The 56044-nt window shown below is 71.6% G+C and carries 51 protein-coding genes (2 of these 51 running past the window's edge); 20 read left to right on the forward strand and 31 right to left on the reverse strand.

What is annotated here, in order from left to right; translation table 11 throughout:
• The 6 genes from DEJ25_RS01110 to DEJ25_RS01135 form a co-directional block, all read right to left on the reverse strand.
• Positions 1-2048: the 5' portion of a DNA-directed RNA polymerase subunit beta' gene (locus DEJ25_RS01110; RefSeq protein WP_110903686.1), read on the reverse strand. Its footprint begins 1834 nt before the window's first position; only the first 2048 of its 3882 coding nucleotides appear in the window; it begins with the start codon at positions 2046-2048; its stop codon lies beyond the left edge, outside the window.
• Between the two features lie 44 nt (positions 2049-2092).
• Positions 2093-5581 carry a DNA-directed RNA polymerase subunit beta gene (gene rpoB, locus DEJ25_RS01115; protein WP_110903685.1) on the reverse strand — a complete coding sequence of 1163 codons (3489 nt, stop codon included), beginning with the start codon at positions 5579-5581 and terminating at the stop codon, positions 2093-2095.
• Between the two features lie 360 nt (positions 5582-5941).
• Positions 5942-6598 (reverse strand): hypothetical protein, encoded by a 657-nt coding sequence (locus tag DEJ25_RS01120; RefSeq protein ID WP_146240594.1) that lies wholly within the window; start codon positions 6596-6598, stop codon positions 5942-5944.
• A 388-nt stretch (positions 6599-6986) separates the two neighbouring features.
• On the reverse strand, positions 6987-7661 hold the full coding sequence (locus DEJ25_RS01125) for a response regulator transcription factor (RefSeq protein WP_111043508.1): 675 nt from the start codon (positions 7659-7661) through the stop codon (positions 6987-6989).
• Positions 7658-8965 carry a sensor histidine kinase gene (locus DEJ25_RS01130; protein WP_181427315.1) on the reverse strand — a complete coding sequence of 436 codons (1308 nt, stop codon included), beginning with the start codon at positions 8963-8965 and terminating at the stop codon, positions 7658-7660. The genes DEJ25_RS01125 and DEJ25_RS01130 overlap by 4 nt, the downstream gene beginning before the upstream one ends.
• Entirely contained in the window at positions 8965-9471 is a 507-nt protein-coding gene (locus DEJ25_RS01135; RefSeq protein WP_111043510.1) for a hypothetical protein, read from the reverse strand. The genes DEJ25_RS01130 and DEJ25_RS01135 overlap by 1 nt, the downstream gene beginning before the upstream one ends.
• Before the next feature lie 130 nt (positions 9472-9601).
• Between DEJ25_RS01135 and DEJ25_RS01140 the strand changes: the two genes are divergently transcribed.
• The 6 genes from DEJ25_RS01140 (at position 9602) to DEJ25_RS01165 (ending at position 14710) form a co-directional block, all read left to right on the forward strand.
• Entirely contained in the window at positions 9602-10444 is an 843-nt protein-coding gene (locus tag DEJ25_RS01140; RefSeq protein WP_111043511.1) for a spermidine synthase, read from the forward strand.
• 108 nt (positions 10445-10552) lie between these two features.
• Positions 10553-11233 (forward strand): hypothetical protein, encoded by a 681-nt coding sequence (locus DEJ25_RS01145; protein WP_111043512.1) that lies wholly within the window; start codon positions 10553-10555, stop codon positions 11231-11233.
• Positions 11234-11342: 109 nt separating this feature from the next.
• Positions 11343-12155 (forward strand): hypothetical protein, encoded by an 813-nt coding sequence (locus DEJ25_RS01150; RefSeq protein ID WP_111043513.1) that lies wholly within the window; start codon positions 11343-11345, stop codon positions 12153-12155.
• A complete protein-coding gene (locus DEJ25_RS01155; protein ID WP_258366182.1) occupies positions 12152-12658 on the forward strand; it encodes a SprT-like domain-containing protein in 507 nt (168 codons plus the stop codon). The genes DEJ25_RS01150 and DEJ25_RS01155 overlap by 4 nt, the downstream gene beginning before the upstream one ends.
• A 9-nt stretch (positions 12659-12667) precedes the next feature.
• On the forward strand, positions 12668-13363 hold the full coding sequence (locus DEJ25_RS01160) for a CGNR zinc finger domain-containing protein (protein ID WP_111043514.1): 696 nt from the start codon (positions 12668-12670) through the stop codon (positions 13361-13363).
• A gap of 96 nt (positions 13364-13459) precedes the next feature.
• Complete coding sequence (locus tag DEJ25_RS01165) at positions 13460-14710, forward strand: Nramp family divalent metal transporter (protein ID WP_111043515.1); 1251 nt, start codon at positions 13460-13462, stop codon at positions 14708-14710.
• 57 nt (positions 14711-14767) lie between these two features.
• Here DEJ25_RS01165 and DEJ25_RS01170 read toward each other — a convergent pair whose 3' ends face one another.
• Both DEJ25_RS01170 and DEJ25_RS01175 read right to left on the reverse strand, forming a co-directional pair.
• The gene (locus DEJ25_RS01170; RefSeq protein WP_110903675.1) at positions 14768-15070 is read right to left on the reverse strand and encodes a DUF427 domain-containing protein; all 303 of its coding nucleotides are present in this window, start codon (positions 15068-15070) and stop codon (positions 14768-14770) included.
• A 51-nt stretch (positions 15071-15121) separates the two neighbouring features.
• Entirely contained in the window at positions 15122-15730 is a 609-nt protein-coding gene (locus DEJ25_RS01175) for a hypothetical protein (protein ID WP_111043516.1), read from the reverse strand.
• 158 nt (positions 15731-15888) lie between these two features.
• Between DEJ25_RS01175 and DEJ25_RS01180 the strand changes: the two genes are divergently transcribed.
• The 4 genes from DEJ25_RS01180 (at position 15889) to DEJ25_RS01195 (ending at position 18082) form a co-directional block, all read left to right on the forward strand.
• Positions 15889-16521, forward strand: coding sequence for a GNAT family N-acetyltransferase (locus DEJ25_RS01180; RefSeq protein WP_111043517.1), 633 nt, complete (start codon positions 15889-15891; stop codon positions 16519-16521).
• Positions 16522-16589: 68 nt separating this feature from the next.
• Entirely contained in the window at positions 16590-17063 is a 474-nt protein-coding gene (locus DEJ25_RS01185) for a hypothetical protein (RefSeq protein ID WP_111043518.1), read from the forward strand.
• 16 nt (positions 17064-17079) lie between these two features.
• The gene (locus tag DEJ25_RS01190) at positions 17080-17712 is read left to right on the forward strand and encodes a DUF1684 domain-containing protein (protein WP_111043519.1); all 633 of its coding nucleotides are present in this window, start codon (positions 17080-17082) and stop codon (positions 17710-17712) included.
• 10 nt (positions 17713-17722) lie between these two features.
• The gene (locus DEJ25_RS01195; protein ID WP_111043706.1) at positions 17723-18082 is read left to right on the forward strand and encodes a GntR family transcriptional regulator; all 360 of its coding nucleotides are present in this window, start codon (positions 17723-17725) and stop codon (positions 18080-18082) included.
• Between the two features lie 70 nt (positions 18083-18152).
• Here DEJ25_RS01195 and DEJ25_RS01200 read toward each other — a convergent pair whose 3' ends face one another.
• A complete protein-coding gene (locus tag DEJ25_RS01200) occupies positions 18153-19049 on the reverse strand; it encodes an endo alpha-1,4 polygalactosaminidase (protein WP_258366181.1) in 897 nt (298 codons plus the stop codon).
• Positions 19050-19458: 409 nt separating this feature from the next.
• Between DEJ25_RS01200 and DEJ25_RS01205 the strand changes: the two genes are divergently transcribed.
• Together DEJ25_RS01205 and DEJ25_RS01210 are read left to right on the forward strand one after the other, a co-directional pair.
• Positions 19459-21102, forward strand: coding sequence for a DEAD/DEAH box helicase (locus tag DEJ25_RS01205; protein WP_111043521.1), 1644 nt, complete (start codon positions 19459-19461; stop codon positions 21100-21102).
• 113 nt (positions 21103-21215) lie between these two features.
• Positions 21216-21416 (forward strand): CsbD family protein, encoded by a 201-nt coding sequence (locus tag DEJ25_RS01210; RefSeq protein ID WP_111043522.1) that lies wholly within the window; start codon positions 21216-21218, stop codon positions 21414-21416.
• A gap of 138 nt (positions 21417-21554) precedes the next feature.
• Here DEJ25_RS01210 and DEJ25_RS01215 read toward each other — a convergent pair whose 3' ends face one another.
• Both DEJ25_RS01215 and DEJ25_RS01220 read right to left on the reverse strand, forming a co-directional pair.
• Positions 21555-22109 carry an NUDIX hydrolase family protein gene (locus DEJ25_RS01215; RefSeq protein ID WP_110903668.1) on the reverse strand — a complete coding sequence of 185 codons (555 nt, stop codon included), beginning with the start codon at positions 22107-22109 and terminating at the stop codon, positions 21555-21557.
• A 154-nt stretch (positions 22110-22263) separates the two neighbouring features.
• Complete coding sequence (locus tag DEJ25_RS01220) at positions 22264-22944, reverse strand: PadR family transcriptional regulator (RefSeq protein ID WP_111043523.1); 681 nt, start codon at positions 22942-22944, stop codon at positions 22264-22266.
• A 141-nt stretch (positions 22945-23085) separates the two neighbouring features.
• Between DEJ25_RS01220 and DEJ25_RS01225 the strand changes: the two genes are divergently transcribed.
• Positions 23086-27834 (forward strand): ATP-dependent helicase, encoded by a 4749-nt coding sequence (locus DEJ25_RS01225; protein WP_111043707.1) that lies wholly within the window; start codon positions 23086-23088, stop codon positions 27832-27834.
• 8 nt (positions 27835-27842) lie between these two features.
• A complete protein-coding gene (locus DEJ25_RS01230) occupies positions 27843-28622 on the forward strand; it encodes an Fpg/Nei family DNA glycosylase (protein WP_110903666.1) in 780 nt (259 codons plus the stop codon).
• 49 nt (positions 28623-28671) lie between these two features.
• Here the strand turns inward: DEJ25_RS01230 and DEJ25_RS01235 are convergent, their stop codons facing one another.
• From DEJ25_RS01235 to DEJ25_RS01255, 5 genes are all read right to left on the reverse strand, one after another.
• Positions 28672-29190, reverse strand: a complete 519-nt coding sequence (locus tag DEJ25_RS01235) for a hypothetical protein (RefSeq protein WP_110903665.1) — start codon at positions 29188-29190, stop codon at positions 28672-28674.
• A 75-nt stretch (positions 29191-29265) separates the two neighbouring features.
• Positions 29266-31338 (reverse strand): glycosyl hydrolase, encoded by a 2073-nt coding sequence (locus DEJ25_RS01240; RefSeq protein WP_110903664.1) that lies wholly within the window; start codon positions 31336-31338, stop codon positions 29266-29268.
• Complete coding sequence (locus tag DEJ25_RS01245) at positions 31335-32075, reverse strand: HlyD family secretion protein (RefSeq protein WP_110903663.1); 741 nt, start codon at positions 32073-32075, stop codon at positions 31335-31337. Before DEJ25_RS01245 ends, DEJ25_RS01240 begins: the two co-directional genes overlap by 4 nt.
• Positions 32072-34072, reverse strand: a complete 2001-nt coding sequence (locus tag DEJ25_RS01250) for a cellulose synthase catalytic subunit (protein ID WP_258366180.1) — start codon at positions 34070-34072, stop codon at positions 32072-32074. Before DEJ25_RS01250 ends, DEJ25_RS01245 begins: the two co-directional genes overlap by 4 nt.
• Before the next feature lie 388 nt (positions 34073-34460).
• Entirely contained in the window at positions 34461-35381 is a 921-nt protein-coding gene (locus DEJ25_RS01255) for a LysR family transcriptional regulator ArgP (protein ID WP_220033146.1), read from the reverse strand.
• A 68-nt stretch (positions 35382-35449) separates the two neighbouring features.
• Here DEJ25_RS01255 and DEJ25_RS01260 point away from each other — a divergent pair, with 68 nt between their 5' ends.
• Entirely contained in the window at positions 35450-36238 is a 789-nt protein-coding gene (locus DEJ25_RS01260) for a LysE/ArgO family amino acid transporter (RefSeq protein WP_181421561.1), read from the forward strand.
• 206 nt (positions 36239-36444) lie between these two features.
• Here the strand turns inward: DEJ25_RS01260 and DEJ25_RS01265 are convergent, their stop codons facing one another.
• The 5 genes from DEJ25_RS01265 to DEJ25_RS01285 form a co-directional block, all read right to left on the reverse strand.
• A complete protein-coding gene (locus DEJ25_RS01265) occupies positions 36445-37917 on the reverse strand; it encodes an APC family permease (protein WP_110903662.1) in 1473 nt (490 codons plus the stop codon).
• Positions 37918-38024: 107 nt separating this feature from the next.
• Positions 38025-38912, reverse strand: a complete 888-nt coding sequence (locus DEJ25_RS01270; protein WP_110903661.1) for a hypothetical protein — start codon at positions 38910-38912, stop codon at positions 38025-38027.
• 18 nt (positions 38913-38930) lie between these two features.
• Positions 38931-39755, reverse strand: a complete 825-nt coding sequence (locus tag DEJ25_RS01275) for an alpha/beta fold hydrolase (RefSeq protein ID WP_110903660.1) — start codon at positions 39753-39755, stop codon at positions 38931-38933.
• A gap of 219 nt (positions 39756-39974) precedes the next feature.
• Complete coding sequence (locus tag DEJ25_RS01280; protein ID WP_110903659.1) at positions 39975-40487, reverse strand: methylated-DNA--[protein]-cysteine S-methyltransferase; 513 nt, start codon at positions 40485-40487, stop codon at positions 39975-39977.
• Positions 40484-42097 carry a DNA-3-methyladenine glycosylase 2 family protein gene (locus tag DEJ25_RS01285; RefSeq protein WP_110903658.1) on the reverse strand — a complete coding sequence of 538 codons (1614 nt, stop codon included), beginning with the start codon at positions 42095-42097 and terminating at the stop codon, positions 40484-40486. The genes DEJ25_RS01280 and DEJ25_RS01285 overlap by 4 nt, the downstream gene beginning before the upstream one ends.
• A 104-nt stretch (positions 42098-42201) precedes the next feature.
• On the opposite strand from DEJ25_RS01285, the gene DEJ25_RS01290 reads away from it, so the two are divergent.
• Positions 42202-42762, forward strand: coding sequence for a molybdenum cofactor biosysynthesis protein (locus DEJ25_RS01290; protein WP_110903657.1), 561 nt, complete (start codon positions 42202-42204; stop codon positions 42760-42762).
• Positions 42763-42845: 83 nt separating this feature from the next.
• Here the strand turns inward: DEJ25_RS01290 and DEJ25_RS01295 are convergent, their stop codons facing one another.
• From DEJ25_RS01295 to folE, 5 genes are all read right to left on the reverse strand, one after another.
• Complete coding sequence (locus tag DEJ25_RS01295; protein WP_111043524.1) at positions 42846-43394, reverse strand: type 1 glutamine amidotransferase domain-containing protein; 549 nt, start codon at positions 43392-43394, stop codon at positions 42846-42848.
• Between the two features lie 134 nt (positions 43395-43528).
• The gene (locus DEJ25_RS01300) at positions 43529-44185 is read right to left on the reverse strand and encodes an HAD-IA family hydrolase (protein ID WP_258366387.1); all 657 of its coding nucleotides are present in this window, start codon (positions 44183-44185) and stop codon (positions 43529-43531) included.
• A gap of 30 nt (positions 44186-44215) precedes the next feature.
• Positions 44216-44962 (reverse strand): pyrimidine reductase family protein, encoded by a 747-nt coding sequence (locus DEJ25_RS01305; RefSeq protein ID WP_111043525.1) that lies wholly within the window; start codon positions 44960-44962, stop codon positions 44216-44218.
• Positions 44959-45900, reverse strand: a complete 942-nt coding sequence (gene folP / locus DEJ25_RS01310; protein WP_111043526.1) for a dihydropteroate synthase — start codon at positions 45898-45900, stop codon at positions 44959-44961. The genes DEJ25_RS01305 and folP overlap by 4 nt, the downstream gene beginning before the upstream one ends.
• Positions 45900-46505, reverse strand: coding sequence for a GTP cyclohydrolase I (folE, locus tag DEJ25_RS01315; protein WP_220033153.1), 606 nt, complete (start codon positions 46503-46505; stop codon positions 45900-45902). The genes folP and folE overlap by 1 nt, the downstream gene beginning before the upstream one ends.
• A 154-nt stretch (positions 46506-46659) precedes the next feature.
• Here folE and DEJ25_RS01320 point away from each other — a divergent pair, with 154 nt between their 5' ends.
• Positions 46660-48129 (forward strand): NCS2 family permease, encoded by a 1470-nt coding sequence (locus DEJ25_RS01320; RefSeq protein ID WP_110903652.1) that lies wholly within the window; start codon positions 46660-46662, stop codon positions 48127-48129.
• Between the two features lie 103 nt (positions 48130-48232).
• On the opposite strand, the gene DEJ25_RS01325 is transcribed toward DEJ25_RS01320, so the two are convergent.
• On the reverse strand, positions 48233-48688 hold the full coding sequence (locus DEJ25_RS01325) for a hypothetical protein (protein ID WP_110903651.1): 456 nt from the start codon (positions 48686-48688) through the stop codon (positions 48233-48235).
• A 132-nt stretch (positions 48689-48820) separates the two neighbouring features.
• Between DEJ25_RS01325 and DEJ25_RS01330 the strand changes: the two genes are divergently transcribed.
• Together DEJ25_RS01330 and DEJ25_RS01335 are read left to right on the forward strand one after the other, a co-directional pair.
• A complete protein-coding gene (locus tag DEJ25_RS01330; protein ID WP_110903650.1) occupies positions 48821-49084 on the forward strand; it encodes a hypothetical protein in 264 nt (87 codons plus the stop codon).
• Between the two features lie 62 nt (positions 49085-49146).
• The gene (locus DEJ25_RS01335) at positions 49147-49668 is read left to right on the forward strand and encodes a DUF1697 domain-containing protein (protein ID WP_111043709.1); all 522 of its coding nucleotides are present in this window, start codon (positions 49147-49149) and stop codon (positions 49666-49668) included.
• 21 nt (positions 49669-49689) lie between these two features.
• On the opposite strand, the gene DEJ25_RS01340 is transcribed toward DEJ25_RS01335, so the two are convergent.
• The 3 genes from DEJ25_RS01340 to DEJ25_RS01350 form a co-directional block, all read right to left on the reverse strand.
• Entirely contained in the window at positions 49690-50457 is a 768-nt protein-coding gene (locus DEJ25_RS01340) for an SDR family NAD(P)-dependent oxidoreductase (protein ID WP_110903649.1), read from the reverse strand.
• A gap of 145 nt (positions 50458-50602) precedes the next feature.
• On the reverse strand, positions 50603-53110 hold the full coding sequence (locus DEJ25_RS01345; protein WP_110903648.1) for a glycoside hydrolase family 65 protein: 2508 nt from the start codon (positions 53108-53110) through the stop codon (positions 50603-50605).
• A complete protein-coding gene (locus tag DEJ25_RS01350) occupies positions 53107-53877 on the reverse strand; it encodes an HAD family phosphatase (RefSeq protein WP_111043528.1) in 771 nt (256 codons plus the stop codon). The genes DEJ25_RS01345 and DEJ25_RS01350 overlap by 4 nt, the downstream gene beginning before the upstream one ends.
• A 158-nt stretch (positions 53878-54035) precedes the next feature.
• Between DEJ25_RS01350 and DEJ25_RS01355 the strand changes: the two genes are divergently transcribed.
• Entirely contained in the window at positions 54036-55388 is a 1353-nt protein-coding gene (locus DEJ25_RS01355) for an APC family permease (RefSeq protein WP_110903646.1), read from the forward strand.
• Positions 55389-55516: 128 nt separating this feature from the next.
• Here the strand turns inward: DEJ25_RS01355 and DEJ25_RS01360 are convergent, their stop codons facing one another.
• On the reverse strand, positions 55517-56044 hold the 3' portion of the coding sequence (locus DEJ25_RS01360; RefSeq protein WP_110903645.1) for a PepSY domain-containing protein. Its footprint extends 105 nt past the window's final position; 528 of the gene's 633 nt are visible here — the last part of the coding sequence; the start codon falls outside the window, past its right edge; its stop codon occupies positions 55517-55519.

The following is a 56044-nucleotide window of genomic DNA, read 5'->3' on the forward strand; positions in this document are numbered from 1 at the left end:
TTGACGATCGCGGAGAGCGTGCCCTTGTCGGTGACCTTCTGGACGAACGGGTAGTCCGTCGGGAGGGTCTCGTTGAAGAGCGCACGGCCGAGGGTGGTCTCGAGGAGGATCGACTGACCGACCTCGTAGCCCTCGGGTGCTTCACCCTCGGCGAAGTGGACACCCGACATGCGGATCTTCACCATCGCGTTGAGGTGCAGCGTGTTCTGGTCCTTCGCCATGATCGCCTCGGCGACCGAGGAGAACGAACGGCCCTCACCCACGGCGCCCTCGCGGACGGTCGTGAGATGGTGCAGACCGATGATCATGTCCTGTGCGGGCAGGGTCACCGGACGGCCGTCGGACGGCTTGAGGATGTTGTTCGAGGCGAGCATCAGGATGCGGGCCTCGGCCTGGGCCTCGACCGACAGCGGCAGGTGCACGGCCATCTGGTCACCGTCGAAGTCGGCGTTGAACGCGGCACAGACCAGCGGGTGGAGCTGGATGGCCTTGCCCTCGACGAGCTGCGGCTCGAACGCCTGGATGCCGAGACGGTGCAGCGTGGGCGCACGGTTCAGCAGCACGGGGCGCTCGCGGATGATCTCCTCGAGCACGTCCCACACCTGGGCACGCGAACGCTCGACCATGCGCTTGGCCGACTTGATGTTCTGCGCGTGCGACAGGTCGATGAGGCGCTTGATGACGAACGGCTTGAACAGCTCGAGCGCCATCTGCTTGGGCAGACCGCACTGGTGGAGCTTGAGCTGCGGGCCGACGATGATGACCGAACGACCCGAGTAGTCGACGCGCTTGCCGAGCAGGTTCTGGCGGAAACGACCCTGCTTGCCCTTGAGCATGTCGCTCAGCGACTTGAGGGCGCGGTTGCCGGTACCCGTGACGGGGCGCCCACGACGACCGTTGTCGAACAGCGCGTCGACCGCTTCCTGCAGCATGCGCTTCTCGTTGTTCACGATGATCTCGGGAGCACCGAGGTCGAGCAGGCGGCGGAGACGGTTGTTGCGGTTGATCACACGACGGTAGAGGTCGTTGAGGTCCGACGTGGCGAAGCGGCCACCGTCGAGCTGCACCATCGGGCGCAGTTCCGGCGGGATGACCGGCACGACGTCGAGCACCATCGCTGCCGGCGAGTTGCCGGTGGCGAGGAAGGAGCTGACGACGCGCAGACGCTTGATCGCACGGATCTTCTTCTGGCCCTTGCCCTCGGCGATCTGCAGACGCAGCGCCTCGGCCTCGGCGGCCAGGTCGAAGGCCTCGAGCCGCAGCTTGATCGCCTCGGCGCCCATGTAGGCGTCGAAGTAGATCCCGAAGCGGTCCTGCAGCTCGTGGAAGACGGCGTCCTCGGGCTTGAGGTCGCCCACCTTGAGGTTGCGGAAGTCCTCCCACACACGCTCGAGACGGGTGATGTCCTCGTCGAAGGACTTGCGGACCTGGGACATCTCCTTCTCGGCGGTGTCCTTGGTCCGACGCTTCACGTCGGCCTTGGCGCCTTCTTCCTCGAGCGCTGCGAGGTCGTCCTCGAGCTTCTTGAGGCGGTCGGCGATGATCGAGTCGCGCTGGTTCTCGAGGTTCTTGATCTCGAGGCGCATCTCGTTCTCGAGGCCGGGCATGTCAGCGTGACGGCCCTCCTCGTCGATGCTGATGATCATGTACGCCGCGAAGTAGATGACCTTCTCGAGGTCCTTCGGGGCCATGTCCAGCAGGTAGCCCAAGCGCGACGGGACGCCCTTGAAGTACCAGATGTGCGTGACGGGTGCGGCGAGCTCGATGTGGCCCATGCGCTCACGACGGACCGAGGACTTGGTGACCTCGACGCCGCAGCGCTCGCAGACGATGCCCTTGAACCGGACTCGCTTGTACTTGCCGCAGGCGCACTCCCAGTCGCGGGACGGACCGAAGATCTGTTCACCGAACAGACCGTCCTTCTCGGGCTTCAGGGTGCGGTAGTTGATCGTCTCCGGCTTCTTGACCTCGCCGTACGACCACTGGCGGATGTCCTCGGCGGTAGCGAGGCCGATCCGAATGGCGTCAAAGGAAGTTGCTTCGAGCAATGTTCTTCTCTCTTGCTGGTTCGAAACGTGTTCAGCGGGCGGGATCAGATGTCGTCGACGGACGACGACTCGAACCGCGAGGAGATGTTGATGCCGAGCTCTTCAGCGGCACGGAAGACCTCGTCGTCCGTGTCGCGCAGGCTGACCGCCTGGCCGTCCGCCGAGAGGACCTCGACGTTCAGGCAGAGCGACTGCATCTCCTTCATGAGGACCTTGAACGACTCCGGGATGCCGGGCTCCTGGATGTTCTCGCCCTTGACGATCGCCTCGTAGACCTTCACGCGGCCGAGGATGTCGTCGGACTTGATCGTCAGGAGCTCCTGGAGGGCGTACGCGGCACCGTATGCCTCGAGCGCCCACACCTCCATCTCGCCGAAGCGCTGTCCACCGAACTGCGCCTTCCCACCCAGCGGCTGCTGCGTGATCATCGAGTACGGGCCGGTCGAACGGGCGTGGATCTTGTCGTCGACCAGGTGGTGCAGCTTCAGGATGTACATGTAGCCGACCGACACGGGCTCCGGGAACGGCTCGCCGGAGCGACCGTCGAAGAGCTGTGCCTTGCCCGAGGACCCGATCAGGCGCTCGCCGTCACGGTTCGGGAGCGTGGAGTCGAGGAGGCCCTCGATCTCGCGCTCGTACGCACCGTCGAACACCGGGGTGGCGACCTTCGTGCCGGGGGCTGCGCTGTGCGCGGCTTCCGGCAGGTTCTCGGCCCACTCCTGGATGCCCTCGACCTGCCAGCCCTGCTTGGCGAGCCACCCGAGGTGGATCTCCAGGACCTGGCCGAAGTTCATGCGACCGGGGACGCCGAGCGGGTTGAGGACGATGTCCACCGGGGTGCCGTCCGCGAGGAACGGCATGTCCTCCACGGGCAGGATCGTCGAGATGACGCCCTTGTTGCCGTGGCGGCCGGCGAGCTTGTCGCCCGCGGTGATCTTGCGCTTCTGGGCGATGTAGACGACCACGCGCTGGTTGACGCCCGAGCCGAGCTCGTCGTCGCCGTCCTGCGAGTCGAACACCTTGACGCCGATGATCGTGCCCTCTTCACCGTGGGGCACCTTGAGCGAGGTGTCGCGGACTTCGCGCGACTTCTCGTTGAAGATGGCACGGAGCAGGCGCTCTTCCGCGGACAGCTCGGTCTCGCCCTTCGGCGTGACCTTGCCGACCAGGATGTCGCCGGGGCGGACCTCGGCACCGATCCGGATGATGCCGCGCTCGTCGAGGTCGGCCAGGAGGTCCGGGCTGACGTTCGGCAGGTCGCGGGTGATCTCTTCCTTGCCGAGCTTGGTGTCGCGGGCGTCGACCTCGTACTCCTCGATGTGGATCGAGGAGAGCGTGTCGTCCTTCACGAGGTTCTGCGACAGGATCATCGCGTCCTCGTAGTTGTAGCCCTCCCACGGCATGAACGCGACGAGGAGGTTCTTGCCGAGCGCGAGCTCGCCGTTCTCCGTCGCGGGGCCGTCGGCGATGACCTCGCCCTGCTCCACACGCTCACCGGCGCTGACGATCACGCGGTGGTTGTAGCTGGTGCCCTGGTTCGAGCGGTCGAACTTGCGCAGGTAGAAGGTCTGCGTGCCACCCTCGTCGAGCTGCAGGGTCACGGCGTCGGCCGAGACCTCGGAGACGACACCGGCCTTGTCGGCGGTGACGACGTCACCGGCGTCGATGGCGGTGTAGCCCTCCATGCCGGTACCGACGAGCGGCGACTCGGAACGGAGGAGCGGCACGGCCTGGCGCTGCATGTTCGCACCCATGAGGGCGCGGTTCGCGTCGTCGTGCTCGAGGAACGGGATGAGCGAGGTCGCGACCGACACCATCTGGCGCGGCGAGACGTCCATGTAGTCGACCTCGTCGCGGGCGACGAGTTCGACCTCTCCGCCCTTCTTGCGGACGAGCACCTTGTCGTCGGCGAAGTGGAAGTCGTTCGTCAGCGGGGCGTTGGCCTGCGCGACGACGAACTCGTCCTCTTCGGAAGCGGTCAGGTAGTCGATGGTCTTCGTGACCTCGCCGTCGACGACGCGACGGTACGGGGTCTCGATGAAACCGAACGAGTTGATCCGACCGAACGACGCGAGCGAACCGATCAGGCCGATGTTCGGGCCTTCCGGGGTCTCGATCGGGCACATGCGGCCGTAGTGCGACGGGTGGACGTCACGGACCTCGACGCCGGCGCGCTCACGGGACAGACCACCCGGGCCGAGGGCCGACAGGCGACGCTTGTGCGTCAGACCCGCGAGCGGGTTGTTCTGGTCCATGAACTGCGACAGCTGGGACGTCCCGAAGAACTCCTTGATCGCGGCGACGACGGGACGCACGTTGATGAGCGTCTGCGGCGTGATGGCCTCGATGTCCTGCGTGGTCATGCGCTCGCGGACGACGCGCTCCATGCGGGACAGACCGGTGCGGACCTGGTTCTGGATCAGCTCGCCGACCGCGCGGATGCGACGGTTGCCGAAGTGGTCGATGTCGTCCACGTCGAGGCGGAGCTGGACCGGCTCACCGTCACGGACGCCGTCCATGTGGGTGCGCTCGGCGTGCAGGGACACCAGGTACTTGATCGTCGCGACGATGTCCTGCACGGTGAGCACCGAGTCGGACAGCGGGGCGTCGATGCCGAGCTTGCGGTCGAGCTTGTAGCGACCGACCTTGGCCAGGTCGTAGCGCTTCGAGTTGAAGTAGAAGTTGTCGAGGAGCGCACGCGCGGCCTCGGCAGCGACCTGCTCGCCCGGACGCAGCTTGCGGTAGATGTCCTTGAGCGCCTCTTCCTTCGTGAGGACGGCGTCCTTCTCGAGGGTCGACTCCATGGACGCGAAGCCCTGGAACTCCTCCATGATCTCTTCGCTCGTCAGGCCGAGGGCCTTGAGGAAGACGGTCACGGACTGCTTGCGCTTGCGGTCGATGCGCACGCCCACCTGGTCGCGCTTGTCGATCTCGAACTCGAGCCAGGCGCCACGGGACGGGATGATGCGAGCGGAGTAGATGTCCTTGTCGGACGTCTTCTCCTGCTGGCGCTCGAAGTACACGCCCGGCGAGCGGACGAGCTGCGAGACGACGACACGCTCGGTGCCGTTGATGATGAAGGTGCCGCGCTCGGTCATGAGCGGGAAGTCACCCATGAAGACCGTCTGCGTCTTGATCTCACCGGTCATGTGGTTCATGAACTCGGCGTTGACGTAGAGCGGGGCAGCGTAGGTCTTGCCACGCTCCTTGCAGTCGTCGATGGAGTACTTCGGGTCCTCGAGCTCCGGGGACGTGAACGAGAGCTGCATTGTCTCGCCGAGGTCCTCGATCGGGGAGATCTCCTCGAAGATCTCCTCGAGGCCGGAGTGCAGCGCGAGGTCGGTACGACCCTGCTCCTGCCCTTCGGCGAGGCGGGCCTTCCATGCGTCGTTGCCGACGAGCCAGTCGAAGCTCTCCGTCTGGAGGGCGAGCAGATCAGGAACCGTGAGGGTGTCCGTGATCTTGGCGAACGAGAGTCGCGAGTGGTTGCGACCGTTCTTGGGGTTGGTGGATGCGTTGGGCGCAGCAGCCAAGGGTGTGACCTCCGGTAGGCCCCGTCGGGCCGACACTGACGAAGCAGTGTGTAGGTGAGTGGATTGATCGCTCGGCGCAACCCGGTGATCAGGACACGAGTACGGTGTGCTCCGGGTCCGGAGCCGCGTGTGGGATGATCGGTGAGCGGGTCCCGCCGCCATATACGGGACCGGCATCACCAGGCGTGTTCAGCGAAGCACCTGCTGAGAGGCGTCTTCGTGGAACTCGGTCGACCGCAATATGACGACACGGATGCCAGGGAGCGCGAACTGTCATCATAGGTGGCTCGACAGTGCGCTGTCCAGTCCCTGGCTTGACCGAGATCGAGTCCGACGTGTATAAGCCCCGGGCGACCGGTCTCATTCCCCGGCGGAGGGCCCTGCAGGCCCGCCGGGACGGCCACCAGGACCCGTGGCAGCGCCGTCGACGGTGCTGTCGGCAGTGCTGTCGACAGTGGCGCCGACCAGCGCCCGCACCGCGTCCTGCGGCCGGTCGCTCCGCACGAACGTCGTCCGTCCCGACGCGTCGGTGATCTCCACACCGGGCCCCGGCGTGAGCACGAGGGCTCGGCGACGACGACCGATCCGCAACCCGAGGCCGCCGTAGGTGCGCGCGTCCGCCTCGGTCACCCGGACGGCCGTGATGCTGCGCCGGGCGATGCGCCGCCGCGGGAGCGGGCGGAAGTGCAGGACGACAGCGTCATCGGTGACGGTCAGGCCGGCCCGGGCGACCAGCGCCAGGACCCCGACTACGACCGCGACGAGGCCGGGGATCACGAGCGCCGACTCCGGCGCGTCCCCGGGCCAGCCGAGGACGGCTGCGGTGAGCGCCAGCCCGGCGGCCAGGACGACCCCGCCGACGACTCGCATCCAGGCCGGCGCACCCTGGTGGTCGTCGACGAGCGGACGGGAGGCACGGCTCGGCCCCGCCGTGCTCCGTACCCGGTCCGGAGCGGACGTCGGCGACCGGTCCGGTCGGCTCGGTCGGACGGGGACGGACATGGTGTCGGCGGTCATGGGGTGCTCCTTCGGGCGCGGGGCCCGGACGTCGTGCGGCGGTGCGTCTGCAGCGGTGCGTGGTGCAACGCTCGGTGCAGCGGTGCAGCGGTGCAGCGGTGCAGCGGTGCAGCGGTGCAGCGGTGCAGCGGTGCAGCGGTACGGGTGGACGCGGAGCACGTCGTCGAGACCCGCGACGGGAGCGGGGCTCGTCGTCGGGCAGGCGTCCGGGTCGGACCCCTGCGGGGACGCCCGAGGGACCGGGACGACGGGCACGACCGGTCGGTGAGGACCCGCGGTCGCGTCGCTCGTCGTCGTGAGGACCACACCACGGTACGTCGCGAGGCTTGACGTCCCCTGTCAGTCGATGCAGAAGCATCGAAAAGCGCGGTACGACGAGCCCGGCCGGTCAGCGCAGGACGCGGGCGACCGCCTCCGCCCGGGTCCGGACGCCGAGCTTCGCGAAGACCTGGTTGACGTAGGACTTCACGGTCGGCACGGTCAGGAACAGCTCGGCGGCGATCTCCGGGTTCGTCCGGCCGTCGGCGATCCGGCTCAGCACGTCGGCCTCGCGCGGGGTCAGCCCCGGGAACCGCTGCCGGAGGTCCCGCCACGCACCGGCACCGTCGTCTGCCTCGGCAGCAGCACCGACACCGGCCGCACCAGCGGCGAGCCGCGCCAGCACCTTCGCCCCGACGGTCGCGTCGAACGTGGTCTGCCCCGAGGCCACCGAACGGATCGCGGTGGCGATCTCGGCGCGGCCGGCATCCTTCGTCAGGTACCCGCGGGCCCCTGCGGCGAGTGCGGTGAGGATCGAGTCGTCGTCCGCGTGCGTGGTCAGCACGAGGACCGCGACCTGCGGGTGTCTTGCGGTGATCCGCCCGGTCGCCGCCGCCCCGTCGAGGACGGGCATCCGCAGGTCCATGAGCACGACGTCCGGCGTGAGCGCCTCGACCATCGCGACGGCGGCCGCGCCGTCCTCGGCTTCGCCCACGACGTCCAGGTCGTCGACGAGCGAGAGCACCGTCACCAGTCCGTCACGGACGATCGCCTGGTCGTCGGCGACGAGGACCCGGATCGTCACGAGGTCCGGCCGGTCGTTCCGTCGACGCCGGGCCGGTCGGCGACCTGGGCGACGGGCACGTGCATCGCGACGACGAACTCGCCGTCGGACCGCTCCGCCTCGACGGTCGCGTCGGTGCCGAGCTCTTCAAAGCGCTCGCGCATCCCGAGCAGGCCGTGTCCGTCGGCGGCGACCGGGTTCGCGACCACGACGTCCACGGCGTCGCCGTCCCGGATGACGGACAGGGACACGGGGCGGCCGGGAGCGTGCCTGCGGGCGTTGCTGAGGGCCTCCCGGACGCCGGCCATGACGACCGCGCGGGTGGGCTCGTCGACGTCGGGCAGATCGAGGTCGCCCTGCACGACTGCGGTGCCACCGAAGGAGCGGTGCGCGTCGACCAGGGCGGCGATGCCGTCGCCGGCCGGCCGGGAGGCCCGTGCCGACTCCGGCGCACTGCTCTCGTCGGACGAGGGGTCACCCTGGGCGACGGCGGTCTCCGTGTCCGTGTCGGCGTCGACGTCGACGTCGGCGTCGGCGTCGGGCAGGTCGTCGCGGAGGGCGCGGACGGCCCGACGTGCCTCGGCGAGCCCGTCGGCGGCGAGCGCGCGGGCATCGGTCGCGCGCCGTCGAGCGTCGTCGACCCGGCCGACCTCGAGGAGGGCCTCCACCGCGTCGAGCTGCAGGACGAGTCCGCCGAGCGAGTGCGCGAGGACGTCGTGCACGTCCCGGGCGACCCGCGCCCGGTCGGCGAGCAGGCGGGCACGCTGCTGGTCGCGGTCGGCCTGGCGGGCCTGCTCCTCGAGGACGCGCGTCTGTTCCTCCGCCGTCCGGAACTGTCGGCGGCTGATGCCGATCACGACGCCGAGTGCCAGGCCGAGGGCGACACCGAGGACCAGGGCGACCGATGTGCCGACGACCGTCGCGATCCCGGCGACGACGACCACGGCGGCGAGTGCGGCGAGGACGGCAGCCCAGCCGGGGAGGGTCGGCGCGGCTCCGAGGACCACGAGCCCGATGATGACCGGGACGAGCAGGAGTCCGTCGGTGTGGACGACCGCGAGCGACCCCGCGGCGACCATCAGCACGGCCGAGGGCACGACGACGCGGGGTGGGCCGTACTCGCGGACCGCCCACGCGGCGAGCGCCACGGCACCGCCACCCCAGACCCAGACGGGGAGTTCCTGGGCGACGCCGTTCCGGACGAACCAGAAGGCGACGACGACGATGCCGATCGCGGTGAGCCCGACGGACAGCCCGGCGCGGGACCGGCCCCGTGCGGAGTCGGTCCCGGCGTCACGCCCCTCGGGGCCGCGGAGGTCGCTCATCACACCATCATGCCGCGGGCCGTGCGCGCGTCGTGCTGGAGGCGCTGGTCGACGACCAGGGCCCGTGCGGCGCGGTTGACGGCGAGCATGAGGAGGATGACGCCGGTCGAGGTGAGCAGGTGTGCGCCGAGGTGGGCACCGACGACGTCGAGGCCGATCCGGACGACGATGAGGGCGATCCAGAGGCCGGCACCGACCCAGCCGGTGCGGGACTGCATGGTGCGTCCCTTCCCGTCGGGGGTGCCGACGGTCCGGAAGCGGGTGCGGCCGCCCATCGCGAGGCCGATGCCGACGGAGAGCAGCGCCTCGATGCCGAGGAAGACGACGTCCTGGGTGTCGATCGTGACGGCGCTCTGGGCGAGGACCACGATGCCGATGCCGGCCATCACGACCGGGCCGCGCCAGATCCGTGCCGGGTCGAGGTACTGCCAGGTGGACTGCTGCCAGGCGAGGTACCCGACGAGTGCGAGTCCGATGACGGTGTTCGTGAGGAGCTGGACGGACATGGGTGAGCCTCCCGGTCGTGTCCGGCGGGGTGTTCCCTGCCGGTGGTCCCATCGTCGCGAGGCCGCGTCCGCCGGCCCACCACCCACGGGTGGGGACCGGGCAGGGGTCCGGGTGGTGTTCCATGGACGCATGGCTGATGCGTTCGACGGGTTCCGGGTGGGTGCGGGGTACGCGGTCGTCGAACCGGACCGACACCGTCCGGGGTCGTTCACCCTGGTGGTGGACGGGACGCCGCAGTCGCACGTCGACCTCGAGGACCCGACGCACCTGGCGTTCGAGTACATCCGGCGGATCGGGCACGCGATCGACCTGCTGCCGCCGGGGCCGGTGACGGCGCTGCACCTGGGCGCCGGCGCGCTGACGCTGCCGCGGTACGTGGCGGTGACCCGGCCGGGTTCCCGGCAGCAGGTCATCGAGCTCGAACGGGACCTGGTCGACCACGTCCGGGACGCCCTGCCGTTCCCCCGCGGCGCCTCGATCCGGGTGCGGTACGGCGACGCCCGCGAGGTGCTCGAGAAGCTGCCCGCGGGGCTCCGCGGCACGGTGGACCTGGCCGTCGTGGACGTGTTCTCGGGGGCACGCACGCCCGCGCACGTCACGAGCGCGGAGTTCTACCGCTCCGTGGCGTCGTTCCTGTCCCCGACCGGCATGGTCGCGGTGAACGTCGCGGACGGTGCCGGACTGGCGTTCGCCCGCGGGCAGGCGGCGACGCTGCAGTCGGTGTTGCCCTCGGTGGCGGCGGTGGCGGACACCGGGATGCTGAAGGGCCGACGCTTCGGCAACATCGTGCTGCTCGGCTCCCCCGGCGAGTTGCCGATCGCCGACATGCCCCGGCGGTACTCGTCCGATCCGCTGCCGAGCAAGGTCGTCCACGGTGACGAGCTGCGGTCCTTCATCGCGGGGGCACCCATCGTCACCGACACCACGGCCGTCGGGTCGCCGGAGCCGAACCGGTCGGTCTTCGGCGCCTGAGCCCCGGCTGCGGATCACCTCCTGGCCGTACCCCGCGCGGGGGACGCTGCCAAGATGGGCTGAGCACGCCGCGCCAGCGCGCGACCGCACACCACGAGGAGGCCGCCGATGACCAACGACGATCGCAACGACCAGCAGCCGCGCTACGGCGAGCGTGTCAGCCCGGAGCAGGGCGGAGCGCCGCGGTACGAGGACCAGCCGACACAGCAGTACGGGCAGCAGCAGTCCGCACCGCAGTGGGGCCAGCCGACACAGCACGGGCAGCAGCAGTACGGTCAGCCGCAGGACCAGCAGTACGGGCAGCAGCAGTACGGTCAGCCGCAGCAGTACGGCAACCAGCAGCAGCACGGCGGGGCGCCCGCATGGCACTCGTACGAGGAGCCCGCGAAGAAGAAGAAGACCGTCGGCCTCATCGCGTTCGCCGCAGCCGTCATCGCGCTCGTGATCGGCGTGATCGGCGGCGTCATGCTCGGCACCGCCCTGTCGAGCAGTCAGCTGCTGCAGGACTACGCGCAGAACGGCGGATCCGGCAACCCCGCCGACTCGCAGGAGCTCCAGCGTCAACTCATGCAGGACCCGGAGGCGATGGCAGGACTCGGCACCGGCGCCGTCCTCATGCTCGTCGGTTCGGTCTTCGGCCTGTGGGCGATCGTGCAGGGCATCGTCGCGATCGTCGCGAAGCGCGGTCGGCTCTGGGGTGTCCTGGCGATCGTCCTCGCCGTCCTGGCCGCCGTGGTGGCCGGTGCGGTCTACATCGGTGTCGCCGCCAGCTCCTTCAACGGGATGTGACCAGCAGCACTCTCGAGCACGGCCCGTCCCGGAGACCCGGGGCGGGCCGTCCGCGTTCGTGCGCGTGGCACGGACACCTCCCGGGGCGACGCGGATACCCTCGACCGTGATGTCCCTCCCGCCCGAAGAACGCCGAGACCACGACCGTGCCGACCAGGCCCGGGAGCCCCGTCATGCCGCTCCGGTGACCGCCGGGGTCAGCCCGGGCAGCACCTTCGCGCCGGTCAGCCTCCGCCCGGCCGTCGACGTCCAGGCCGTGCAGGACCGCCTGCGGGACCTCGGGCAGAGCCGCAGCACCGACGCCCTGGCCGAACGTGCCGAGCTGCTCCGCCTGCTCGGACGGCTGGACGAAGCGCTGACCGTCGCCGAAGAGGTGTTCCGGCTGACGATGTTCACCGGCGAACGCCAGGACAAAGTGGCCGCCCGGATCCGCCGCGCTCACGTCCTGCACGACCTCGGGCGGTACGAACGTGCGGCGACCGAGGCCTCGATGGCGCGGGACACCGCCGCGACCGAGGAGTGGCCGGAGCTCGAGGGCGCCGCCGCCGAACTCGAGGGCTGGTCCCTCTACGAGCTGTCCCGCTTCGAGGAGGCCCGCGCCGCCCTCAGTCGGTCGTACGACGCGTTCCGCGCTGCCGGCGCCCCGGCGGAGCGCACCGAGGCGCTCCGGACCGCCGTCGAGGCCGCGCTCCGGGCCTCCATGACGCAGCCCGCGGTCGAACCGGAGGCCGAACGCCCGCGGACCGCACGCGACTTCGCGGTGCGCACCGACTCGGAGCCCGCACCTCGTCCGGCCGAGACCGCGCCGCAGGTGCCGCCGGCCCCGCGTCGGGTGCTCGGCGCCCCGGACGCGGCGCGGACCGAGGGCGACTCGCTCTGGGGTCGGCTGGCGCGTCCGTCCCGCACGGACCGGGACGAGTGACCCCGCTCGACCACGTGCGGAACCGCGCCGCCGAGCTGATGGGGCACCACCTGCCCGACGGCTCGTGGGTCTTCGCGTTCGACAACGCGAAGACCCGTGCCGGCCAGTGCGACTTCGCGCGACGTCGGATCACGGTGAGCCGCCACCTCGCGGTCCGCTCCACCCCGGAGGACGTCGAGCAGGTGCTGCTGCACGAGATCGCACACGCGCTGAGCGGGCCGCGCGCCGGACACGGTCCCACCTGGCGGCGGACGGCCCAGGGCCTCGGGTACACGGGCTCGCGGCTGCACGACGGCCCGATCGCCAGCGAACTGGCCCCGTGGGTGGGGACCTGTCCCGCGGGGCACGAGCACTTCCGGTACCGCACGCCAACTCGCCCGCTGGCGTGCGCGCGCTGCGGTCGGCGGTTCGACGAGCGGAACGTGATCACGTGGCACCGCCGGAACGGAACGGCTAGCCCAGCCTCGGGAGATCGTGTCGGAGGCGCGCCGCGCACCCGTTAGCCTGGGCGGATGCGAACAGGGCAGGACATCCGGACCGATGCCGGGTCCTCGTGGTTCTTCGACGCCGGTCGGATCGCCCTGGACTTCGCCCACACCGGTGGGTTCGCCGACGACCCGGACCGTCGACGCCCCCGCGGTCACCTCGGCGAGTTGCTGGCCACACCCGCTGACCTCGACGAGTGGCTCGGGTTGCACACCGAACCGATCGACGTCGGGGCGACCGCCCGCGAGCTGCAGGACGCCCGTGCGCTCCGGGCCGCGATCGCCCGCCTGGCCACCGCCGCCGCTCCGGCACCCGCCGACTCCGCCGCCGAACGGACCGCGGTCGCGGCGGGCCTCCGTGCCGGGACCGGACGGACCCGGCCGGTGCCGGACGACATCGACACGGTGAACCTGTTCGCCGCCCTGCCGGACGTGCCCCCGAGCCTCCCGGGTGGCCGACGCCGTGCCGGGGCGAACCGGGTGCGGCTGGCGCAGGCACTGTCGAGCGTCGCGCGCGACGCGGTCGCCCTGCTCACCGAGGTCGGGTTCGACGACGTCGAGGCCGACGGCCGGCCGGCACGCCTGAGCCGCTGTTCAGCGCCGGACTGCGGCCTCGTGTTCTACGACTCCTCGCGTGGCGGCACGCGCCGCTGGTGCTCGATGCAGCGCTGCGGCAACCGCGCGAAGGTCCGGGCCCACCGGGCCCGGCGCGCGGCCGTCTGAGCGGAGCTCGGGGCGCGCTCCCCGAGAACCCGCGGAGATCGGACGGCTCGTCGAAAGTCTGGATTCGGCGCACCGAAACTCTGGCATGGTGGGTGCATGACGGACACCGCTGCCCCGGTCGTGGGCCACCGCCCGCCCGGTCGTCGAGCCACCGGACTCGGACTCCTCGGCCCGGCGTTCGTCGCGGCGATCGCCTACGTCGACCCCGGCAACGTCGCCGCGAACCTGACAGCCGGCGCCCGCTACGGGTACCTGCTGCTCTGGGTCCTGATCGCCGCGAACGCGAGTGCCGTCGTCGTCCAGTACCTCTCCGCGAAGCTCGGCATCGTCACGGGGAAGTCGCTGCCGGAACTGCTCGGTCTGCGGATGCGCCGCGCACCCCGGCTGCTGTTCTGGGTGCAGGCCGAGGTCGTCGCCGCCGCAACCGACGTCGCCGAGGTGATCGGCGGCGCCCTCGCCCTGCACCTGCTCTTCGGCGTCCCGCTCGTGGTCGGCGGCGTGATCACCGGCGTGGTCTCGATGGCGATCCTGCTGCTGCAGCACCACCGCGGTGCCCGGACCTTCGAGGCCGTCGTCACGGCGATGCTCGCGGTCCTGACGATCGGGTTCTGCGCGGGACTGCTGTTCGCGCAGGTCTCCCCCGGGGCACTGCTCGCGGGCATCGCGCCGCGGTTCGCCGACTCCGGCTCGGTGTTGCTCGCGGCGTCGATGCTCGGTGCGACGGTGATGCCGCACGCCGTCTACCTGCACTCGGCGTTGGCCCGCGACCGACACGGCGACACCCCGGTGGGTCCGGAACGCCGACGCGTGCTGGTGGCGACGCGGTGGGACGTGGCCCTGGCGCTCGTCCTCGCCGGCGGGGTGAACATCAGCATGCTCGTCCTCGCCGCCGCCACACTGCAGGGGGTGTCGGGCACCGACTCGATCCCGGGAGCGCAACACGCCATCGCCGAGAACGTCGGCCCCGTCGTCGGGGTGCTCTTCTCGGTCGGGCTGCTGGCGTCCGGGCTCGCGTCGACCTCGGTCGGCTGCATGGCCGGAGCGGAGATCATGCACGGCCTGCTGCACATCCGGGTCCCGCTCGTCGTGCGGCGGCTCGTGACACTCGTGCCGGCGATCGTCCTGCTGGCGCTGCAGTACGACGCGACACAGCTGCTGGTGATCAGCCAGGTGGTGCTGAGCTTCGGGATCGCCTTCGCGATCGTGCCCCTGGTGGCCTACACGTCCCGGCGGAGTGTCATGGGCGACGACGTGAACGCGGTCGGGACGCGTGTGCTCGCGTGGCTCATCGCGGCGGTGATCGTCGCACTGAACGTCGCGCTGATCGTGCTCACCGTCACGGGGTGACGCCACGGAGGTGCCGCGGCCGCGCAGCACGAGCGGGTGCGGTGCGGCCGCGGGTGCTCACTCGGAGACCTCGACGTCCTTCCAGAACGCCACGTACCCGCTGTAGTCCTTGCCGACGCGGTCGAACGACGTCGGGATCGGCTCTGGGTAGGACCACGCGTTGTCGACGTGCTGCTGCCCGTCGACGGTCACGGTCCAGTACTGCGTGTCGCCCTTCCACGGGCAGTGGTACTGGGTGGGGCTCTCGCTGAAGAGCTCGGTCTTCACGCTCGCCGGCGGGAAGTACCAGTTGCCCTCGATCTGGATGAGGTCCGTCTCCGGGGCCTCCGCGATGACGGTGTCACCGATCAGTGCCTGCATGGCTCACTCCTCGTTCTTCGCCGTCGGTGGGACGGCGGTCGAACCGGGACGTTACGCCCGCTCGGTGGACGGCCGCAGCGTGACCAGCTCCGGGCCCACGGCGAGCGCCGCGTGGACACGCTCGACACCGAGCACGTCCGCCGACTCGGATGCGGTCACCAGGTGTCTCACCGCCCGCCGGAGGCCCGTCCACGCCGCGCAGGCCGCCGCGGCCTCGGGTGAGGTGTGGTCGATCCCGGTGGTCACGAGGGCGTCGATCACGGCCCCCGCCGCGAGCAGGTCCTCGACCGCGAACTCCGGCACCGCGGGCACCTCGGGGAACTCGCCGGCGTCGTCCGCCGCACCGCCGCCGACGGGCTCATCGAGGTGACCGGCAGCAACGACCGCCACGACACAGCGGCCGCCGCGGTCGGCCTGGAGGCGCAGCACCCGTTCCGCGACGGTCGTCACGTTCCCCAAGTGGCCGAGCACGACCTCCGGCCCGACCGGCAGCAGCGTGAGGGGCGCGTGGTGTCCGTCCGGTCCCGGTGCCGCTGCTGCTGCTGGGGTCGGGAGGACGTCGACCCAGACGAGGAGGTGCGCGTCCGCGGCGATCCGTGCCGCTCCCGCCGCACCCCAGCCGAACCGGACCTGGTACCTCCGCTGCCCTCGTTCCTGCACCCTGACACGATACCGAGACGCGAGCGGGTGCCCACCGTCTCGTCCCGGGTGCACGGCGGTCGCTGGATGCACCGTGCATGCGGTGTGTGTCGTGCACACGGGATGTGATGGCCCGCACGCAGCCTGGGTGTGGGCGCCGGCCGGTACGATCCGATGCCATGGAGACCGACCCCGCGCCCACCCTCACCGGCGACCGCGTCACGCTCGAGCCCCTGTCGCTCGAGCACGCGGACGACCTCCGGGCAGCGGTCGCGGACGGGGACCTCTGGCGCGCCTGGTACACGTCCGTCCCCGCGCCGTCGCAGGTCGACACCGAGATCGATCGACGCCTGTCCGAGCAGGCCGCCGGCCGGATGGTGCCCTTCGCCGTGCGGGACCGCCCGACCGGCCGGGTCGTCGGCGCCACCACGTTCCTCAACCTCGACCGTGAGAACCGCCGGGTCGAGGTCGGGGCGACCTTCCTCGCCGCGTCGTCGCAGCGCACCGGCATCAACACCGAGGCGAAGCTGCTGCTGCTCTCGCACGCGTTCGAGACGTGGCAGTGCATCGCCGTCGAGTTCCGGACGCACTGGCACAACACCCGGTCCCGTGCGGCGATCAGCGGGCTCGGCGCGAAGCAGGACGGGGTCATCCGGAACCACTCGATCGGGCGGGACGGCAGCATGCGCGACACCGTGGTGTTCTCCGTCATCCAGTCGGAGTGGCCGACCGTGCGGCTGTCGTTGTCTGAACGTCTGCGCAGCCACGACCGGGCGGAGGGCGCGCGACGCCGCTCGGCTCGTCACGCCTGAACCCGGGCCCGCCCCTCGCCGCGAAGGCGCGCTGCCGCACCCCAGCCCGTCCGCGTAGCGTCCACCGCATGCACGTCGGTCTCCGCATCGTCCTGGACGCTCCCGTCGACGCCGTCCGGAACGCCCTCCTCCGGCCGTCCGTGATGGTCGCCGTCACGAAGCCGTTCCTCGTCTACCGCTCGCTCGACCCCGCCGGGTTCCCCGAGCACTGGACCCCGCACGAGCCGCATCCGATCAGCGCGTCGACGTTCGGCCTGGTGCCGAGTGGGTCGAGCCACGTCGACATCGACCTGCACCAGACCGACGGGGTCCCGGTCCAGGTCGACCGCGGTGGTGGCACGAGCGGCCTGTTCGCCCGGATGGACATGCGGCACCGGATGGCCGTCTCCGCGCTCCCCGACGGCCGGACCCTGTTCCGCGACCGCCTGACCTACGGCACGCGCCCCGCGCTCCTCGGCGTCGCGCTCTGGCCCGGCATGTGGGTCATCTGGCAGTGGCGGGCGTTCCGGATGCGCGCACTCGCCCCCAGCTGGCGGGCGTGAGCGTACGCTCGACGACGTGCCCCAGACGGAGACCGCCGACCGCGTCCGCACCGCCCTCGCCACCGCCGACTGGCGTCGCGACACGTTCGACCTCTTCCGCCGGGTCCGGGCCACGCCCGAGCCCGAGGCGGCGCACACGCTGTGGCGCGAGGGGCGCGACGCGATGTTCGCCGGACACCCGGCCAGTCCGCTGCTCCCCGAGGACGCCGCCGGGTTCACCTCGCTGCCCTTCCCGGCGTACGACCCGGCCTGGCGCTTCCACGTCCGGATCGAGGAGGCCGAGCCACGGGTGCTCGACGTCGAGACCGGCACCGACGGCATCGTGCACTTCGACCGACTCGGCGTGGTGCAGGTCCCCGGCGTGGGCTCGCTCGACGTCTGGGAGCACGGCGGGTACGCGGGCGGGCTGTTCGTCCCCGTGAAGGACGCGAGCGCCGGCAAGCCGGGCGGCACGTACGGCGGCGGGCGCTACCTCATCGACACCATCAAGGGCTCCGACCTGGGTGGCGATGACGGCGAGCTGGTCCTCGACTTCAACTTCGCGTACAACCCGTCGTGCGCGTACGACCCGGCGTGGGCGTGCCCGCTCGCGCCTCCCGGCAACACCCTGCCCGTGGCGGTCCCCGTCGGCGAGCGGTACGGCTCCTAGGGTGGACCGCATGTCGGGATTCGTCGCGATCGACGCCGGTGGCCGCGTGCCGCCCTTCGAGCAGGTGCGCTCGCAGCTCGCAGCCCAGATCGCCGCTGGGTACCTGGTCGACGGAGAGCGCCTGCCCAGCGTCCGCGGACTGGCCGCCGAACTCGGGCTCGCCGCCGGGACGGTCGCGAAGGCCTACCAGCTGCTCGAGGAAGCGGGGCTCGTGCAGACCGCGCGCGGGGCGGGGACCCGGGTGGTGCGCCCCGCCGCCGTCCCCGAGTCGGTGACGCACGCCGCGGCCGCCCTGGTCGCGGTCGCCCGCGAGGCCGGTCTGTCGGCTGACCAGACGGCGGCCGCGTTGCACGACGCCTGGCCCGTGTAGGCCCGCACACCACCGCATCCGCGCTGGACACGAGGCCTTCCCGGGGCGCCCGGACCCCGACCGGGTCCGCTCAGCAGTGGCGGAAGACGTACCCGTCCTCGCCGGCGGCGACGAGTTCCCGGTCGCGGAGGATCGTCATCCGCGGGCGGTCGGTCATCGCGCAGACAGCGGACCACTTCCCCTGCAGCGTGTCCGCGTACTCGACGTCGATCACCCGCGCCCCGTACACGTCCGTGTAGGCGGCGCACTCGTCGTACTGCACGCACTCCTCGGCGACGGCGAAGTCGAACCCCGTGCGCTCCCGTCCGGAGACGCCGAGTTGCGGGGTGTTCTTCTGCGCGGCGGCCAGGCCGTGCTGGTGGGCGACCCGGACGAGCGACGTCGCCAGTGCGAGGTTCCCCGAGCGGGTCAGACGTCCACCGGAGCGGGTCCACGAGTCCAGGTTGTCGAACTCGACGGCGTCGAACCCGCGGTCGGCGCACCGGGCGATCGACCGCGTCGACACCGAGGTGATCGTGGCCCGGGCGCTCGCGGTCCGGGTGTCCAGGATGAGCTCGTCCGGCCAGCCCGGGTCGATGACGGGCTTGCCGGCCGCCGTGCGGAGGACCGCACCGGGGTGCTCGGACAGCCAGGAGGCCCGGTCCTCCGGCTGCGTCTGGAAGCCGTTGACGTAACAGATGCCGTAGGTGCCGGCGGCGGGCTTCGCGGTGCTGTCGCGCTCGACGATCGTCACCCCGGCGGGTGGTGTGTACGACCCGCCGAGCTGGTAGTCGGGGATGCCGCCGGTGGGCAGTGCACGTGCGGCGACGTCGACACCGGCGGTCGCGCCTCCCGTCCCGGCGTCATCGACGGTGTGCTGCGCGCCAGGGGCGGTGCCCGTGGGTCCCGCGCCGGCGGCACAGCCCGTCAGGCCGGTGACGGCGACTGCGAGCAGGGCGGTGGTGACGAGGGACCTGCGGGAGAGCACGAGGCATCCTCGCACGTCGCCGTGACCCGCTCGTGCCACCGTGCAGGAGGCCGCATCGCCACGCTCGCCGCGAACACCCCTCCCGTTCCGACGCCCGAGCCCGCTATGCTGGGACCACTCGAGGCACCGATCGCCTCGTGCGTCGTACGGACGCCCCCGAAACCTCCCGGTGTCCCGCACGAGTCCACGTGACTCCCGCGGAACCGACACCGATGTGTATCGTGCACCACCCTCGCCCCGGAACCCGTCCGGTGGCGCAGATCCCGGTGCCAGGCTCTCTGCTGCGGCGACAGCACCCGCACTCCAGCGCCGACGTCCTCCCGGACGTGGACCGCTGAGCGGATGCGCTCCCGCCCGCGCCGGCCTCGACCGCGCGCCCTTCCGGCCCTCACGGGCCCGAGAGGTCACCATGACCACCCAGAACACCACCCAGAACACCACCCAGAGTGCTGACAGCACCGACGTCCGGTTCGCCGACCTCGGTGTCCCCACGCCGATGGTCGACGTCCTCGTCGCCCAGGGCAAGGAGAACGCCTTCCCGATCCAGGTCGACACCCTGCCCGACTCCCTCAAGGGCAAGGACGTGCTCGGCCGCGGCCGCACGGGCTCCGGCAAGACGATCGCCTTCGCGATCCCCCTCGCCGCCCGTCTCGCCGCGTCCGCCCGCAGCCGTCGCGCCGGTCGCCCCCGCGCCCTCGTGCTCGCACCGACCCGCGAGCTCGCGACGCAGATCGACGCGACCCTCGCCCCCCTCGCCAAGGCGATGGGCCTGAACACGACGACCATCTTCGGTGGTGTCGGTCAGGGCCGTCAGGTCGAGGCGCTCAACCGCGGCGTCGACATCGTCGTGGCATGCCCGGGCCGCCTTGCGGACCTCATGCAGCAGGGCCACGTGCACCTGGACGCCATCGAGGTCACCGTCCTCGACGAGGCCGACCACATGGCGGACATGGGCTTCCTGCCCGGCGTCACCAAGATCATGCAGGCGACCCCGGTCAAGGGCCAGCGTCTGCTGTTCTCCGCCACGCTCGACAACGGCGTGGACAAGCTCGTCAAGAAGTTCCTGCACGTCCCGGTGATGCACTCGGTCGACGACGAGAACAGCCCGGTCGAGGCGATGACCCACCACCTCTTCGAGGTCGCGGACGCCGACGCCAAGAAGGACCTGGTCAAGGCCCTCGCCTCCGGCACCGGCCGTCGCATCCTCTTCATGCGCACGAAGCACCACGCCAAGCGCCTCGCCAAGCAGCTCTCCAGCCAGGGCATCCCGGCCGTCGACCTGCAGGGCAACCTGTCGCAGGGTGCCCGCGAGCGGAACCTCGCCCGGTTCTCCTCCGGCGACGCCCTGGTCCTCGTCGCGACCGACGTCGCCGCCCGCGGTGTGCACGTCGACGCCGTCGAGCTCGTCGTGCACGTCGACCCGCCGACCGAGCACAAGGCGTACCTGCACCGCTCCGGCCGCACCGCCCGTGCCGGTTCGTCGGGTGACGTCGTCACCGTGACGATGCCTGCCGAGCGTCGCGACGTCGCGCAGATGATGCGTGCCGCCGCGATCAAGGTCACCCCGCAGCACGTCACAGCGACCTCCGCGGCCGTCACCGAGCTCGTCGGCGAGGTCGCCCCGTACCGCGAGGACACCACCCCGGCGCCCCAGCAGCAGCAGCCGCGCCGCCAGTCGTCCGGTGACGCCGCCGGCCAGGGCCGTGGCCGCTCGCGTGGTCGTGGCGCCCCCGCCGGTGGCACCGGTGGCCGGTCGGGAGGCTCGTCCTCCGCCGGTCGTTCCGCCGCCGGCTCCGAGTCGGCCGGTTCCGGCGCACGCCGTGGCGGTCGCGCCGAGGGCACCGGTCGCGACGACCGTCGTGGCGCCTCGGCCGGTCAGCGTGGCGGTGCCCCGCGCCGTGCCGGTTCCGACACCACCCGCGGTGGCTCGGCGTCGGTCTGGTCCTCGGACGGTGGCTACAGCGCCGGCCGTGCCCCGCGTGACGACGCTGCTCCCGCAGGCCGTCGTGGTGGCTCGCGCCGCGCCTCCCGTCCGGCCGGTTCCGGCCGCTGACCCTGGTCCTGAACGCTTCCTCCGAAGCACGCGCATCCCGCGCGTACGGTTCTGGTCACCGGCGGATGTGCGAGCAGCCGTCGGGGAACCATCCGTTGTCGAGAGGAGCGCACATGGCTGGGATCGAAGACATCAAGAACGCCGCTGAGAAGGCGGCTGGCAAGGCCAAGGAAGGCTTCGGCAGCGCCACGGACAACGACCGCCTGAAGGCCGAGGGTCAGACCGACCAGGGCAAGGCCTCGGCCAAGCAGGGCGTCACGGACGTGAAGGACGCGGCCCACGGCGTCGCTGACAGCTTCAAGAACGACAAGTAACCAAGCCGGTCTCGTACCGCGCTGCGAAGCCCCCGGATCCGATCGGATCCGGGGGCTTCGTCGTTCTCGGGCTTCGTCGTTCTCGGGCTTCGTCGTTCTCGGGCTTCATCGTTCTCGGGCCCGGACGCGTCCCGGCGGTCAGTGCAGCGCGCCGACCGAGGCAAGGCCGGCGCGGAGGAGCGTGCCGCGACCGCCCTCCATCTCGTCCGCGACGGCGTCGGACGCGGCCTCCATCGGGCTCATCCAGGTGAGCTCGAGGGCGTCCTGCCGCGGCTCGCACGTCCCGGTGACGGGGACGACGTAGGCCAGGGAGATCGCGTGCTGCCGCTCGTCCGTGTAGACCGAGGCTCCGGGCAGCGGGAAGTACTCGGCGACCGTGAAGGGGTTCGGGCTCGCCGGCAGTTGCGGGAACGCCATCGGCCCGAGGTCCTTCTCGAGGTGGCGGAACAGTGCGGTGCGGATCGACTCGCCGTACATCACCCGGCCGGAGACGAGCGTGCGGGCGATCGAGCCGCTCGGCGACACCCGCAGCAGCACCCCGACCTCGGTCACGACCCCGAGGCCGTCCAGGCGCACCGGTACCGCCTCGACGTAGGTGATCGGGAGACGACGGCGGACGGACGCGAGCTCCTCGTCCGACAGCCAGCCGGAGCCGGAGTCGGGATCGGGATCGGGGGTGCGCAGCGAGGACATGCACCGTTCCTACCAGGCCCGGTCGCGGAAACGGCCCCCGGCGCGGCTTCTGTGGACACCGACCGCTCACGACGAACGGACGGGAGGCCCGTCGCCAGCTGGCAACGGGCCTCCCGTCCGGACTGTGGTGCTGCGGTGCTGTGGTGCGGACCGCTCAGTCGCTGAGGACCTGGAGCAGGTCGCGGCGCAGGCCGTCGATCTTCTCGGTGGCGGCCTTCGTCTGCTCCTCGGTCGCGCTCGTGCGGAACACGTGGACCACGCCCACGAGCTTCCGGAGGGCCTCGAAGAACTCGCGCTGCGAGTCCGGCATGCCGGGCGTGGACTCCCACGCGGCGGCGATCTCGTCGGCCTTGGACTCGGCCTCGGCCCGACCGGCGTCGGTGAGCTCGAACAGGGTCTTCCGGCCGTCGCCCGTGGAGACCACGAGCTCTTCGTCGACGAGCTGCTGGAGCGTCGGGTAGACCGAGCCGGGACTGGGCTTCCAGGCGCCACCGGTGCGCTCGGCGATCGTCTTGATGACGGCGTAACCGTTCTGCGGGCCCTCGGCGAGGAGCCCGAGGATGGCGAGGCGGACGTCGCCGCGGCGACGTCGCTCGCGCCCGGGGCCGAAGCCCGGACCGAAGCCGCCGCCGAACCCCGGGCCGCCGAACCCCGGGCCGCCGAAGCCGGGACCGAAGCCCCGGCCACCGCGGCCGTGTTCGTGGTCACCGTGGTCACGGCCGGGGAACCCGGCACCGTGGTGCTGTCGGGCGCTGCCGAAGCGCGGCCCGCGGGAGCCGCGACCGAAGGGGTCGCGGGGGGACGTGGAACTGTTCTCGTCGTTCATGGGGCGCATGACGACTCCTTTCGTGAAGTTGGTTCGCGATGGGTCCAAGACCGCTCGCGATGCTGTAACGATAGATCGTTGGTGTTCTCGTTGTCAAGCATCGATCCGCATGGCCTCCTGTCGGTGGTCAGGAGCAGGATGGAGCGGACCATGACGGACGTCTTCGAGCGCTTCTCCCCCGCCACCGCCGAGTGGTTCCGAGGGGCCTTCCGCGAACCGACGGCTGCGCAGGCCGGGGCGTGGGACGCCATCTCCACCGGGCAGCACGCTCTGGTCATCGCCCCGACGGGCTCCGGCAAGACCCTGGCTTCGTTCCTGTGGTCGATCGACCGGCTGATCTCGGCGTCGGACACCCCGCCCGCCAAGCAGCGCACCCGGGTGCTCTACGTCTCACCGCTCAAGGCGCTCGGCGTCGACGTCGAGCGGAACCTGCGCTCGCCGCTCGTCGGGATCACCCAGACGGCCAAGCGGCTCGGCCTCGAACCGCCGGACGTCACCGTCGGCGTGCGGAGCGGTGACACCCCCTCGTCCGACCGACAGAAGCTGCTCCGACTGCCACCGGACATCCTCATCACCACGCCCGAGTCCCTCTACCTGATGCTGACGTCGAAGGCGCGCGAGACCCTGGTGAACGTCGACACGGTCATCGTGGACGAGGTGCACGCGGTCGCGGCGTCGAAGCGCGGCGCCCACCTCGCCGTCTCCCTCGAGCGCCTCGACGACCTGCTCGAGAAGCCCGTGCAGCGCATCGGGTTGTCGGCGACGGTCCGCCCCGCCGAAGAGGTCGCCCGGTTCCTCGGCGGTCGAGCTCCCGTGCAGATCATCGCCCCGCCCGCGCAGAAGACCTTCGACCTGCGCGTGGTCGTGCCGGTCGACGACATGACCGAACTCGGCGCACCGCCGGTCGGGGCGGACGCGACCTCCGGGCCGACGAACGGGTCGATCTGGCCGCACGTCGAGGAATCCGTCGTCGACCTGGTCGAACAGCACCGGTCGACGATCGTCTTCGCCAACTCCCGGCGGCTCGCCGAACGGCTGACCGCTCGACTCAACGAGATCCACGAGGAACGGGCCCTGGCCGCAGCCGGCGACGGGGTCCTGGTCCCCGCGGGGGTCGTGCCCGAGGACGACGACCTGCCCGCTGCCCGACCAGCGGCGCGACCGGCCCCGACGCGTCCGCCCGCGCAGTTGATCGGTGGGTCCGGCCAGACCGACGGCGGTGGCTCCGACCGGACCGTCCCGGTGCTCGCCCGTGCGCACCACGGCTCGGTGTCGAAGGACCAGCGCGCGATCATCGAGGACGACCTGAAGTCCGGGCGACTCCGATGTGTGGTGGCCACCAGTTCGCTCGAACTCGGCATCGACATGGGCGAGGTCGACCTCGTCATCCAGGTGGAGGCACCACCCTCGGTGGCGAGCGGCCTGCAACGCGTCGGCCGTGCCGGGCACCAGGTCGGCGAGATCTCGCGCGGCGTGCTCTTCCCGAAGCACCGGGCCGACCTGGTCAACAGCGCCGTGACCGTCGAGCGGATGGTCGCAGGGCAGATCGAGTCGATCTCCGTCCCCGCGAACCCGCTCGACGTCCTCGCGCAGCACACCGTCGCCGCCGGGGCCATCGACACCGTCGACGTCGAGCACTGGTTCGAGCTCGTCCGCCGCAGTGCCCCGTTCAGCAGCCTGCCCCGGTCGGCGTTCGAGGCCACGCTCGACCTGGTCACCGGCCGCTACCCGAGCGACGAGTTCGCCGAACTCCGGCCGCGCCTGGTCTGGGACCGCGTGCACGGCACCCTCACCGGACGTCCCGGGGCCCAGCGCCTGGCGGTGACGAGCGGCGGCACGATCCCGGACCGCGGCATGTTCGGCGTCTTCATGGTCGGTGAACGGGCCTCCCGCGTCGGTGAACTCGACGAGGAGATGGTCTACGAGTCCCGCGTCGGCGACGTCTTCGCCCTCGGTGCCACCAGCTGGCGGATCGAGGAGATCACCCACGACCGGGTCCTGGTCAGCCCCGCGTTCGGACAGCCCGGCCGGGTGCCGTTCTGGAAGGGCGACGGGTTGGGACGACCGGCCGAGCTCGGTCGCGCCACCGGTGCCTTCGTCCGTGAAGTGGAGTCCGCGTCCGACGAGGACGCCCGCAGCCGCGTCGCCGCCGGCGGGCTGGACGAGCGTGCCGTGACGAACCTCATCACCTTCCTCCGCGACCAGCGCGCCGCCACCGGGCACGTGCCGAGCGACACCACGCTCGTCGTCGAGCGCTTCCGCGACGAACTCGGCGACTGGCGGCTCATCCTGCACTCCCCCTACGGCATGACCGTGCACGCGCCATGGGCCCTCGCGGTCGCTGCCCGACTGCGCGAGCGGCACGGGATCGACGGCGGCGCCATGGCCGCGGACGACGGCATCGTCGTGCGGATCCCGGAGACGGACGCCGAGCCTCCCGGGGCGGAACTGTTCGTCTTCGAGCGCGACGACCTCGAGACGATCGTCACCGACGAGGTCGGCGGTTCCGCGCTGTTCGCCGCACGCTTCCGCGAGTGCGCGGCCCGCGCACTCCTGCTCCCCCGCCGTGACCCCGGACGCCGATCACCGCTCTGGCAGCAGCGGCAGCGGGCGTCCCAGCTGCTCGAGGTGGCGCAGAAGTACCCGACGTTCCCGATCCTGCTCGAGACCGTGCGCGAAGTGCTGCAGGACGTGTACGACGTCCCCGCCCTCCTCGGCATCGCGGACGAGATCGCCCGACGACGGATCCGCCTGGTCGAGAGCGAGACCGAGCAGCCCTCGCCCTTCGCCCGCACCCTGCTGTTCGGGTACGTCGCCGCGTTCATGTACGAGGGCGACTCCCCGCTCGCCGAACGCCGGGCCGCCGCACTGTCGCTCGACTCGACCCTGCTCAGCGAACTGCTCGGTCGCGCGGAACTCCGTGAGCTCCTCGACCCGGCCGTCATCGACAGCGTCGAACGCGACCTGCAGCGACTCTCCCCGGACCGCCGCGCCCGCGATGTCGAGGGCATGGTCGACGTGCTGCGGCTCGTCGGTGCGCTGGACCTCGACGAGCTGGTCGACCGGAGCTGGCTGGCCGAGGCCACCGACCGGGCCGACGCCCATGCAACGCTCCGGACGGCGCTCGGAGGACTCGAGCGCGACCGTCGGGTCCTGGCGTTCTCGCACGCCGGGGCCACGCGCTGGGCCGTGATCGAGGACGCCTCCCGGCTCCGCGACGCCCTCGGGGTGCCGCTGCCGATCGGCGTGCCCACCGCCTTCGTCGAGCCGGTCGCGGACCCGCTCGGGGACCTGGTCGGCCGGTACGCCCGCAGCCACGGCCCGTTCGGCGCGCGCGAGGCCGCAACACGCCTCGGCCTCGGCGTCGCCGTCGTGCAGGACACGCTGCGCCGACTGACCGCCGACCGTCGCCTGGTCGAGGGCGAGTTCCGCCCGGACCGCCAGGGCGCCGAGTGGTGCGACTCCGAGGTGCTCCGGCGTATCCGCACGAAGTCGCTCGCGGCACTCCGGCACGAGGTCGAGCCGGTCGCCCCGGACGCTTTGGCCCGCTTCCTGCCCGCCTGGCAGCACGTCCGCGTGCCCGGTGCGCGCGGCGGCCTGCGCGGCATCGACGGCGTGCTGCAGGTCGTCGACCAGCTCTCCGGGGTCGCCCTGCCGGCGAGTTCGTGGGAGTCGCTCGTGCTGCCCTCCCGCGTCTCCGACTACGCCCCGAGCATGCTCGACGAGCTGACCGCCACCGGCGAGGTGCTCTGGTCCGGCGGCGGCACCCTGCCCGGCAACGACGGCTGGGTCCGGCTGCACCTCGCGGAGACCGCCGCGACCACCCTCGCCGAGGCCGCGGGAGACGAGACCACCGAGCTGCAGCGGGACGTCCTCGGCGCCCTCGCCGGCGGCGGCGCGTACTTCTTCCGGCAGCTCGGCCAGGCCGTCGGCAGCACCGACGACTCCGCCCTGACCACCGCGCTGTGGGACCTGGTCTGGGCCGGCCAGATCACCAACGACACGTTCGCGCCACTCCGGGCGATGCTCGGCGGCAAGGCCCGGTCCTCCAGCGCGCCGCGCACCCGCGCCTACCGGGGGCGGCGCCGCCCGACGCTGCCGACGCAGTCCGGTCCGCCGAACGTCGGCGGACGCTGGTCGTTGCTGCCGCTCGCCGAACCCGACGCCACCGTCCGGGCGGCGGCGACCGCCGAACTGCTGTTGGAGCGGTACGGCGTCGTCACCCGTGGTGCCGTCCAGGTCGAGGGCGTCCGGGGCGGCTTCGCCGGGGTCTACCGCGTCCTGGCGAAGTTCGAGGAGTCCGGCCGCGCCCGACGCGGGTACTTCGTCGAGGGGCTCGGCGCCGCGCAGTTCGCCACCGGGCCGACCGTCGACCGCCTCCGCACGTACGCCCGTGACCTGGACGACGAGGAGCGCGCCGACCCCGACCGGGCACGCGAAGCCCTGACGCTGTCCGCCACCGACCCGGCGAACCCCTTCGGTGCGGCCCTGCCATGGCCGCACGACGCCGCAGCGGTCGACCCCGACGACCCCACCGCAGCCGACCCCGCGGCAGCCGGTGTCGGGCCGGTCGCACAGACCAGCGTGAGCACCGCCGCCGCGAAGGGCGGTGCCCGCGGACACCGTCCGGGTCGCAAGGCCGGTGCGCTCGTCGTGCTCGTCGACGGGCGGCTGGCCGTCTACGTCGAGCGCGGCGGCAAGAGCGTGTTGACTTTCACGGAGGACCCGGCCGACCTGGCGGCAGCCGCCACGTCGATCGCGGCGACCGTCCGGAGCGGGCTCGGCAAGCTGTCCGTCGAACGGGTCGACGGGGTCTTCGTGCTCGAGGCCCCGCTCGGCGACGCCCTCCGCACCGCCGGCTTCACCGCCACCCCGCAAGGGCTGCGACTCCGTGCTTGAGGTGGACCGTGCCTGAGGGCGACACCGTCTTCCGCGCCGCGGCACGGCTGCACACCGCGCTGGCCGGCAAGGTCCTCACTCGCAGCGACTTCCGGGTGCCGGCGTTCGCCACGCTCGACCTGGTCGGCCGCACCGTGGACGAAGTCGTCCCGCGCGGCAAGCACCTGCTGCACCGGATCGGCGATCTGACCGTGCACTCGCACCTCAAGATGGAGGGTCGGTGGGACGTCTACGCTCCCGGTGAGCGCTGGCGACGGCCGGCGTTCCAGGCACGGGTCGTCCTCGACGCCGCCGACGTCTCGACCGTGGGCTTCACCCTCGGTGTCCTCGAGGTCGTGCCGCGCGACCGGGAGTCCGAGGTCGTCGGGCACCTCGGACCGGACCTGCTCGGGCCGGACTGGGACCCCGACGTCGCCCTCGCGAACCTCACCGCGGAGCCGGACCGGCCCGTCGGGCTGGCGCTCCTCGACCAGCGGGTGATGGCGGGGCTCGGCAACGTCTACCGGAACGAGCTCTGCTTCCTGCGGGGCGTGCTGCCCACCCGGCCGGTCAGCGAGGTGCGGGACCCGGCGCGGATGGTGACCATGGCCTCCCGGCTGATCGTCGCGAACCGCGACCGGAGCAACCGGGTGACCACGGGCGTCGACCGGCCGGGACAGCGTTTCTGGGTCTACAACCGAGCCGGCAAGCCGTGCCTGCGCTGCGGGACCCGGGTGCGGTCCGGGGATCTGGGCGAGTCGGAACTCACCCTGCGGGACACCTACTGGTGCCCGCGCTGCCAGACCTGAGCCGGGCCGGACGGAGCAGCCCGGTCCGGCCCGGGCCCCCGGCGGTGGGTCAGTGGTCGACGGCCTCGACGATGCAGCTCTGGACCTGCTTCGCGGCGTCCGAGGTCTCGGAGAAGTCGGACGGCGCGGCGGTCGCGGTGCTCTCGTCGGCAACGACGTCCTCGGCGACCTTGTTCACCGGCACGACCATGCCGTCGAAGTCCTCAGCGGTGGGGTCGGACTCGGTGCCGAAGATCGCGACCTCGTCGTCGTTGGGGTCATCGCTCTGGTTCGGGGCGACCGAGACGCCGAGGTACCAGCCGGCATCGCCCTTCGTGACGCTCGCGACGTCCGTGTTGTCGTGCGGCCCCACCGCCTTGTCCACAGCGTCGACGGCAGCGCTCGAGGCGACCTGGCACGGGGCGCTGTTGCGCTGACCCGGGTCCGTGCGGGCGGCGGACTCCTCCGAGCCCGGGACTTTCGCCACGGGGTCGCCGTTCTGGGCGCCGGCGTTCGAGCAGCCGCCGAGCAGCATGCCGATGGTGGCGAGGCCGACGAGGGTGGCAGTGGTCTTCGCGCGCATGGTCATGGCGTGGACGGTAGGCGGACGCAGGTGTGCCGGAGCCCAGGAGTGCGTCCTGTGGCTCCGGCACACCGACTCGCGCTACTCGTGCGACATGATCCAGGCGAGCAGGTACGACCGGGTGTTGCCGGTGTCGATGTCCTCCGCCGGCAGGTCCCGGGCGACGGCGAGCGCCGCCTTCGCCTGACTGCCGGACGCCAGCGCCCGGTACATGAGCAGGTAGTCACCGAACTGCACCGCGTAGTCGCCCTCCGGGACGGCTTCGTCGAGCACCTTCCCGATCTGCTGCTTGCCGCCGGCGGCCACGTAGTCCGCGGCGACGGCGGGCATCGGGATGAGCTCGATGCCGGCCGGTGCCGCCGGGTCCGCGCTGAACCAGGTGGCGTGGTCGCGCTTGCCGCCCCAGTTCAGGGAGACGACGGTGTGCTGGAACCCGGGGAACGTGCGCAGGTCCGGGTCGAGGACATCGCGCCGCGCTGATGCAGCCTCGTTCGCCAGCAGCCAGTCGCCGAGTCGTTCGGTGGCTCGGGAGCCGGAGACCTGTCCCCAGCGGGCGAGCCCGTTCCAGGCCGACACCGCCTCGGACGACGACTCCTGGTTGTTCCCGTCCGCGAACGGCGAGTACCCGGAGGCCCAGGAGTGCTGTGCGTACGGGTCGTACACGCGGAGCTCCGGGAACGACTTCGTCGCCTCGGGGGACGCGATGTCATCCGCCACCAGGTCGAGGACCGGCTTCCACTTCACGACGAGGTCGTCCGACCCGTCCGCCACGATGGCGGCTGCGGACAGCAGGTACCCGTAGTGGAAGTGGTGGTCGTTGAACTCGTCCGAGCCGAACGAGGGCGCCTGTCCGACGAGCCCCTTCACGGTGTCGTCGTAGGCGAAGCACCGGGTGCCGCTGACGCCACACCCGTCGGGGTCGGTCCACTGGTCGATCTGCGCGACGAGTTGCTGCTTGAGGCCGGCGGCGACGTCGTCCAGGTCGAGCTGTGTGGCGAGCCGGTACAGGTTCGCGACCCGGTACAGGTCCTTGCCGCCGCCGTAGCTGTCGGCGCCGAAGGACGCCTCGGACACCCCGCCGGCGTCCGCACGGACCTGTGCGACGAGGGTGGCACGCTGCGCCGACGTCAGGCCGGACAGGTCGAGCCGGTCCGCGGCCGGGAGGCTCGGTGCCGCGATCCGCAGCACTTCACCGGTGCAGACGGGTGCGTCCCCGGTGATGGTCGCGTAGTGCAGTCCGGTGCAGCTGAGGCCCGTGGTCCCCTGGCCGGGTTGCGGCACGATGAGGGTCTTCCCCCTCGCGGCGGTGCGGTATCCGAGCGCGGTCCGCTGCTCGCCGTCGGACGCGGTGCCGGTGGACGAACGGGCCATCGTGACCTCGGTCAGGGGCGACGCGGCGGCCACGGACAGCGCTCTGACCTGCTTCGCGGTGGCGTCGTCCGGCACTGGGAAGAGCACGACCGAGCCGCCGGCGGCGAGGCGGATGCCACTGCCGCTGACGTCACCGGTGGTGACGACGCCCCAGGTGCGGCCGTCGGCGGTGATGGTGCCCGTCGTCGTGCCGTCCGGACCGTCGGTCGTGTCGGAGACCGTCCCCGTGGCGGTGACGGACTGCGCGGTCTCCGCGGTGTACGAGACGAGGGGTGAGCCCTGCGCGAGCACGGTGTGGCCGAGGACGGTGGAGCCCTTCCGGTGCTCGACCGTGACGGACACCTGGTCGTACGCGGACACCAGGGTGCGGTCCGAACCGAGGTCCAGGCCGACCTGCTGCACGGCACCGCCGGCGATCGTCTTCTCGGTCGCGCTGACGACGGGCAGGCCGGCGGCGAACCCGTCGTCGGTCACCTGCCACGAGATCGGTGTCGGGAAGACGGGCTGTGGCGCTGGGCCGTGGACGAGGCCGGAGAACCACCGGTTCGTGGGCGGGACCAGGCCGTCGGCGAGACGCATCGTGCCCGCGGTGGTCTTCGTGACCGAGCCGAGCGCCTCGACGGCCCGCTGCTGGGCCGCACCGTCCACGGAGGGTGACGCCATCCCGGTGGCCCGGTCGGAGCCTCCCGTCCCGGTCTCACCGCCGGTGCCGGTGCAGGCGGTGAGCACGAGTGCTGACGCGGCCACCAGGGCGACGGCGCCGACGCGGAACCGCACCGTCACAGGCCGATCTGCCGGAGGAAGTCGCGGAAGCCGTCGGTGACGCCTGACAGACGACCGTCGTCGCGGAGGTGCAGGGTCGCATCAACGGGCGTGCCCGGGCTGGTGACACCGGAGGACGGCGAGGCCGACAGCTCCGGACTCTCCACCGACACGGTCGTCTTCGCCTGGCCGTCACCGTCGGTGACGACGCTGACGTTCTTGACCTTGCCCTCGAGCGAGCGGTCGTTCGGCAGGAGCAGGTCCACGGTCGCGCCGTCGGCGATCCGTCCGTAGTCGCGGGCGCTGACGAGGAACTCCGACGTCACGAACAGGCTCTGGGACTTGTGGATGGTCCCCAGCTCGGAACCGGCCTGGACGTAGCCGCCGGCCTTCACGTCGAGCTTCGCGACGGTGCCGGAGACCTCGGCCTTGAACGTGATGAGGCCGTCCGGGGCGATCTCGTAGGCGCTCGTCTTCGTGTTCGCGCCGACGACGCCCTTCCGGATGTCCTGGGCGAGCTGCAGGCTCTGGACCTGCATCAGCTTCTCGCCCTCCTGGACGGTGTCGCCCTCTTCGACGTACTCCTCGGTGACGGTCCCGCCGTAGTCGGTGCCGACGGCGTACTCCTGCGCGGTGATCGCGGCCGAGGTGCTGGCGACGGCGCTCTGCCGCTGGTTGAAGACGAGCGTGCACGCCGCCACGATGACGAGCACCACGAGGATGCCGCCGTACAGACGGAGTCGGTTGGTCCAGGTCACGAGGCGACCTCCACGGGGGTCGGGGTGCCGGAGGCGGCACTCGCGGTGATCACGTCGCGTGCGGGCTGCAGCGAGTCGGGTCGGACCACCTGGGTCCGGAGGGCCGGTGCGGGCTCGAGCCCGGCAGCGGCGGCGAGCACGAGCACCGGCGCGGTGTCGGCGTCGCGCTCCTGGCGGGCCGCCCGACGGTTCGCCGACTGCTCACGGAACGCGGTGATGATGAACGCGCCGAAGATGAGCGAGTTCGTGATGTTCCACGCGGTCGCCAGGGTCAGTTGTCCGTTCGAGACGTCACGCCAGATCGCGACGACGCTCGTCAGGGACAGGAACACGAAGACGAGCACCTGGGGCACGATGAAGTTGAACGGTGACGGCGCCCGGCCTCGACCGGCTCCGGTGACGTGCCACGCCTGCTCCTTCCCGCAGAGGACGTTCCACAGCGCACGTGCGTAGATCGGGAACGACACCGCCGCGAGCAGCAGCGTCTCGTAGCGGAACGACCCGAGCGCGTAGAACGCCAGGACGACCTGCATGAGGTAGAAGCCCAGGTAGAAGAGCACCCACTCGCCCACGCCGATCGACATGTTCATCGGTCGGAGGTCGAAGAAGATCTCGAGCGGCGGGACGAGCAGCAGCAGTCCGGGCACGATGCCGGTCAGGTAGAAGCTCGCCGTCACGAAGTACTGCAGGCGCTGGTCCATCGTCAGCTTGCGCTTCGGGTTGAACGGGAAGTGCGTGAGCAGGATCTCGAACCCGCCGGTCGCCCAGCGGAGCTGCTGCTTGCTGTACGCCTCGATCGTCTCGGGGGCGTCACCGACCGCGAGGGTCATCGGGATGAAGACCGACTTCCAGCCGCGCTCGTGCAGGTGCAGGCTCGTCCAGACGTCCTCGGACTTCGAGTCGGTGTGGATGCCACCGACGTCGTCGATCGCGGCGCGACGGAAGATGACGTTCGTGCCGACGCAGAAGGCCGCGTTGAAGCGGTTCCGGCCGGGCTGGATGAAGCGGTAGAACACCGTCTGCATGTAGCCGGCGCCGCGGGAGACGAGGTTGTGCAGGTTGCCGTAGGTCTGCGGCGTCTGCACGAACGCGATCGACCCGTCCGCGAAGAACGGCACGGTCTCGAACAGGAAGTCCTTGCCGGGGACGAAGTCAGCGTCGAACACCGCGAAGTAGTCGCCCTTCGCCAGGGTCAGGGCGTGGTTGATGTTGCCCGCCTTCGCGCCGTTCGAGGACAGGCGCCGGACGTACCGCGCGCCGAGGCGGTCCGCCAGGGCCCGCACGTCGTCGCTCCGGCCGTCGTCGAGGATCCAGGTGCGGTGCTCGCCGCGCATCGCGACTGCGGCGGCGACGGTGGCCGCGATCTTCGTCAGCTCCTCGCCGTAGACCGTGATGAACACGTCGACGACGACACGCTTGCCACGGACCCGCATCGGCCACAGGTGGCTGCGGTTCGTGAGCCCCTCGCGGTCGATCTCGTCCAGGTCGAACATCGTGTCCTGGGTGTTGTGGAACGCGAAGTCGCGGGGGTCCGAGCCACCGGACAGGATCGTCCACATCGACAGCAGCGACTGCCCGACGAGGACGCTCTCCGCCACGATGACCAGGCCGTAGGGCAGGAAGTCGCCGCGGTTCGCGGGGTTGAGGAGGAACACCGCGTAGGTGACGACGCCGAGCGTCGCCAGCAGCACGATCAGCACCATCACCGGGCTGTGGGCCCGGGTGTCGGCGCGGGACCGACCGGTGGCGGCGGTGCCGGTCAGGCGCTGGAGCTGCTCGCGGTCGTCACGGCCGCGCTCGTCACGGTCGCGCTGCTCGCCGACACGGCGGACGGAGCGGCGGGTGGCGCCACGGCCGCGGGGGTCGGACGCCGCTCCGGTGCCGGGTCGCTCGCCGCCCCGCTCGCTCGCGGGGACGTCGATGACGACCTGTTCGGCCGGGTCGTTCGGGGGTTCTGGGGTCGTCCGGGGTCGCCGGACGTCCGTGGGTGCGGACATGCGCGTTCTCCTGTCGGGTGTCGGAGATGTCGTCCGTCGGGCCCACGGGGGCATGACAGACGACGGTGTCGGCGACGGTGGCGACAGGACCCGGACGCGGTGGTCCGGCGCGGACGGAGGCTAGGGTTCCTCGTCCGTGGCACGGTGCCCGCCGAGGGTGCGGCGTGCACCGGAGCGGTCCGCCCTCGGGAGACGGGACCGGTGTTCGGTGTGTGTTCGGATGTGTGCCGACGACCCGTGCCGTCGGTGGAGTGATCGTACGTCACGGTCCGTGCTCCCCATGTGACGATCGCGTGAACACGCCCCCTGAGCAGGGGTCAGGGGCCTGTCCCCCGGCGGGCCGTGCGTTCTGGGGACAGTCACAGGCGGGCGGCGCGCCCACGCCCGGTCACCCCGGCTGGTGCAGCCGTTCCGCAGCAACCGTGCGCACGGCATCGGTCACGCGTTCGAGCAGCGGCGACGCCAGGTTCCACCGCTGCCACCAGAGCGCCACGTCCGCCCGGCGCCCGGGCGTGAGCTCGACCAAGTCGCCCCGCTCGAGCGCCTCGAGACACTGCGCTTCGGGCAGCAACCCCCACCCGAAGCCGAGCTGTACCGCCCGGGCGAAGTCCGCCGAGTTCGGGACGAAGTGCCGCGGACCCCGGGGAGCGTGCCCGAGCACCCGCCGGAGGAACCCCTGCTGCAGGTCGTCGTCACGGTCGTAGTCCACGAGCGGCACACGGTCGAGACGGGTCGTCATCCGCCGCTCGGTGTCCGCACCGTCGAGGTACCGCCGGACGAACGACGGCGCGGCGACGGCCCGGTACCGGTCCACCCCGAGCGGGACGGACGAGCAGCCCTGCACCGGCTCCGCCTCGGCTGTGACCGCCGCCATCACCGTGCCGGCACGGAGGAGCTCCGCGGTGCGGTCCTGGTCCTCGCGGTGCAGGTCGAAGACCACCTCGGTGTCGTCCCGGACGATCGCGAGGGCGTCGAGGAACCACGTCGCGAGCGAGTCCGCGTTCACCGCCAACGGGATCGACGGTGTCCGACCGGGGACGTCGGAGTCGGGGACGTCCAGGGCACGCGAGGTCTCCTCGTCGAGCAGCCGCACCTGTCGCGCGTGCCGGAGGACGACCTCGCCGTCGGGCGTCGGCACGATCGGCGTGGTCCGCTGCAGCAGCACCCGGCCGACGAGCTGCTCCATCGCCTTCACCCGCTGCGACACCGCCGACGGGGTGATCGACAGCTCCCGGGCGGCGGCGTCGAAGGTCCCCGCGTCGACGGCGGCCAGGAGGGTCTCGAGGTGGTCACGGTGGAACTGCACCATCAGCGCAGCTTACGGCGCACCAGGAACCTGAGCTGGCCTGCAGCTCGAGCACGGCCTACGGTTCCCCTGTGACCACGCCGCTCGACGCCCTGCTCCCCGCCCTCTCCGGCCTGGGCACCGGGCTGGCCCTCATCGTCGCGATCGGCGTCCAGAACACCTACCTGCTGCGGCTCGCGGTGAGCGCACGACTGGCGGTGGTCGCCGTCGCCGTCGCGGTGTGTGCACTGTCGGACGCGGCGCTCATCATCGCCGGCGTGCTCGGCGTCGGGGCCGTCGTCGAGCGGGTGCCGGCAGCACTGCTGGTCATCCGCTTCGTCGGGGCGGCGTTCCTGCTGACGTACGGGGTGCTCGCGGCCCGACGGGCGCTGCGGCCCTCGGGCGAGGCCATCCGTCTCGACGAGCGGGCCGCCGAGGACGGGGTGCCCGTCGTGACGGGTGCGGGCCGTGGGACCGATGGTCTGGAGGCTGCACCGACGTCACGGGGTGCGGGCGCGCCTCCCGGCCGGGCCGGCATGGGCGACCGGCGTCCGGGCGAGTGGCGTCCGGGCGGCGACCACGGTGGACCGACGATGCGTGCCGCGGTCCTGACCATGCTCGTCTTCACATGGGCGAACCCGCACGTGTACCTGGACACCCTGGTGTTCCTCGGGTCGGTCGCGAACCAGCAGGGTGTCGACGACCGCTGGTGGTGGACCGTGGGAGCGGTGGCGGCGAGCTGCCTGTGGTTCGGTGCGCTCGGTTTCGGCGGCCGACTGCTGCGGCCGCTGTTCGCGCGACCGATGACCTGGCGGGTCTTCGACGCCCTGGTCGCCGTCGTGATGCTGGCCTTCGGGTCGGCGCTGCTCCTCGGCGCCTGAGGGCTGGCCCGCCCGGCGTCACCCGGCCGGCTGGCGTCTGGCGTCACCCGGCCGGCGTCGTCTGGCGTCACCCGGCCGATATCGTCCGGCGTCGCACAACAGAAGACGGCTCGCGCCACTGGATCCGGTGGCGCGAGCCGTCTTCTGTTGTGCTGATCCGAACGGTACCGCGGGGCGCGGGGCGTACCGCGCGGCGGCGACGGTGGTTACTCGCGCATGGCCTTGCCGACGCGGCTGTTGCGGCGGCTGTAGCCGAAGTAGATCACGAAGCCGATGACCAGCCAGATGACGAACCGGATCCAGGTCTCGACCTCGAGGTTGAGCATCAGCCAGAAGCAGAGCACCGCGGACAGGATCGGGATCACGGGTGACCACGGCACCCGGAAGGCGCGAGGTGCGTCGGGGCGGGACTTCCGGAGCACGATGATGCCGATCGACACGAGCACGAAGGCCGACAGCGTGCCGATGTTGATCAGGCCCTCGAGCTTCTCGACCGGCGTGAACCCGGCGAGCACCGCCACCACGATCCCGGCGATGAGCTGCACCCGGACGGGTGTCTGCGTCTTCGGGTTCGTGACCGAGAACCAGCGGGGCAGCAGCCCGTCGCGGCTCATCGAGAAGACGATTCGGGACAGGCCGAGGAGCAGCACCATGACGACGGTGGTCAGGCCGATGAGCGACCCGATGGCGATGATGCCGGCGGCCCACGGTAGTCCGACGATGTCGAAGGCCGAGGCCAGGGACGGAGCGTCCTCCTGCGCGAGCTGCTTGTACGACACCATGCCCGTGATGACGATGCTCACGCCGACGTAGAGCAGCGTCACGATGCCGAGCCCGATGAAGATGCCGCGGGGCAGGGTCTTCTGGGGGTTCTCGGTCTCCTCGGCGCTGGTGGCGACGACGTCGAAGCCGATGAACGCGAAGAACACCAGCGATGCCGCGGCGAGCAGCCCGAAGACGCCGTACTGCGCCGGCTCGGACCCGGTGGCGAAGGACACGAGCGACTGGGTCCAGACGCTGCCCTCGGCGCCCTTCGTCGGCTCGGCAGCGGGGATGAACGGCGTGAAGTTCGCGGCCTTGACGAAGAAGGCGCCGACCACGATGACGAACAGGACGATCGCGACCTTGATGACCGTGATGACGGCCGAGACCCGGCTGGACAGTCGGGTGCCGAACGCCAGCAGCGCGGTGAACACGCCGACGATGAGCACCGGGCCCCAGGTGAAGCCGATCGGGCCGATCGCGATGGTGCTCGGCACCGTGATGCCGAACACGTCGAACGCGGTGCTGAGGTAGATGCCCCAGTACTTCGCGATGACGGCGCTGGCGGTCAGGGTCTCGAGGATGAGGTCCCACCCCACGATCCAGGCGAGCAACTCGCCCATCGTCGCGTAGGTGAACGTGTAGGCGGAGCCGGCGACGGGGATCGTCGAGGCGAACTCGGCATAGCACATGATCGCCAGGCCGCACGTGACGGCAGCGAGCAGGAACGACACGATGACGCCCGGGCCGGCGAAGTTCGCGGCGGCGTTCGCACCGACCGAGAAGATGCCGGCACCCACCGCGACGGCGATGCCCATCGCGGCGATGTCGAACGTCCCCAGGGAGCGCTTGAGCGAGCGCCCCTTCTCGTCGGCGTCGGCGAGCGACGCCTCGATGGACTTGGTGCGGAGGGCCATGGGACTTTCCCGTCATCGGAGCAGGCGGACCACGGAAGGGTAGTGGTATACCGCACGATGGTGCAACCGCAGGTCCTGCGACCCGTCAGGGCCGGTCGCGGGTCCGGTCAGACCGCCGAGTCGGAACGTCCCTCGCGCCAGGCACGGAGGAACCGGGCGCCGGCCTCGTCGTGGATGACCCCCTCCGGCGCGGTGAGCACCGCGTACGGCGTCTCGGGCACCCCGTCAGCCGGTCGGACGTCGACGTGCGCGACCCGGTGCCCGTTCGCGTGCAGCCAGTCGGCCATCGCGTAGTCGCTCCGGGAGTCGCCCACCGTGCGCCACTCGAGCGGCAGGGCACCGTCCTCGGCCAGGAGCTCCAGCGCACGCTCGGCCCCGAGGTCCTTGCCGCTGCGGTCGGACTCGATGTCGGTCGAGATGATGGTCGGGTCGACGCGCCAGTCCACGGCTCCCCGATCGTCCGGCCGGACGTCGTCCAGGCGACGGACGCCGAGCCCGCGACGCTCGAGCGCGGCCATCGCCTGGGCGTCGAAGTCGGGCTGCCGGGCCAGGTACGCCGCGTTGTCGACGTCCACCAGCTGCTCGATCGACACCATCGCGTGCTTCGTCTCGTCGAAGAACACCAGGTCGGCGTACTCGTCGTGGACGAGCCCACGCATCTCGTCGGCGAAGTCCCGCGGCAGCGCCAGGTCCTCGGCGACGGTCAGGTCACCCATGCCGTCCGGGAACTGCGGGCCGATCGAGCACCAGACGGCGCCCTTCTCGCACACCGCGTGCACCCGGCCGCCCGCCGCGAGACCGCCGGCGAGGAGCGGGCCGACGACCTGCTCCCGGATGAAGGCGTCGCTGCGGCCGGTGTTGAACACCACGGGGATGCCCTCGGCCGCCAGGGCGACGAGGTCCTCGACGATGCTCGGGATCGCGATGGTCCGCGAGAGCGGGCTGGCGATCGGGCCGTCGACGTCGAGCAGGAGTCCGAGGCGGGGTGCGTTCACCCGTCCATCCTGGCCCAGTCAGTGCGGGTCGGGACTGGGTTGAGCCTGGAGGAAATCGTCGACCGTGCTCCGCAGCACCGCGGGGTCCGGCACGTGCCCCTGTCCCTCGAGCACCACGGACGTGGAGCCCGGCACGGTCTCGACCACGGCGCGGGCGGCCGCCCGTGTCCAGGTCGGGCCGCTGGTCCCCGCGGCGACGAGCACCGGGATGCCCACCGCGGCGAGCGCCCGCTCCGGCACCACGAGCCCGCTGAGCACGCGGACGTCGCGGCCGAGGACACCGGCGTCAGCGAGCAGCGCCTTCCACAGCTTCGGTTTGAGGGGCACGGCGGAGACCTGGAGCATCGGGACGCCGAGCACCCGGGTGAGGTAGGCACGGACCGCGGCGGCTCGACGCCCGCCGGCGATCATCTCGTCGAGGCGGTCGGCGAACAGGACGTCGTCGGCGTGCGCGTCGACGCTCGCGCGGTACGGCGGTTCGTAGAGGACGGCCCGGCCGACCGGGACCCCGGTGGCGACGGCGTGCAGGACGACGGCGGCACCGACGCAGATGCCGAGCAGGTCGACGGGGGCGCCGACGTCGGCGACCACGGCGGCCAGGTCCTCGATCTCACGCGTGACGGACCACGGTCGGGTGTCGCCGCTCGCGCCGCGTCCGCGCCGGTCGTAGGTGACGACCCGGTAGCGGTCGGAGAACGCGGCGACCACTCCGTCCACGAACGGTGTGCCCCGGTGGTCGAAGGCCCCGCCCACGACCACGAGCGCGGGCCCGTCGCCGCTCGACGAGACCGCGATCCGGGTGCCGTCCGCAGACAGCACCGATCGGTCAGCGGTGGTCGTCATGGGCGTCCTCGTTCGGTCTCGACGGCGAGTGGCGCGTCCCCGGTCGTGCCGCACCTCGAGGTGCCGCACGCATCGCGCTCGACGCTGCTCTCGGTCCACGGTGTCCGTGGGCCACGCCGTCGTCGCGAGTCTGACAGGCCCCGGGCTCCGCGTCACCACCCACGTCCTGGGGGAGCGCTTGGTGCTCGCTGTGAACGCGTCACCTGTCCGAGGGGCCGCTCAGACGAGGGCGTCGGCGGCCACGGACTCGCGTTCGAGCAGGGCCCGTTTGACGTCGAGTCCCCAGGCGAACCCGCCGAGCGACCCGTCGGAGCGCAGGACCCGGTGACAGGGGACGAACAGGGCGGGGGCGTTCCGGGCGCAGACACTGGCGGCAGCGCGGACCGCATCGGGGCGTCCCATCGCACTGGCGAAGGCCGTGTACGTCAGGGTCGACCCGGCGGGGATGTCCCGCAGTCGTCGCCAGCCCTCGGTGAAGAGCTCGGTGCCGACCTGGTGGACGGGGACCTGCATGGCGTGCTCGGGCTCTCCCGCGTAGTAGGCGTCCACGGCGTCGGCAGCGCGGACCTGCCCGTCGAGGACCCGGGTCGGGCGGTGCCGTTCGGCGAGGCGCGCGAGGATCCGGTCGGGGTCGGCGGTCCACCCCGAGGAGAGGACCCGCCCGCGGTCGTCCTCGAGCACGGTGAAGGGCCCGTCGGGGGTGGAGAGGGTGGTGAGGACGGCGTCGTTCATCGGAGTTCCTTCCCGGGGTTCGTGGAGGTCGCTGCGGCCCGGTCCATCGCGCGATCGATGATCGGCCGCCAGCAGTGCATCGTGAGGTAGCTCCGCCAGGGGGCCACCCGTTCCGACCATAGGGAGAGTGCGCGCGCCGTCCCGGGCAGCCCGAGTTCCTGTGCACCGTTCCGCACGGCGAGGTCGCTGTGCAGGAAGAGATCGGGGTGGTGGCGGACCCGGAGTGCGACGTAGTCGGCCGTCCACGGCCCGATGCCCTTCACGGCGAGCAGGCCGGAGCGGAGTTCCTCGAGCGACTGTCCGCCGTGGACCACGAGGCTGCCGTCGGCGAGCGCCACCGCGACGCGCATGATCGTGTCGACACGGGCTGCGGGGCCGCGGAGGACCTCCCGCCCGCGCTCGGCGACCACCGCGGCTCGGGGGAACAGCCGCACGAGGGACTCATCGCGATCGGAGGCACCCGGCCCCTCGACGACACCCGGCACGAGGCCCGCCGCCACCCGCTCCCCCAACGCCGCGACGAGCCGCGTCTGCGCCGTCCGGGCCGCCGCGACGGACACCTGCTGCCCGATGAGGGTACGGAACACCACCTCGTGCGGGTCCACCGCCCCCGGCAGCCGCATGCCGGGCACTCGTGCGACCGCCGGTGCGAGCTCGGGCACCGCTGCGAGGGCGGTGTCCACCGCCACCGGATCGGCGTCGAGGTCGAACAGCGCCCGCACCCGGGCCACGAGGGTCGGCAGGTCGGACAGGTCGGTGAGCCGGACGAGCAGGTCCAGTCCGGTCCGCACCCGGCCGACACGAGCACCGGACCCGGCCGTGTCGGCACCCGCAGCCGTCGCGCGGAACCAGCCCGGGCCTCCCGGCAGGTCCAGCACCCGCCCGTAGGAGGCGACCCGCCCCGCCGCGTCGAACCCGACCTGTTCCATGCCGGCGAGGGCGTGCAGCGCATGCCACTCGAGGAGCCCCTGCACGTCGAACGGCGGGCGCGCCGGCAGGTGCACGTGCAGCGCACCGTCACCACCCGGTGCGGTCCGTCGTCGGGCACGCAACTCGGTGGGTGTGAGCGCGAAGACCTCGCGCACGGTGTCGTTGAACTGGCGGATGCTCGCGAAGCCGGCGGCGAAGGCGACGTCCGCGATCGGCAGGTCCGACGAGGTGAGCAGGGTCCGCGCGGTCTGCGCCCGGTGCGCGCGGCTCAGGGCCTTCGGGCCGGCGCCGAGCTCGTCGGTCATGATCCGGTTGAGCTGCCGCTCCGAGTAGCCGACGCGCCCCGCGAGGCCGGGGACGCCCTCCCGCTCCACGACACCGTCGAGGACCAGGCGCATCGCACGGGCGGCGACGTCCTCACGGAGGTCCCACTCCGGGCTGCCGGGGGTCGCCTCGGGCAGGCAGCGGCGGCAGGCGCGGAACCCCGCGAGGTGCGCGGCGGCGCTCGTCCGGTAGAAGGTGACGCCCGTCGAGCGGGGTGTGCGGGCGGGGCAGCTCGGGCGGCAGTAGATGCCGGTCGAGTGCACGGCCGTGACGAACTGCCCGTCGAACCGGGCATCCCGTGACGCCGCGATCCGGTACCGCTCGTCGTGCAGCGCCTCCGCTCCGGTGGTGGTCATGTGGTCAGCCTGACATGCGCCGACGACAGCGGACTGGCGGGAATCGGACGTCGCAGCACCGCGGATGGACGGGCCGGCCGGGAGGCACGGCTAGCGTCGTCCGCATGGCTCCCGTCGTCGACCCGGTCGCCTCCGTCGCGCTGCCGCATGCCCGCGACGTCGAGGTGACGATGCTGCTGGTCTCCCGACGGCACCGCTACGAGGGGCGTCCCGCGGACGGCGCGTCACCGGCCGACGGGGAGGAGCTCCGCGACCGCGTCGAACTGCGCGCCGGACTCGGCATCGTCGGTGACCGCTACTTCGCCGCCCGGGCGCACGTGCACGCCTCGGTGACCCTGATCGGAGTGGCGGGCCTCGAGGCGGTCGGACGCGGACTCGGGGTGTCGATCGACCCGGCGGCGACCCGGCGGAACGTGTTCCTGCGCGGCGTCGACGTCGAGGCGCTGCGGGGCGAGCCGTTCTCCCTGGACTCCGGCGACGGCCCGGTCCTGTTCCGCGGGTACCGGCCGGCGAACCCGTGCGCGTGGATGGACACCGAGGTGGCTCCGGGAGCGTTCCGGGCGATGCGCGGGCGTGGCGGGGTGCGGTGCGACCCGGAGTCCGACGGGGTGCTCACCCTCGGTCCCGCGGTGCTGCGCACGGCACTTGCGGTCCCCGTCGCCTGACCGCTCCGCGGAACGCAACGCGGGCGGCACCACGCCACGGAGTACCGCTGCGCGCTGCCGCCCAGGTTGCGTGTTGCGAGGGGTCAGGCGAGCGCGGCCTGGATCGCGTCCACGAACGCCGGCAGGTCGCCGGGGTTCCGCGAGGTGATGATCGTGCTGCCGGTCTCGTCGACCTGGACCTCCTGGTCGACCCACTCGGCACCGGCGTTGCGGACGTCCGTCTGCAGCGACGGGAACGAGGTGATCGTGCGACCCGGCAGGACACCGGCCTCGACGAGGGTCCACGGGCCGTGGCAGATCGCCGCGATCGGCTTGCCGGCCTCGACGAACGCCTTGACGAGGTCGATCGCCGTGGAGTCCTGGCGGATGGTGTCGGCGTTGATCGTGCCGCCGGGCACCACGAGGGCGTCGAAGTCGCCCGCTGCGACGCCGTCGAGGGTGGTGTCCGAGTCGACGCTCTTGCCCGGGTCCTTGTCACCGACCAGGGTCTGGATCGGGCCGGACTCCTTCGCGGCGACGGTCACGGTGGCCCCGCGCTCCCGGAGCTGCTCGGTGGGGACGACGATCTCGTCCTGCTCCACGCCGTAGTTCGTCGCGATGACGAGGATCTTCTTGCCGTCGAGGGCTGCCATGGTCACTCCTTCCGCAGACCGGGGTCTCCGGCTGCGCACACCACGGTCGTCGGAGCCCGCTGGGTGCGTTCGCAGTGCGCAGGGGGCGTCGACCCGGAGTGCGCGGAGCACCCCCCACGGCGCTCCCGCTGAGCTCAGCCGCGGATGCGGAACCCATCGCCCTCGGCCGTCACGGTGACCCCGTCGTACCCGGTGATCCGCACCAGGTCCGCCGGCAGGTCGGCGGGGGCGAGCGGCCCGACGGCGACGGTCGTCGCACCGGAGGCGAGCGCAGCCTCCAGTCCGGCGGGGGCGTCCTCGAAGGCCAGGCAGTCCTCGGCCGCGACCCCGAGCAGGGCCGCACCGCGCAGGTAGCCGTCCGGGTGCGGCTTGCCGTGCTCGACGTCGTCGGCGGCGACCACGGCGTCGGGGACGGGCACGTCGGCGGCGCGCATCCGGTTCACGGCGAGGTCCCGCGGGGCGCTGGTGACCAGCGCGACGGGCACGCCGGCGGCGAGCAGCCGGCGGACGAAGGCGCCGGCACCCGGGACCTCGATGATGCCCTCGGTGTTCTCGACCTCGTCGTTGACGAGTTCGAGTGCGACCCGACGCTGCTCGTCGGGTGCGAGGTCGGGCAGGAAGTGCCGGATCGTGTCGATCGTCTGCCGGCCGTGCGAGAAGCCGAGGATCGTCTGCGGGTCGAGGTCGTGGTCGGCGCCGAAGCGACCCCACGCACCCTCGACGATGGCGGTCGAGTCGACGAGCGTCCCGTCCATGTCGAACAGGACCCCGGACACCACGACGTCGATCACGGTGCCGACCCTACCTGCCGCCCGCCGCCGTCATCGCGCACGGACGTACCGCGTCAGCAGCACGTCCCCGGCCCCGTGCAGCACGTGCGCGAGCCGCATCGACCGCAGCTCCGGCGACGACCCGTGCACGATGCGTCCCCCCTCGCCGCCCTCGAGGGACGGGTCGATCGACAGGCACAGCTCGTCGACCAGGTCCGCCGCCACCAGGGCACCGAGGAACGACGGCCCGCCCTCGCAGTGGATGGTCGGCAGGCCCCGGTCGACCAGGGCGGCCCGGACCTGGGCCGGGTCGACGGAGTCCTCGCCGCAGGACACCACGTCCGCGACGGCCTCGAGCGCCTGTCGCCGCGAGGGGTCCGCGGACGCCGAGGTCAGGACGACCGGCCGGACCGGCGCCTCGGTGAACACCCGCGATGCCGGGTGGAGGCCGAGTGACCCCGTCACGATCGCGAACACCGGGTGGTCGGACAGGCCGTGCTCCCGGCGCCAGGCGACGTCGGCGTCGTGCAGCACCATCGGCCCGTACCCCTCGTCGCGGACGGTGCCCGCTGCGACCAGGACGACGTCGGCGACCCGGCGCAGCAGGTCGAACACGCGCAGGTCGTCGTCCCCGCCCAGCGAGCCGGACTTCCCGGAGGCGGTCGAGGAGCCGTCGAGGGAGCTGACGAAGTTGACGCGGAGCCAGCCACCGTCAGCGGTGCCCTCCGCACCGTCGGTGTAGACGTCGAGCAGCTCGTCGTCGGACAGGTCGGCGATCGGGTCGGGCAGGTGCGTCACGTGTTGTGCCTCGCTTCCAGGGGTGCCCGCCAGCCGAGGACGGTCTCGACCATGCGCATCGCGTCGACGGACGCGAGGACGTCGTGCATCCGGACGATCCGCGCCCCGAGCATCGCGCTCATGGTCGCCGCGGCCAGCGACCCGGGCAGCCGCTCCCCGCGCGGCCGGCCGAGGCTCTCCCCCACGAAGTCCTTGTTCGACACCGCGGCGAGGACCGGGTAGCCGAGGGCGACGACCTCCGGCAGACGCCGGGTCAGCTCGAGCGTGTGCACGGTCGTCTTGTTGAGGTCGTGCCCGGGGTCGATGATGATCCGGTCCTCGGGGATGCCCGCCTCGAGCGCCCGGTCGACACGGAGCCGCAGGAAGGCCGCGACCTCGCCCGCCACGTCAGCGTACTGCGGCTTCGGGTACTCCTGCCGGGGCGCCGCGAGCGAGTGTGTGATGACGATCGTCGCGTCCGAGTCCGCGACGACGGCGGCCATCCGCGGGTCGGCCAGGCCGGTGGTGTCGTTGACGACGCTGGCACCGGCGGTGATCGCGGCGGCCGCGACCTCGGGCCGGAAGGTGTCGACGCTGATCGTCACGTCGGACTGCTCGGCGACCTGCTCGACGACCGGGAGGACGCGCTCGATCTCGTCGGCCGCGGACAGCTCCGGCCCGGGGGCGAACTTCACCCCGCCGATGTCGACCCAGTCGGCGCCCTGCTCGGCGGCCGTGACCGCGGCTTGGACCGCACGGTCCAGGGCGAACGTGCGGCCCTCGTCGTGGAACGAGTCGGGGGTGCGGTTCACGATCGCCATCACGGCGATGCGGTGGTCGAAGTCGAAGGTGCGGCGGCCGATGGTCCGGATCGGCTGCCCCAGGTCCGGGACCACCCACCCGGGTCCGGTCGCGCCGGCCGCACCGGACTGGAGGCCCGCACCGAGTCCGACGCGCATCAGCCGTCCGCCCCGGCGGCGGCTCTGGCTCCGGCTGCGGACCCGGCCCCGATGAGGGCGATCGCCTCGGCACGCCCGGCCGCGTCGGCGAGGATCCCGCTCGCCGCGACGGTGACGGTCGTGGAACTCGTCTGCCGTTCACCCCGGGTCGTCACGCACTGGTGCTGGGCGTCGAGCACCACGAGGACACCCCGTGCCTCGAGGCCGTCCTGCACCGCGGCGACGATCTGCTCGCCGAGGCGCTCCTGCAGCTGCGGACGGGAGGCCAACGCCTCCACCACCCGCGCCAGCGTCCCCAGGCCGATCAGTCGCTCGCCCGGTGCGTACGCCAGGTGGGCCGTGCCGAGGAAGGGGAGCAGGTGGTGCTCGCACACCGAGCGGAACAGGACGTCGCGGACGATCACCAGGTCACCGCGTTCGCCGTCACCGGCGGGCACCGTGCCGTCCCGGGCGATCTGCGTCGCGTCCTGGTCGAGCCCGGCGAAGAACTCCGTGTACGCGTCCGCGACCCGTTGCGGGGTCCGCTCCAGTCCGGGTCGGTCGGGGTCTTCGCCGATGCCCGCCAGCAGCTCTCGCACGGCGGCCTCGACACGGGCACGGTCCATGCGCTGGGTCACCCGCTCATCCAACACCGCCGAGCGGCAGTGCAACTGACCACGGAACGCGGTGCCGTACCCCGATCAGCAGGATCGGGCCTCCAGGACGGCTACCCTGCCGCCCCGACGTGCCCGCGGTCCCAGGTTCCTTTAAACTCCCCCGGTGAGCGCCCCGCAGACATCCAGCCCGCCCCGGAACCGCGTCGCATCCGGCCTCGACCGCTTCTTCTCGGTCACGAAGCGCGGATCGACCATCCCCCGCGAGATCCGTGGTGGTCTCGTCTCCTTCGTGACGATGGCCTACATCGTCATCCTCAACCCGCTCATCCTCGGCGGGTTCAGCGCCGACCAGGCCGCCAAGGACGTCAGCGGCGGGTGGCTCGAGAACGCTCAGGTGGCCGCGGCCACCGGTCTCGTCGCCGGGCTGATGACCATCGCGATGGGCCTCGTCGCGAACCTGCCGTTCGGCATCGCGGCGGGCCTCGGGATCAACTCGTTCCTCGCCGTCAGCGTCGTGCACCAGGTGACGTGGGCCGAGGCGATGGGCCTCGTCGTCATCAACGGCGTGATCATCGTGATCCTGGCGTTGACCGGCATCCGGACGATGATCTTCACGGCGGTGCCCGCGCAACTCAAGGCCGCGATAACGGTCGGCATCGGCCTGTTCATCGCGTTCATCGGGCTCGTCGACTCCGGCTTCGTGCGGTCCTCCGGGCTCGCGTCGCCGCCGCTGCAGCTCGGCGAGGACGGTTCCGTCGGCGCCCTGCCGACGATCGTGTTCCTGATCGGCCTCGTCATCATCGGCACGCTCATGGCCCGCCGGGTCAAGGGCGCACTGCTCATCGGCATCATCGCGACGACGGTCATCGCGGTCATCCTGCAGGCCGTGTTCCACGTGCCGACCTCGGTCGACTCGAAGACCGGCTGGAACCTCAACGCTCCCGGCCTGCCGAGCGCGCTGTTCGCCCTGCCCGACCTGTCCTTGGTCGGCCAGTTCGACTTCGGCGCCTTCGCCCGGATCGGTCCGCTCGCCGCGTCGATGCTCGTCTTCACGCTGGTCTTCACGAACTTCTTCGACGCCATGGGCACGATGACCGGCCTGGCGAAGGCAGCCGGGGTCGCGGAGAAGGACGGCACGTTCCCCCGTCTCCGTGCGGCGCTCGTCGTCGAGGGTGCCGGCGCGATCGCCGGTGGTGGCGCCTCGGTGTCGTCGAACACGGTGTTCATCGACTCCGCCGCCGGCATCGGTGAGGGCGCCCGGACCGGCATGGCCTCGGTCGTGACCGGTCTGTTGTTCCTGGCCTCGATGTTCCTGACCCCGCTGACGCAGGTCGTCCCACTCGAGGTCGCTGCCGCCGGGCTCGTCGTCGTCGGTGCGCTCATGGTGGCGCAGGTCGCGGACATCGACTGGACCGACTTCGGGTCGGCACTGCCGGCGTTCCTGACCATCGTCGTGATGCCGCTGACGTACTCGATCGCGAACGGCATCGGCGCCGGCTTCATCAGCTGGGTGCTCATCAAGGCGCTGTCCGGCAAGGGCCGACAGGTCTCGTGGCTGCTCTACGTCGTCGCCGCCGGCTTCCTGCTCTACTTCGCACGCGGTCCGCTGGAGGCCCTGCTCGGCGTCGGCTGACCCGCCCCGCTGAACGCAACGTGGGCGGTTGCTCGCAACGGTATCCCGTGGCGAGCACCCGCCCACGTTGCGTTCCGCGGAGGGGACGGACGGGAGGCCCGGATCAGTCCGGCAGGTCGGCTGGCGTCGCCTCGTGGTGGGGCTGGGCCGGCGTGCGCCGGTCCTCCTTCATGCCCGCCTCGAACAGGTGGCGCTTGCCGCCGACGAGCTGCTCGCGCGCGGTCCGCTCGAGCTCCTTCGCGGTCGCGTAGTAGCCGTCGTCGTAGTCCTCGACGATCTGGAACGTCCACCGCCCGGCGATGACGTTGCGGCCGACGAGCTCGGTGTCGATGCGCTCCGCGAGTTCGGTGTGCCCGGCCTTCCGCAGCTGCTCCACCGCCTCGCCGATGTTCAGGTCGGCGGTGCCGGTCAGCCGGTGGAACCCGTAGAGCAGGCCGCGAGCGTGCTCGATGACCTCGATCGCTGCAGAGAGGCTACCGAGGGCCTCCACCGTCGCTTCGGAGACCCCCTCCGGGACCTGGTGTGCGGCGTCGGGACCCTGGGTGTCGTCGTTCGTCATGATGCCCGTCTACACGACCGGCCCTCGACTGTCCCGCCGTACTCCGGCGGACGAACACGGCGCGCCGGGCCGCTTGCAGGTGTCGGACGGTCGACCTAGCATTCGAACACACGTTCGAACGAGGAGGCCCTGATGATGATCGTCGACACCGCTGTCACCGTGTGGTGGACCGGCGGCGCGCCCGTCCGACTGGTCTGGCTCGGGCGACGCTGGCGGGTCTCCGACGTCCCGACACGGCTGACCACGACCCCGGCCGACCTGCCCACCGCCATCACCCACGCGCCGGAGCGCACGGCCGGTTGGCGCTTCCAGGCCACCGCGGAGGACGGGGAGACCCTGGTGGTCGACATCGTGCCAGAGGGTGGCGGCTGGACCGTCGCCCGGACCTGGACGTGAGCAGCGCGGACGCGGCCACGACCCGCGTGGACCCGGTCACCGACGCGCGCTACGGTCACGACATGACGAACTGGATCGCCCTGCTGCGCGGGGTCAACGTGAACGGCATCACGATCCGGAGCGCCGACCTCGCTGAGCTGTTCCGTGGCCTCGGGTACACGGACGTCCGGACGATCCTCGCTTCGGGCAACGTCGTCTTCACCACCGCCGACCCGGTCGATCCCGCGGTGCTGCGGTCCTCGATCGAGCAGGCACTCCGCGACCGCTTCGGGTACGACGCCTGGATCGTGCTCGTCCGCCACGACTCCCTGGCCGACCTCGTCGCGGGGTTCCCCTTCGCGTCGGCGGCCGACCGCCATGACTACGTCGTGTTCGCCTCCGAGCCCGTCGCACTCGACGACCTGCTCGCCGGGCTCGACCACGACCCGGCGATCGAGCAGGTCGCCCGGGGCGACGGCGTCGTCTACTGGTCGTGCCCGAAGGGGTCGAGCACGACGACCCCCTTCGCGAAGCGCGCCGGTGCCGGCCGCTTCAAGCGCACGACGACAGCCCGCAACACGAACACGCTCCGCAAGCTCCTCTGACCGGAGCAGCCAGCGCCGACGTCAGGCCTGCGCCGGCTGCCCGTTGCTCGCCATCGTGCCGCCGTCGACCGGCAGGATCGCCCCGGTGATGAACGACGCCTCGTCGCTGGCCAGGAAGAGCACCGCCGCCGCGACCTCCTCCGAACGGCCCCCGCGGCCGAGGGCGATGCGCTCCGAGAACTCCCGCTTGAGCTCCTCGTCCTCCGCCTGCGACTGCGTCAGGTCCGTCCAGATCAGGCCGGGTGCGACGGCGTTCACCCGGACACCGAACCCGCCGTTGTCCAGGGCAGCAGCCTTGGTGAAGTTCGAGACGCCGCCCTTCGCCGCGTTGTAGGGACTCATCCGCCAGTCCGCGGCCTCGCCGGACACCGACGAGGTGTTCACGATCGAGCCCTTCGTCTCCCGCAGGAACGGCAGCGCGACCCGGGTGCCGTAGAACACGCTCGACAGGTCGGTCTCGACCACCCGGCGCCACTCGTCCGGTGAGATGTCGGTGATGTCGCCCGAGGTGAACGTGCCGGCGTTGTTCACGAGCACGTCCAACCGGTCCCAGCGGTCGATCGCCGCGTCGACGACGGTCTGCCACGCGTCGGGGTCGGCGACGTCGGCCTGCAGCCACAGCGCCTGGGCGGTCGGCAACGAGTCGGCGACGTCGCGGACCTTCTCCTCGACGCTGTCGACCAGGACGACGCCGGCGCCCTCCGCGACGAACGCACGCGCGGTGGCCTCACCGATGCCGGACCCCGCGCCCGTGACGATCGCGACCTTGCCCTCGAACCGCTTGCCCATGGTGTTTCCTCCCGCGTCGGTGGTCCCCGTGGAGGGACGCCGTCGGCCCGGAGGACACGGGAGACCACGGTGCCCGCCGCGCCCTGGACGGTGGTCCAGGCGGGGCGGGCACCGGGGCGGACGGAGGACGGGCCTCCTGGCCGGGTCAGGCCGTGGTGTCCTCGTCCTCCATGTCGCGTTCGAGCGAGATCGTCGGGATGGAGGCGGTGATCACCGAGCCGTCGGCACGGAGCGTCCCCTGGATGTCACTGGTGGTCGGCGCGTGGCCGGCCATCCGCGGTCCCTGGTGTGGCAGCGGCACGACGGTCGGTTCGCCGGGACGCACCTCGACCTGCTGGTTGTGGACCCACGCGTCGAGGCCGGCGCCGGTCTCGACCGTGAAGGTGAGCGCCTCCTGCTCGAGGTCGACCCGTACCCGCGAGCCGTTGACCGTGATGCGGTACGTCAGGCGGTCCCAGTCGGTCGGCAGGCGCGGGTTGAAGGTCAACCGTCCGCCGTGGTCGCGCATGCCGCCGAAGCCGTTGACGAGCGCACCCCAGATGCCACCCGTGGACGCGATGTGCACGCCGTCCGTGGTGTTGCCGTGCAGGTCGGCGAGGTCGACGTAGAGCGCGGTCTGGAAGTACTGACCGGCGAGCTCGTGGTAGCCCACCTCGGCCGCCATGATCGACTGCACGACCGCGGACAGCGTGGAGTCGCCGGTGGTCAGGGCGTCGTAGTAATCGAAGTCGCGGCGTTTCTCGGCGGGCGTGAACTCGTGGCCCTGCAGGAACAGGGCGAGCACGACGTCCGCCTGCTTGAGCACCTGGAACCGGTAGATGACCAGCGGGTGGTAGTGCAGCAGCAGCGGACGCTTCGACTCCGGCGTGCGCTCGAGGTCCCACAGTTCCTTGTCGAGGAACTGGGCGTCCTGCGGGTGGATGCCACGGTGCGGGTCGAAGGGGATCTCCATCGACTCGGCGGCGCGCTCCCAGTTCACGACCTCGTCCGGGTCGAGCCCGGTGCGACGGACCATGCGGGCGTACTCGTCCGGGTCGTCGACGGCCAGCTGCCGACAGGCGTTGACGGCGAACCAGAGGTTCGCCCGCGCCATCACGTTCGTGTACATGTTGTCGTCGACGACGGTCGTGTACTCGTCCGGCCCGGTGACGCCGTCGATGTGGAACTTCTGGTCGCCGTTCGAGCGCCAGAACCCCAGGTCCTCCCACAGCCGCGCGGTCTCGACGAGGATGTCGATCGCGCCACGCTTCAGGAAGTCGGTGTCGCCGGAGGCCCGCACGTACTGCATGAGCGCATGGGCGATGTCCGCGTCGATGTGGTACTGCGCGGTGCCGGCGGCGTAGTACGCGCTGGACTCCTCGCCGTTGATCGTGCGCCACGGGAACAGGGCTCCGCGCTGGTTCAGCTCGCGGGCCCGGGACCGGGCGGCGTCGAGCATGTTGTAGCGGAAGCGGAGCGCGTTCCGGGCGACGATCGGCGCCGTGTACGACAGGAACGGCAGGACGTAGATCTCCATGTCCCAGAAGTAGTGGCCGCCGTAGCCGGAGCCGGTGACGCCCTTCGCCGCGATGCCGTGGCCGTCGGTCCGGGCGGTGGCCTGCGCGAGCTGGAACAGGTTCCACCGGACGGCCTGTTGGATCTCGGGCTGACCGGCGATCTCGACGTCGCTGCGCGCCCAGTAGTCGTCGAGCCACTTGCGCTGGTCCCCGAAGACCTGCTCCACGCTCTCGTACTTCGCGCGGTCGAGGGTGCGGTCGCAGCGGTCGGCGAGTTCACGCGCCGGGACGCCGCGGGACGTGTGGTAGACGACGCTCTTGACCAGACGGATCGGCTGCCCGGCCTTCGCCTGGACCCGGTAGACGTGCTTGGCCAGGTCGTCCTCGATGCTCGAGGTCTCGTCCCAGCTGTTCTCGGTCTCCAGACGGTGCTCGACGCCGACGCAGATCGTCATGCCGGAGCTGGTGGCCTGGTAGCCGAGCAGGGAGCGCGAGCCCGCGTTCCGCTTGAGCCGCGGCTGCAGCACACGGTCGGTGAAGGACTCGGCCTTGCGCGGGTCGAACGCCGCCGCGGCCGCCTTCATGCCGGCGTGGTACTCGTCGGCGACGTCCTGGCGGTTGAGCACCTGGCTCGACAGCAGGACGGAGGCGTCGTGGTCGAGCATGGTGACCTCGTAGTCGATGACGGCGAGGTGCCGTTCGACGAAGGACACCAGGCGCCGGGAGCGGATGAGCACCCGCTTGCCGGACGGCGTCGACCACTCCGTCTCACGCAGCAGGTAGCCCCCGCGGAAGTCGAGCCGACGCGTGTGCCGCAGGATGTCCGCCTCGGACAGGACGAGCGGCTCGTCGTCGACGTACAGGCGGATGACCTTGGCGTCCGGGACGTTGATGATCGTCTGCCCGGTCTTCGCGAACCCGAACGCGGTCTCGGCGTGCCGGATCGGCCAGGTCTCGTGGAAGCCGTTGATGTACGTGCCGTACTGCACGCCGCCGCGGCCCTCGTCGAAGTTGCCGCGGAGGCCGAGGTACCCGTTGCCGACCGCGAAGTTCGTCTCGTCGACGCCCTGCTCGTCCGCGTACTCGGTCTCGATCAGCGCCCACTCGTCGACCGGGTACCGGACGCGGTCGAGGGGGTCGGAGGTGATGGGGTTCATGCGGTCTTCCGGGGGTCGACGGGAGGCAGGTCGGGGAGCAGGTCGGCGAGGTCCGTCACGACGACGTCCGCGCCGTGCTCGCGGAGGGAGTCGGCACCGGCGCCGCGGTCGACCCCGATCACGAGGCCGAACGCCCCGTTGCGGCCGGCTTCGACCCCGCTGGTGGCGTCCTCGACGACGACGCACTGCGCGGCGGTCAGGCCGAAGCGCGTCGCAGCATCCAGGTAGGTGTCGGGCGCGGGCTTGCCGGCGAGGCCGTCCGCGCGGGCGACAGCACCGTCGACGATGACGTCGAAGCGGTCGATGATGCCCGCGGTCCGGAGCACCTGCTTCGCGTTCGCGGAGCTGGACACGACGCCGACCTCGTACCCGGCGTCGATCGCCGCGGTGAGGAACCGCACCGAGCCGGGGTAGGGCGCCACACCGTGCTCCTGCAGCTCGGCGGTGAACTCCGCGTTCTTCCGGTTGCCGAGCCCACAGACCGTGTCGAGCGTCGGGTCGTCGTCCGGGGTGCCCTCGGGGAGGTCGATGCCGCGGGCCTGCAGGAGCGAGCGGACTCCGTCGTACCGGGGCTTGCCGTCGACGTACGCGAAGTAGTCCTGCTCGGTGTACGGCGCCACCCCGTGGTGGTCGAGGTAGGGCGTGAAGAGGCGGCTCCACGCTCGCATGTGCACCTCGGCCGTGGGCGTGAGGACGCCGTCCAGGTCGAAGAGGAGCGCCCGCTGGTCAGCGAGCGGTGCAGGGGTTCGCCGGTCCGACGACGTCATGGGCAGACCTTCCAGGGGAGCGGTGTCGATCACGGTTGCTGCGGGGTCAACTCTAGGACCGCTCCGCCGCGCCGGGTTCCAGGTGGGGAGCGTGCCGCGCACGTCCGGGGAGCGCGGACCTGGACCCGCGTCCAGCCGGGCCCCGGGACGCTCGCGACATGACCACTGACACCTCAGCGCCGGCGCAGGACGGGACCGGATCGAAGCTCAAGCAGGCGATCACCGGTCCCCTGCTGTTCCTGTTCATCCTCGGCGACGTGCTCGGCGCGGGCATCTACGCGCTCATGGGCACCCTGTCCAAAGACGTCGGTGGTGCGCTCTGGGCGCCGCTGGTGCTCGCCCTGCTGCTGGCGCTGCTGACCGCCGGCTCGTACGCCGAGCTCGTCACGAAGTACCCGAAGGCCGGTGGTGCCGCGGTGTTCGCGGAGCGCGCGTACAAGGTGCCGCTGGTGTCGTTCCTGGTCGGGTTCTCGATGCTCGCCGCGGGTGTCACCAGCGCCGCGGGTCTGTCGCTCGCCTTCGCCGGTGACTACCTCGGGACGTTCATCGACGTCCCGCCGGTGCCGGCCGCGATCGTGTTCCTGGCGCTCGTCGCCTGCCTCAACGCCCGCGGCATCTCGGACTCGCTGCGGAGCAACGTCGTGATGACGATCATCGAGCTCTCCGGTCTGGTCATCGTCATCGTCACGGTCGCCGTGATGATGGGCGGCGGTGGTGGTGACGTCTCGCGTGTCGGCGCGTTCCCCGCGGAGGCGAACCCAGCGCTCGCGACCCTCAGCGCCGCGATCGTCGCCTACTACTCGTTCGTCGGCTTCGAGACGTCGGCGAACGTCGCCGAAGAGGTCCGCGAACCCCGCAAGGTGTACCCGCGAGCCCTGTTCGGCTCCCTCGCCACCGCCGGGGTCGTGTACGTGCTCGTCGCGCTGGCCAGTTCGATCGCGCTGCCCGCGTCGGAGCTGTCCGACTCGAGCGGCCCGCTCCTGGCGGTCGTCGCCGCGACCGGCGTCCCGATCCCCGAGTGGGTGTTCAGCATCATCGCCCTGGTCGCCGTCGCGAACGGCGCCCTGCTCACGATGATCATGGCGAGTCGCGTCACCTACGGCATGGCCGAGCAGCGCCTGCTGCCGCGCCTGCTCGGCAAGGTCCTGCCGAACCGGAAGACCCCGTGGACGGCGATCATCGCGACGACCGTGGTCGCGATGCTCCTGACCCTGGTCGGCGACGTGGGCACGCTCGCCGAGACGGTCGTCCTGCTGCTGCTCTTCGTGTTCATCAGCACGAACATCGCGGTCCTGGTCCTCCGCAAGGACCGGGTCGAGCACGAGCACTTCCGGGTGTGGACGTTCGTGCCCGTGCTCGGCGTCGCGTCCTGCATCCTGCTGCTCACCCAGCAGAGCGGGCAGGTCTGGCTGTACGCGGCGGTGCTGCTCGCGGTCGGCGTGGTCCTGTACTTCATCGCCCGTGCCACGCGGGGTCGGGAACGCACCGACTCGGAGACGTCGGCCCGCTGACGGTGGTGGGGCGGGCCTCCCGACCGCTCTGGAGGCACGCCCCACGTCCACCACGCCGCTCGCCCGACCGCATCGCACCCCGTCCGACGCATCGGTGCAGGTCGCGGGCCCGGCTCGCGCCGGCGGGGTCAGTCGTCGGTGTCGACCGTGTTCGTGACGACCTTGCCGCTGCCGGCGTCGATGCGGACGCTGTGCGTCCTGCCGGAACCGCCGAGGACGTCGCCCTCCCAGACGACCGCGCCCGCGTGGTCGTCCAGGCCGAGCTCGGTGACGGTGCCGGAGACGGTCTTCGTCAAGGTCGAGGCGGCCTGCGCGACCGAGAGGTCGGCGGCACCGACGAACCGCTCGTTCTCCGTGACGTCCTCGGCGTCCGAGGTCTCCTTCGTCGGGCCCGCGGTGGTGCGCTGGCCGTCGGCGTCCACGTGGACCTCCTGCTCGTCGCCGTCGGAGGTGACGACGAGGACCTCCCACGAGGTACCGCCGGCCTCCTGCTCGATCGACGTCACGGTGCCGGAGCCGACGGCCTTCCGGGCGGTCCCGGCGGCGGCGATGAGGGCGTCGTTCCCGGCGGCGCTGCCGGAGGTGGAGGCGCTGGCACCGGTGCTGCCCTCGGTCGCGGCGGCTGCCGGAGCGGAGGCTGCCGGTGCGGCGTCGCG

Origin of the sequence: Curtobacterium sp. MCPF17_011 (assembly GCF_003234145.1) — a bacterium.
Classification (GTDB): Bacteria; Actinomycetota; Actinomycetes; order Actinomycetales; family Microbacteriaceae; genus Curtobacterium.

What these genes read in the sequence shown, in the direction of transcription:
- DEJ25_RS01120 (WP_146240594.1), bottom strand. Translation starts at nt 6,598, where the DNA reads ATGACCGCCGACACCATGTCCGTCCCCGTCCGACCGAGCCGACCGGAC.
- DEJ25_RS01130 (WP_181427315.1), bottom strand. Translation starts at nt 8,965, where the DNA reads ATGAGCGACCTCCGCGGCCCCGAGGGGCGTGACGCCGGGACCGACTCC.
- DEJ25_RS01135 (WP_111043510.1), bottom strand. Translation starts at nt 9,471, where the DNA reads ATGTCCGTCCAGCTCCTCACGAACACCGTCATCGGACTCGCACTCGTC.
- DEJ25_RS01140 (WP_111043511.1), top strand. Translation starts at nt 9,602, where the DNA reads ATGGCTGATGCGTTCGACGGGTTCCGGGTGGGTGCGGGGTACGCGGTC.
- DEJ25_RS01145 (WP_111043512.1), top strand. Translation starts at nt 10,553, where the DNA reads ATGACCAACGACGATCGCAACGACCAGCAGCCGCGCTACGGCGAGCGT.
- DEJ25_RS01150 (WP_111043513.1), top strand. Translation starts at nt 11,343, where the DNA reads ATGTCCCTCCCGCCCGAAGAACGCCGAGACCACGACCGTGCCGACCAG.
- DEJ25_RS01160 (WP_111043514.1), top strand. Translation starts at nt 12,668, where the DNA reads ATGCGAACAGGGCAGGACATCCGGACCGATGCCGGGTCCTCGTGGTTC.
- DEJ25_RS01165 (WP_111043515.1), top strand. Translation starts at nt 13,460, where the DNA reads ATGACGGACACCGCTGCCCCGGTCGTGGGCCACCGCCCGCCCGGTCGT.
- DEJ25_RS01170 (WP_110903675.1), bottom strand. Translation starts at nt 15,070, where the DNA reads ATGCAGGCACTGATCGGTGACACCGTCATCGCGGAGGCCCCGGAGACG.
- DEJ25_RS01180 (WP_111043517.1), top strand. Translation starts at nt 15,889, where the DNA reads ATGGAGACCGACCCCGCGCCCACCCTCACCGGCGACCGCGTCACGCTC.
- DEJ25_RS01185 (WP_111043518.1), top strand. Translation starts at nt 16,590, where the DNA reads ATGCACGTCGGTCTCCGCATCGTCCTGGACGCTCCCGTCGACGCCGTC.
- DEJ25_RS01195 (WP_111043706.1), top strand. Translation starts at nt 17,723, where the DNA reads ATGTCGGGATTCGTCGCGATCGACGCCGGTGGCCGCGTGCCGCCCTTC.
- DEJ25_RS01205 (WP_111043521.1), top strand. Translation starts at nt 19,459, where the DNA reads ATGACCACCCAGAACACCACCCAGAACACCACCCAGAGTGCTGACAGC.
- DEJ25_RS01210 (WP_111043522.1), top strand. Translation starts at nt 21,216, where the DNA reads ATGGCTGGGATCGAAGACATCAAGAACGCCGCTGAGAAGGCGGCTGGC.
- DEJ25_RS01215 (WP_110903668.1), bottom strand. Translation starts at nt 22,109, where the DNA reads ATGTCCTCGCTGCGCACCCCCGATCCCGATCCCGACTCCGGCTCCGGC.
- DEJ25_RS01220 (WP_111043523.1), bottom strand. Translation starts at nt 22,944, where the DNA reads ATGCGCCCCATGAACGACGAGAACAGTTCCACGTCCCCCCGCGACCCC.
- DEJ25_RS01225 (WP_111043707.1), top strand. Translation starts at nt 23,086, where the DNA reads ATGACGGACGTCTTCGAGCGCTTCTCCCCCGCCACCGCCGAGTGGTTC.
- DEJ25_RS01235 (WP_110903665.1), bottom strand. Translation starts at nt 29,190, where the DNA reads ATGACCATGCGCGCGAAGACCACTGCCACCCTCGTCGGCCTCGCCACC.
- DEJ25_RS01250 (WP_258366180.1), bottom strand. Translation starts at nt 34,072, where the DNA reads ATGTCCGCACCCACGGACGTCCGGCGACCCCGGACGACCCCAGAACCC.
- DEJ25_RS01255 (WP_220033146.1), bottom strand. Translation starts at nt 35,381, where the DNA reads ATGGTGCAGTTCCACCGTGACCACCTCGAGACCCTCCTGGCCGCCGTC.
- DEJ25_RS01265 (WP_110903662.1), bottom strand. Translation starts at nt 37,917, where the DNA reads ATGGCCCTCCGCACCAAGTCCATCGAGGCGTCGCTCGCCGACGCCGAC.
- DEJ25_RS01275 (WP_110903660.1), bottom strand. Translation starts at nt 39,755, where the DNA reads ATGACGACCACCGCTGACCGATCGGTGCTGTCTGCGGACGGCACCCGG.
- DEJ25_RS01280 (WP_110903659.1), bottom strand. Translation starts at nt 40,487, where the DNA reads ATGAACGACGCCGTCCTCACCACCCTCTCCACCCCCGACGGGCCCTTC.
- DEJ25_RS01285 (WP_110903658.1), bottom strand. Translation starts at nt 42,097, where the DNA reads ATGACCACCACCGGAGCGGAGGCGCTGCACGACGAGCGGTACCGGATC.
- DEJ25_RS01290 (WP_110903657.1), top strand. Translation starts at nt 42,202, where the DNA reads ATGGCTCCCGTCGTCGACCCGGTCGCCTCCGTCGCGCTGCCGCATGCC.
- DEJ25_RS01295 (WP_111043524.1), bottom strand. Translation starts at nt 43,394, where the DNA reads ATGGCAGCCCTCGACGGCAAGAAGATCCTCGTCATCGCGACGAACTAC.
- folP (WP_111043526.1), bottom strand. Translation starts at nt 45,900, where the DNA reads ATGCGCGTCGGACTCGGTGCGGGCCTCCAGTCCGGTGCGGCCGGCGCG.
- folE (WP_220033153.1), bottom strand. Translation starts at nt 46,505, where the DNA reads ATGGACCGTGCCCGTGTCGAGGCCGCCGTGCGAGAGCTGCTGGCGGGC.
- DEJ25_RS01325 (WP_110903651.1), bottom strand. Translation starts at nt 48,688, where the DNA reads ATGACGAACGACGACACCCAGGGTCCCGACGCCGCACACCAGGTCCCG.
- DEJ25_RS01330 (WP_110903650.1), top strand. Translation starts at nt 48,821, where the DNA reads ATGATGATCGTCGACACCGCTGTCACCGTGTGGTGGACCGGCGGCGCG.
- DEJ25_RS01335 (WP_111043709.1), top strand. Translation starts at nt 49,147, where the DNA reads ATGACGAACTGGATCGCCCTGCTGCGCGGGGTCAACGTGAACGGCATC.
- DEJ25_RS01340 (WP_110903649.1), bottom strand. Translation starts at nt 50,457, where the DNA reads ATGGGCAAGCGGTTCGAGGGCAAGGTCGCGATCGTCACGGGCGCGGGG.
- DEJ25_RS01345 (WP_110903648.1), bottom strand. Translation starts at nt 53,110, where the DNA reads ATGAACCCCATCACCTCCGACCCCCTCGACCGCGTCCGGTACCCGGTC.
- DEJ25_RS01350 (WP_111043528.1), bottom strand. Translation starts at nt 53,877, where the DNA reads ATGACGTCGTCGGACCGGCGAACCCCTGCACCGCTCGCTGACCAGCGG.
- DEJ25_RS01355 (WP_110903646.1), top strand. Translation starts at nt 54,036, where the DNA reads ATGACCACTGACACCTCAGCGCCGGCGCAGGACGGGACCGGATCGAAG.